53 protein-coding genes and 3 pseudogenes (1 of these 56 running past the window's edge) are annotated in these 57,671 nt (G+C 67.3%); 20 read left to right on the forward strand and 36 right to left on the reverse strand.

What is annotated here, in order from left to right:
- Positions 1-100: 100 nt before the first annotated feature.
- Positions 101-397: a transposase gene (locus HHX30_RS36940; protein WP_169988434.1), complete on the reverse strand. Its 297-nt coding sequence runs from the start codon at positions 395-397 to the stop codon at positions 101-103.
- Between the two features lie 244 nt (positions 398-641).
- On the opposite strand from HHX30_RS36940, the gene HHX30_RS36945 reads away from it, so the two are divergent.
- The 4 genes and pseudogenes from HHX30_RS36945 to HHX30_RS36960 all read left to right on the forward strand — a co-directional run bounded on the left by HHX30_RS36945 (position 642) and on the right by HHX30_RS36960 (position 3,315).
- Positions 642-1,208, forward strand: coding sequence for an RICIN domain-containing protein (locus tag HHX30_RS36945; protein WP_169988436.1), 567 nt, complete (start codon positions 642-644; stop codon positions 1,206-1,208).
- A 54-nt stretch (positions 1,209-1,262) separates the two neighbouring features.
- Positions 1,263-1,445 (forward strand): annotated as a pseudogene (locus HHX30_RS36950) (dsRBD fold-containing protein); the annotation flags it as partial.
- Between the two features lie 818 nt (positions 1,446-2,263).
- Positions 2,264-2,782: a winged helix-turn-helix domain-containing protein gene (locus HHX30_RS36955; protein WP_249350855.1), complete on the forward strand. Its 519-nt coding sequence runs from the start codon at positions 2,264-2,266 to the stop codon at positions 2,780-2,782.
- Positions 2,707-3,315, forward strand: coding sequence for a transposase (locus HHX30_RS36960; protein ID WP_169988440.1), 609 nt, complete (start codon positions 2,707-2,709; stop codon positions 3,313-3,315). The genes HHX30_RS36955 and HHX30_RS36960 overlap by 76 nt, the downstream gene beginning before the upstream one ends.
- A 653-nt stretch (positions 3,316-3,968) precedes the next feature.
- On the opposite strand, the gene HHX30_RS36965 is transcribed toward HHX30_RS36960, so the two are convergent.
- From HHX30_RS36965 to mftR, 11 genes and pseudogenes are all read right to left on the reverse strand, one after another.
- Entirely contained in the window at positions 3,969-5,072 is a 1,104-nt protein-coding gene (locus tag HHX30_RS36965; RefSeq protein WP_169988442.1) for a LacI family DNA-binding transcriptional regulator, read from the reverse strand.
- A 35-nt stretch (positions 5,073-5,107) separates the two neighbouring features.
- Positions 5,108-6,460, reverse strand: a complete 1,353-nt coding sequence (locus tag HHX30_RS36970) for an amidohydrolase family protein (RefSeq protein ID WP_169988444.1) — start codon at positions 6,458-6,460, stop codon at positions 5,108-5,110.
- A 10-nt stretch (positions 6,461-6,470) separates the two neighbouring features.
- Complete coding sequence (locus HHX30_RS36975) at positions 6,471-7,595, reverse strand: FAD-binding oxidoreductase (RefSeq protein WP_169988446.1); 1,125 nt, start codon at positions 7,593-7,595, stop codon at positions 6,471-6,473.
- Positions 7,596-7,877: 282 nt separating this feature from the next.
- Positions 7,878-9,117 (reverse strand): annotated as a pseudogene (locus HHX30_RS36980) (IS256 family transposase).
- Positions 9,118-9,232: 115 nt separating this feature from the next.
- Positions 9,233-9,649 (reverse strand): helix-turn-helix transcriptional regulator, encoded by a 417-nt coding sequence (locus tag HHX30_RS36985; RefSeq protein WP_311923013.1) that lies wholly within the window; start codon positions 9,647-9,649, stop codon positions 9,233-9,235.
- Between the two features lie 613 nt (positions 9,650-10,262).
- Positions 10,263-11,594, reverse strand: a complete 1,332-nt coding sequence (locus tag HHX30_RS36990) for a hypothetical protein (protein ID WP_169988450.1) — start codon at positions 11,592-11,594, stop codon at positions 10,263-10,265.
- 42 nt (positions 11,595-11,636) lie between these two features.
- The gene (locus HHX30_RS36995) at positions 11,637-14,351 is read right to left on the reverse strand and encodes a tetratricopeptide repeat protein (protein ID WP_169988452.1); all 2,715 of its coding nucleotides are present in this window, start codon (positions 14,349-14,351) and stop codon (positions 11,637-11,639) included.
- Positions 14,352-14,833: 482 nt separating this feature from the next.
- Complete coding sequence (locus HHX30_RS37000) at positions 14,834-15,439, reverse strand: DUF5655 domain-containing protein (RefSeq protein WP_211593280.1); 606 nt, start codon at positions 15,437-15,439, stop codon at positions 14,834-14,836.
- A gap of 495 nt (positions 15,440-15,934) precedes the next feature.
- On the reverse strand, positions 15,935-16,444 hold the full coding sequence (locus tag HHX30_RS37005) for an NUDIX hydrolase (RefSeq protein WP_211593282.1): 510 nt from the start codon (positions 16,442-16,444) through the stop codon (positions 15,935-15,937).
- Between the two features lie 24 nt (positions 16,445-16,468).
- Positions 16,469-16,632, reverse strand: a pseudogene (locus tag HHX30_RS42265) (integrase core domain-containing protein); the annotation flags it as partial.
- Between the two features lie 1,408 nt (positions 16,633-18,040).
- Positions 18,041-18,676, reverse strand: coding sequence for a mycofactocin system transcriptional regulator (gene mftR / locus HHX30_RS37015; protein WP_211593286.1), 636 nt, complete (start codon positions 18,674-18,676; stop codon positions 18,041-18,043).
- Between the two features lie 113 nt (positions 18,677-18,789).
- Here mftR and mftA point away from each other — a divergent pair, with 113 nt between their 5' ends.
- Genes mftA through mftF form a run of 6 tightly spaced genes read left to right on the forward strand, consistent with a single transcriptional unit; the run spans position 18,790 to position 24,659 of the window.
- Entirely contained in the window at positions 18,790-18,888 is a 99-nt protein-coding gene (mftA, locus tag HHX30_RS43560) for a mycofactocin precursor MftA (RefSeq protein WP_311923014.1), read from the forward strand.
- Positions 18,888-20,414: a mycofactocin radical SAM maturase gene (gene mftC / locus HHX30_RS37025; RefSeq protein WP_169988454.1), complete on the forward strand. Its 1,527-nt coding sequence runs from the start codon at positions 18,888-18,890 to the stop codon at positions 20,412-20,414. Before mftA ends, mftC begins: the two co-directional genes overlap by 1 nt.
- 16 nt (positions 20,415-20,430) lie before the next feature.
- Entirely contained in the window at positions 20,431-21,618 is a 1,188-nt protein-coding gene (gene mftD / locus HHX30_RS37030; RefSeq protein WP_169988456.1) for a pre-mycofactocin synthase MftD, read from the forward strand.
- On the forward strand, positions 21,611-22,363 hold the full coding sequence (gene mftE / locus HHX30_RS37035) for a mycofactocin biosynthesis peptidyl-dipeptidase MftE (protein ID WP_169988458.1): 753 nt from the start codon (positions 21,611-21,613) through the stop codon (positions 22,361-22,363). Before mftD ends, mftE begins: the two co-directional genes overlap by 8 nt.
- On the forward strand, positions 22,360-23,175 hold the full coding sequence (locus tag HHX30_RS37040) for a mycofactocin-coupled SDR family oxidoreductase (protein ID WP_169988460.1): 816 nt from the start codon (positions 22,360-22,362) through the stop codon (positions 23,173-23,175). The genes mftE and HHX30_RS37040 overlap by 4 nt, the downstream gene beginning before the upstream one ends.
- Positions 23,172-24,659 (forward strand): mycofactocin biosynthesis glycosyltransferase MftF, encoded by a 1,488-nt coding sequence (gene mftF, locus HHX30_RS37045; RefSeq protein ID WP_169988462.1) that lies wholly within the window; start codon positions 23,172-23,174, stop codon positions 24,657-24,659. The genes HHX30_RS37040 and mftF overlap by 4 nt, the downstream gene beginning before the upstream one ends.
- Positions 24,660-24,786: 127 nt before the next feature.
- Here the strand turns inward: mftF and HHX30_RS37050 are convergent, their stop codons facing one another.
- Together HHX30_RS37050 and HHX30_RS37055 are read right to left on the reverse strand one after the other, a co-directional pair.
- The gene (locus HHX30_RS37050; RefSeq protein WP_211593288.1) at positions 24,787-25,587 is read right to left on the reverse strand and encodes an enoyl-CoA hydratase/isomerase family protein; all 801 of its coding nucleotides are present in this window, start codon (positions 25,585-25,587) and stop codon (positions 24,787-24,789) included.
- A complete protein-coding gene (locus HHX30_RS37055; protein WP_169988464.1) occupies positions 25,584-26,369 on the reverse strand; it encodes an SDR family NAD(P)-dependent oxidoreductase in 786 nt (261 codons plus the stop codon). The genes HHX30_RS37050 and HHX30_RS37055 overlap by 4 nt, the downstream gene beginning before the upstream one ends.
- Before the next feature lie 211 nt (positions 26,370-26,580).
- Between HHX30_RS37055 and HHX30_RS37060 the strand changes: the two genes are divergently transcribed.
- From HHX30_RS37060 to HHX30_RS37080, 5 genes are all read left to right on the forward strand, one after another.
- Complete coding sequence (locus HHX30_RS37060) at positions 26,581-27,789, forward strand: sugar ABC transporter substrate-binding protein (protein WP_169988466.1); 1,209 nt, start codon at positions 26,581-26,583, stop codon at positions 27,787-27,789.
- A gap of 34 nt (positions 27,790-27,823) precedes the next feature.
- On the forward strand, positions 27,824-29,254 hold the full coding sequence (locus HHX30_RS37065; protein WP_169988468.1) for a sugar ABC transporter ATP-binding protein: 1,431 nt from the start codon (positions 27,824-27,826) through the stop codon (positions 29,252-29,254).
- On the forward strand, positions 29,251-30,294 hold the full coding sequence (locus tag HHX30_RS37070) for an ABC transporter permease (RefSeq protein ID WP_169988470.1): 1,044 nt from the start codon (positions 29,251-29,253) through the stop codon (positions 30,292-30,294). Before HHX30_RS37065 ends, HHX30_RS37070 begins: the two co-directional genes overlap by 4 nt.
- A 42-nt stretch (positions 30,295-30,336) precedes the next feature.
- Positions 30,337-31,173 (forward strand): mycofactocin-coupled SDR family oxidoreductase, encoded by an 837-nt coding sequence (locus HHX30_RS37075; RefSeq protein ID WP_169988472.1) that lies wholly within the window; start codon positions 30,337-30,339, stop codon positions 31,171-31,173.
- A 195-nt stretch (positions 31,174-31,368) separates the two neighbouring features.
- Positions 31,369-32,052: an EthD domain-containing protein gene (locus HHX30_RS37080; RefSeq protein ID WP_169988474.1), complete on the forward strand. Its 684-nt coding sequence runs from the start codon at positions 31,369-31,371 to the stop codon at positions 32,050-32,052.
- 267 nt (positions 32,053-32,319) lie between these two features.
- Here HHX30_RS37080 and HHX30_RS43885 read toward each other — a convergent pair whose 3' ends face one another.
- The 20 genes from HHX30_RS43885 to HHX30_RS37165 form a co-directional block, all read right to left on the reverse strand.
- Positions 32,320-32,520 carry a hypothetical protein gene (locus tag HHX30_RS43885; protein ID WP_396706622.1) on the reverse strand — a complete coding sequence of 67 codons (201 nt, stop codon included), beginning with the start codon at positions 32,518-32,520 and terminating at the stop codon, positions 32,320-32,322.
- On the reverse strand, positions 32,505-32,906 hold the full coding sequence (locus HHX30_RS43890) for a hypothetical protein (RefSeq protein ID WP_396706625.1): 402 nt from the start codon (positions 32,904-32,906) through the stop codon (positions 32,505-32,507). Before HHX30_RS43890 ends, HHX30_RS43885 begins: the two co-directional genes overlap by 16 nt.
- Positions 32,860-33,123 carry a hypothetical protein gene (locus tag HHX30_RS43895; RefSeq protein ID WP_396706628.1) on the reverse strand — a complete coding sequence of 88 codons (264 nt, stop codon included), beginning with the start codon at positions 33,121-33,123 and terminating at the stop codon, positions 32,860-32,862. Before HHX30_RS43895 ends, HHX30_RS43890 begins: the two co-directional genes overlap by 47 nt.
- Positions 33,045-33,434, reverse strand: a complete 390-nt coding sequence (locus HHX30_RS43900) for a beta-ketoacyl synthase N-terminal-like domain-containing protein (protein WP_396706630.1) — start codon at positions 33,432-33,434, stop codon at positions 33,045-33,047. Before HHX30_RS43900 ends, HHX30_RS43895 begins: the two co-directional genes overlap by 79 nt.
- A gap of 273 nt (positions 33,435-33,707) precedes the next feature.
- Entirely contained in the window at positions 33,708-34,925 is a 1,218-nt protein-coding gene (locus HHX30_RS37090; protein WP_169988476.1) for an acetyl-CoA C-acetyltransferase, read from the reverse strand.
- Entirely contained in the window at positions 34,922-35,656 is a 735-nt protein-coding gene (locus tag HHX30_RS37095) for an SDR family oxidoreductase (protein ID WP_169988478.1), read from the reverse strand. The genes HHX30_RS37090 and HHX30_RS37095 overlap by 4 nt, the downstream gene beginning before the upstream one ends.
- Positions 35,657-35,970: 314 nt before the next feature.
- Positions 35,971-37,065 (reverse strand): MaoC/PaaZ C-terminal domain-containing protein, encoded by a 1,095-nt coding sequence (locus HHX30_RS43005; protein ID WP_169988480.1) that lies wholly within the window; start codon positions 37,063-37,065, stop codon positions 35,971-35,973.
- Between the two features lie 10 nt (positions 37,066-37,075).
- Complete coding sequence (locus HHX30_RS37105; protein WP_211593290.1) at positions 37,076-38,548, reverse strand: hypothetical protein; 1,473 nt, start codon at positions 38,546-38,548, stop codon at positions 37,076-37,078.
- Positions 38,545-39,909, reverse strand: a complete 1,365-nt coding sequence (locus tag HHX30_RS37110) for an acetyl/propionyl/methylcrotonyl-CoA carboxylase subunit alpha (protein WP_169988482.1) — start codon at positions 39,907-39,909, stop codon at positions 38,545-38,547. The genes HHX30_RS37105 and HHX30_RS37110 overlap by 4 nt, the downstream gene beginning before the upstream one ends.
- Positions 39,910-39,912: 3 nt before the next feature.
- Positions 39,913-40,488 (reverse strand): biotin/lipoyl-containing protein, encoded by a 576-nt coding sequence (locus tag HHX30_RS37115; protein ID WP_169988484.1) that lies wholly within the window; start codon positions 40,486-40,488, stop codon positions 39,913-39,915.
- Positions 40,489-40,501: 13 nt separating this feature from the next.
- Positions 40,502-41,350 (reverse strand): cyclase family protein, encoded by an 849-nt coding sequence (locus HHX30_RS37120; RefSeq protein WP_169988486.1) that lies wholly within the window; start codon positions 41,348-41,350, stop codon positions 40,502-40,504.
- A 38-nt stretch (positions 41,351-41,388) separates the two neighbouring features.
- On the reverse strand, positions 41,389-42,180 hold the full coding sequence (locus HHX30_RS37125) for an enoyl-CoA hydratase/isomerase family protein (RefSeq protein ID WP_169988488.1): 792 nt from the start codon (positions 42,178-42,180) through the stop codon (positions 41,389-41,391).
- The gene (locus HHX30_RS37130; RefSeq protein ID WP_169988490.1) at positions 42,177-43,115 is read right to left on the reverse strand and encodes an OB-fold nucleic acid binding domain-containing protein; all 939 of its coding nucleotides are present in this window, start codon (positions 43,113-43,115) and stop codon (positions 42,177-42,179) included. The genes HHX30_RS37125 and HHX30_RS37130 overlap by 4 nt, the downstream gene beginning before the upstream one ends.
- Before the next feature lie 10 nt (positions 43,116-43,125).
- Positions 43,126-44,280 carry a thiolase C-terminal domain-containing protein gene (locus tag HHX30_RS37135; RefSeq protein WP_169988492.1) on the reverse strand — a complete coding sequence of 385 codons (1,155 nt, stop codon included), beginning with the start codon at positions 44,278-44,280 and terminating at the stop codon, positions 43,126-43,128.
- The gene (locus HHX30_RS37140; RefSeq protein WP_211593292.1) at positions 44,277-45,380 is read right to left on the reverse strand and encodes a thiolase C-terminal domain-containing protein; all 1,104 of its coding nucleotides are present in this window, start codon (positions 45,378-45,380) and stop codon (positions 44,277-44,279) included. The genes HHX30_RS37135 and HHX30_RS37140 overlap by 4 nt, the downstream gene beginning before the upstream one ends.
- An 832-nt stretch (positions 45,381-46,212) precedes the next feature.
- Positions 46,213-46,827, reverse strand: a complete 615-nt coding sequence (locus HHX30_RS37145; RefSeq protein ID WP_169988495.1) for a TetR/AcrR family transcriptional regulator — start codon at positions 46,825-46,827, stop codon at positions 46,213-46,215.
- A gap of 302 nt (positions 46,828-47,129) precedes the next feature.
- Positions 47,130-48,179, reverse strand: coding sequence for an LLM class flavin-dependent oxidoreductase (locus HHX30_RS37150; protein WP_169988497.1), 1,050 nt, complete (start codon positions 48,177-48,179; stop codon positions 47,130-47,132).
- A 76-nt stretch (positions 48,180-48,255) separates the two neighbouring features.
- Positions 48,256-49,446, reverse strand: coding sequence for a substrate-binding domain-containing protein (locus tag HHX30_RS37155; protein WP_169988498.1), 1,191 nt, complete (start codon positions 49,444-49,446; stop codon positions 48,256-48,258).
- Between the two features lie 118 nt (positions 49,447-49,564).
- A complete protein-coding gene (locus tag HHX30_RS37160; protein ID WP_169988500.1) occupies positions 49,565-50,647 on the reverse strand; it encodes an ABC transporter permease in 1,083 nt (360 codons plus the stop codon).
- Positions 50,648-50,726: 79 nt separating this feature from the next.
- Positions 50,727-52,295 (reverse strand): sugar ABC transporter ATP-binding protein, encoded by a 1,569-nt coding sequence (locus HHX30_RS37165; protein WP_169988502.1) that lies wholly within the window; start codon positions 52,293-52,295, stop codon positions 50,727-50,729.
- Between the two features lie 86 nt (positions 52,296-52,381).
- On the opposite strand from HHX30_RS37165, the gene HHX30_RS37170 reads away from it, so the two are divergent.
- Complete coding sequence (locus HHX30_RS37170) at positions 52,382-52,885, forward strand: nuclear transport factor 2 family protein (RefSeq protein ID WP_211593294.1); 504 nt, start codon at positions 52,382-52,384, stop codon at positions 52,883-52,885.
- A gap of 185 nt (positions 52,886-53,070) precedes the next feature.
- Here the strand turns inward: HHX30_RS37170 and HHX30_RS37175 are convergent, their stop codons facing one another.
- Positions 53,071-53,922 carry an SDR family NAD(P)-dependent oxidoreductase gene (locus HHX30_RS37175; protein WP_169988506.1) on the reverse strand — a complete coding sequence of 284 codons (852 nt, stop codon included), beginning with the start codon at positions 53,920-53,922 and terminating at the stop codon, positions 53,071-53,073.
- Positions 53,923-54,189: 267 nt separating this feature from the next.
- Between HHX30_RS37175 and HHX30_RS41030 the strand changes: the two genes are divergently transcribed.
- The 4 genes from HHX30_RS41030 to HHX30_RS37190 all read left to right on the forward strand — a co-directional run bounded on the left by HHX30_RS41030 (position 54,190) and on the right by HHX30_RS37190 (position 55,925).
- Positions 54,190-54,408, forward strand: a complete 219-nt coding sequence (locus HHX30_RS41030; RefSeq protein WP_211593296.1) for a hypothetical protein — start codon at positions 54,190-54,192, stop codon at positions 54,406-54,408.
- A 17-nt stretch (positions 54,409-54,425) separates the two neighbouring features.
- Positions 54,426-54,650, forward strand: coding sequence for a biotin transporter BioY (locus HHX30_RS41035; protein ID WP_311923015.1), 225 nt, complete (start codon positions 54,426-54,428; stop codon positions 54,648-54,650).
- A gap of 129 nt (positions 54,651-54,779) precedes the next feature.
- Positions 54,780-55,322 (forward strand): energy-coupling factor ABC transporter ATP-binding protein, encoded by a 543-nt coding sequence (locus HHX30_RS37185; RefSeq protein ID WP_249350858.1) that lies wholly within the window; start codon positions 54,780-54,782, stop codon positions 55,320-55,322.
- A gap of 192 nt (positions 55,323-55,514) precedes the next feature.
- Entirely contained in the window at positions 55,515-55,925 is a 411-nt protein-coding gene (locus HHX30_RS37190) for an energy-coupling factor transporter transmembrane component T (protein ID WP_211593300.1), read from the forward strand.
- A 327-nt stretch (positions 55,926-56,252) separates the two neighbouring features.
- Here HHX30_RS37190 and HHX30_RS37195 read toward each other — a convergent pair whose 3' ends face one another.
- Positions 56,253-57,671, reverse strand: partial view of an acetoacetate--CoA ligase gene (locus HHX30_RS37195; RefSeq protein WP_169988508.1) — the 3' portion only. The gene runs 525 nt beyond the window's last position; the window shows 1,419 of its 1,944 coding nt (coding positions 526-1,944); its start codon lies beyond the right edge, outside the window; the stop codon is at positions 56,253-56,255.

Consider the following 57,671-nt stretch of genomic DNA (forward strand, 5'->3'; position numbering starts at 1 on the left):
CCCCGCCAGTCGTAATATCCCGATGTCGATACGTTGAGGACTCGGCAGGCCACCGCGACCGGGATACCGTCGTCGGCGAGTTCACGGACCAGCGAGTAGATTACTTTGGGAGGACGTTTTCTCTGGCAAAGTAGGCGGCCGCCCGCTTGAGGATGTCGTTTTCCATCTCAAGCTGTTTGTTGCGCCGCCGCAGTTCCGCCAGTTCCTTCTTCTCGGCGCTGGTCAGGCGCTCCCCGCCGGCAGCGGGATTGTCGTCGGCGTCGGCTTGATTCATCCAGTTCTGCAGGCACGAGCGGCTGATGCCCAGGTCCTTGGCGAGCTGGACGAGGGATTTGTCACCCTGGCGCGCCAGCTCAACCGCGCGGCGCCGGAACTCTGGAGGGTGTGGTGCGGGCATGAGGGACATCCTTCCTGATGATCAAGGGTGACCTCAGGCGAGGTGTCCGGAGAACGGGGGGAAGCTCAGTACGGGCGTCACGGGCGCCCGCGGTGCCCGACGTGAGCAAGCACCGGTATGGCCGGCGCCGCCGAAAGATCTGATCAAGCGGCTCTTAAGCCGCCGTCAAGGTTCGTCAGTCCGGATGAAAGTGCCCTGCCGTACATAAGAGGTGCCTCACTACACGACTGTGAAAGGACACCCGATGCGCCGCGCAACACTCACCGCTCTGACCGGCGTCACGATTCTGGCGGCGGGGCTCGTTCCTCTCACGGCGACACCCGCCAATGCCATGCCCGCCGGATGGTTCCATCTCCGGGGCACCACGAAGGACAAGACCGCCCCCTTCGCCCTTCGCTCAATGGACGTGCAATGGGCCCCAGACGGCAAGATCAATGGATTCGTTCGGTTGAACGCGAGCGGGTTCGCCAAAGATTCGCAGCTCTGGAAGGTGAGGTTTCCCAGAACTGGCAAAATAGGCGAGGTCAAACTGGAGAACAAACTGACGGGACAATGCATCGCATTTGGCGCCGCGTCCTCGCCGGACGGCGGTAATGCAGTGGTTCTCGGGCCGTGCAGTGGCAACACCGTTTGGATGGCCGTCCCGATGGGTGTCAACAAGTACGTCTTCCGCTCCCGCGCCTACTACCCCGATCACCCGTTCTGCCTGAGTAAAAGCACGGTGGGCAGCCCGGAGTTCCTCAGACTCAAGATCTGCAGCGACAACCGCTTCACTCCTGAGATGGTCTGGGAAGCGTACAGCGGGGGGTAGAAACGACACGGCACGGAATACCGCTCGCAGCGGCCCGCCGTCGCATCGTCCGAGGCCGGGCGCCTGGCCGGTGCGGGACACGCACGCCGCAACCCCGCCGACCCCTCGGTCCCCGAAATCGGCGACGAACTCGCCACGGCCCGCGCGCTTGCCGACTTGACGGACAAGCTCCTGGTCATCACGTCCAAGGACATCGCCCAGGTCGCCCCGCCCGCTGAGCGGAACAGTCTGTGGTAGCCGGCAGCCGCGCCATTGTCCGGGAGCGCGGGTCCGGCCTGCCTGGATCACGGGCCCATGTTGCACTCCGCCAGTGATCATGTTGTGTACCTCCCTTAAGGGCCACGCCTCCGGCGTACACCTTCCGCTGCGGAGACTGACGCTCTTGTCGATCTTGCGGCCACGCTGGGACTGTACCGAGCCGACCTGGACCAGCTGCACCGTCACTATCTCACCGCGATCGCCCGGGCCGCCCTGGCCGACGGCGTGGTGGCTGAGGCCGAGCGCCAGGAGCTCAACCTCGTCGCCACCCTGCTCCATCTGCCGCTCGAAGCCGTCGAGGACGCCCGGACTGATGCGGCCAGAACTCCCAGCGCCCGACGAGCCGGTTCGAACTGCCGCCGGGCGCTCTCGTCGTCTTCACCGGCGACGGAAAGGCCGTAAGGCTCGCGCATACGGGATTCCTATCGTGACTCCTGACGCCTTACGCCCGGATGCTTGGGTGAGCACGAAAGCGAACGCCTTTACGTCGTAGATTTAAATGACCCCTGGTTGTGAGCTACCCGTTGAACATTCGCGTCCCGGACTGACGTCGGTGAGCCGGAACACGCGACAGCCTGCGGCAATGACGGGCAGCGGGGTGTCGGCAACTGACGGCTCGTCCGAGCAACAAACGAGCAACGAGAAACAGAAAAGCCGTGATCACCCTCGCGTGATCACGGCTCCGACCTGCTAGAGACCTTCAATGGTGAGGGTTATATGGCCTGACCTCGGCGTGAGCTGGCAGCCGGTCGTCGCGGTGCTACCTGGGGTGCATGAGGTATCCCGATGGCGGTGGCTTGACCGCCGATCAGCGATTACGCCGCGAGCAGGTGAGGATGCAAGCAGCCGGCCGGTTCGCCGACGGCGCGAGTGATGCCGAGGTCGCGCGGGAGTTTCGGGTGTCGCGGATGTCGGCCAACCGGTGGCGGCGGGCGCTGGAGAACGGCGGCCGCGAGGCCCTGGTCTCCAAAGGGGCCGGCGGGGCGGCATGCAAGCTGGATGACGCCCAGCTCGCCCGGCTGGAGCAGGCTCTGGAGGAAGGGCCGATGGCGCATGGCTGGGATGACCAGTGCTGGACCCTGGCCCGGATCGCCGAGGTGATCGGGCGCCTGTTCCGGGTGAGCTACACCGTGGGCGGGGTGTGTTACCTGCTGCATCGGCTGGGATGGAGCTGGCAGGCACCCTGTCGCCGCGCCGCCGAACGCGACGAGAAGGCCATCGCCGCCTGGGAGGACGAGCAGTGGCCGATCATAAAAGGCTGGCGGCGCAGCAGGGTGCGTGGCTGTGCTTCGAAGACGAGGCCGGCCAGACCCTGAGGTCTCCCAAGGGCCGTACCTGGGGCCGCAAGGGGCACACCCCGATCGTGTCGCTGCCGGTCAAGGGCACCGGACGCGTGTCGATCGCCGGCCTGATCGCCACCCGCCCCGGCACCCCACAGGCGCGGCCACGGCTGATCTACCGGCTCCGGCAGCATCGTGGACGCAAGGGAGAACGCCGAGGGTTCTCCGAGGCCGACTACGCGGCCCTGTTCGACGCCGCTCACCACCAGCTCGGCGGGCCGATCGTGGTGGTGTGGGACAACCTCAACACTCACACCTCCGCCGAGATGAGACGCCTGATCGCCGCCCGCCCGTGGCTGACGGTGTTCCACCTGCCCGCCTACGCCCCCGAGCTGAACCCGGTCGAGGGCGTGTGGGCGCACATGAAGAAGAGCCTGGCCAACCTCGCCATGCGCACCGTCGACCAACTGATCGCCCTGGTGAAGAACCGGCTCAAACGCATGCAGTATCGCCCTGCCCTAGTCACCGGCTTCCTCGCCAAGACCGGCCTAGACTTCCGACCCCCGTAACCCCAGCCATTAAGCGTCTCTAGAAGGGACGGCGGGATTTGAACCCACGACCCCTTGACCCCCAGGACGTTGGAGTAGGCGTTTTCGCAGCCCAACGGCGTTCAGGTAACTCCGGACGGCGTCTAGTGACGTGCGGATTGTTCGACTGCGCGCAAGACGTGTCGTCCTCACCTGGTCCCCGGGCGGGACTGTCCCGCCCGCAGTCTGCTTGACGTACGACGAAACGACCCTCATCTCGGGCCGAGGTCAGCGCAGGGATGCGAAGAACGCGCGGATGTCGTCGGCCACGAGGTCGGGGCGTTCCAGCGAGGCGAAGTGGCCGCCCTCGTCTGGTACGGCTCGAACCTGTGGACGCGATCCTTCACGCCGACCACCCGCTGGCGGACGCCCCCGCGATCCGTCCGGCACAGTTGCGCGACGGCGTGCTGTGGACCCCCGGCCCGCTCCACCGGCTGGACTTCCTGCACCGCTTCGCCACGGCCTTCGGCATCCACCAGCACGCCGAAGGCACGAATCTCGGACTGGACCACTTCCTGGCAGACCTGGCAGCCGACACGCAGCACTTCAGCCTGCTGCCCGCGGACATACCCCTCCCGCCGCACCCGACGATCCGCTCGGTCCCGCTGATCGACCCCACACCGCTGTACGCCTGGTCACATTGCGCTGGTAGGCGAGTGGGGAACGACCGTGGGCAGCGCAGTCGGGGCTGGACTGCTTGGCGGGAGCGCCGAGCTGCCGGGGTACGGGATCAGGCCTTCTGGCGCTTCGCCGCACGAGGTGCGGGCGACCAACGTAGGCGCGAAGACCAACTCGACCGGCCCGCTGGGGCGGTCGACGACGAGTTCGCCCGCCTTCAGGCCCATCTGGTAGGAGGGCTGGGCGATCACGGTGATCCCGAGCGCGGTGGCCCACGGAAAATCGTCCATCGTCACGAACGCGATGTCGCCGGGGATGGCGATGCCGCGAGCGGTGAGGGCCGCGTGGACCGCGACGGTGAGTCGGCCGGTGGTGCAGACGATCGCGTCCAATGGCTCGCCGCGATCACGGCCACGGACGAGCAGCGTGTCGACGGCACCGCTCACCTCGTCTTCGGTTTCCGCGACCATCACCGCGTCCTCGGGCAAGGGCAGCCCCAGGTCCGCGAGGGCCCGCCTCAGCCCCGCCGTGCGCTCGATCTGAGACGTGCGGCGTCCCGAGGACACGACGCCTATGGACGACCGCCCGCACCCGGCCAGATGGACGGCCATCAGCCGCCCGGCCTCGATGTTGTCCAAGCTGATCGAGTGCATGCCGGGCGGCGCGTCCAGCACGGAGCGCGCGATGATCACGCAGGGGGTGCCGTTCTCGGCCATCCGGCGTGTCCGGCCATCGGTCGCTTCGCCGGTCGTCACGATCAGGCCGCGCACCCTCTGTTCGTCCATGGTCCGTACCTGGGCGACCTCGCGGTCGACGCGACGGAAGGTGTTGGCGAGCATGACGAGGCTGTCGTTTGCGGCCGCCACCTCGTCGATGCCGCGGATCAGGTCCAGGTAGAACGGGCTGCTCAGGTCGCGGATGACGACTCCGATCGTGCTGGAGCGTCCGGCGAAGACGCCCCTGGTGAGCGCGTTGGGGGTGTACTCGAGACGAGCGACCGCTTCCCACACCCGGGTGGCGGTCGCCTCGGTGACGGCGCCGCCGTTGAGGACGCGGGAGACCGTGGCCGTGGACACGCCGGCGTCCGCGGCGACGTCGCCGATGGTCGCTCGTTTCACCATGATTCTCCCGGTCCCCCCAGCAGTTCCGGCGCCGGTCAGGCGGCGACGCGCCGACCGGCTCTCGCGACGATCTCGCCACCGACCATGACGATCCCCACGTGGTGGAGCTCCGCAGGGTCCGTCAGCACGAGGTCGGCGATCGTTCCCGGCAGGATACGGCCACGCCGCGGTGCCACGCCGGGGATGGCGTCCGCGACGTTGGCGGTCGCCATCGCGACCGCCGCCGGCAGACTCACCACACCCGCCTTGATGGATCGGTCGATCGCCAGCAGGATCGGGTCGTGGTGGCCGCCCGCGTAGTCGGTCGAGATCGTGTCGACCACCCCCGCGGAAAACATCGCATAAAGCAATTCCGGCCCCGTTGTGAGCCGCTGTGCCCCGAAGGTGTCCAGGGTGGAGACATCCACGATCGCACCCATCTCCTTGAGCCGTCCGGCGTGCTCGACCGCCTCGCGGAGCTCGAAGCTCGAGTGGTTGGAGTGCCCGGCGATCAGCGTCACGTCCGTCTCCGCGATGGAGGCGACCTGGGTCATCGATGCCGCCGCGTTGTGCACCAGCACCGGGACGCCCGCCTCGCGAGCTTGCCCGGCCGCCTCGGCGAGCCCGTGCAAGGCGATGTCGAAGGCCGGCAGCACGATGCCGGAGACGATCTCACGGGTGTCCTCGACCGAGAGCGTGCCAGTCAGGCCCGCGCTCGCCAGGGCCTCCTCGACACGGTCCCGATCGAACGCCTTCTCCGAGATGTGCCGGCCCAGCACCGCGGTCTTCAGCCCGTTCGCCTGCCGGGGTGTGATCTTCACGCCGGTACGTCTCTCGATCTCGGCCGGGATGTACATGTAACTCGCCCCGCCCCCACCGAGGGTGTGTCCCGCCCCGATCTCGCCGAGCGCGACCGCGCCGGCGCGTACCGCGTGCCGCGCGGTGAACATGCGGTTCGCCTCGGTGAGGCCGCCGCCGTCGGCGATGGTCGCCGCCGCCAGGCACGCCGGGGTGTTGCACGAGGCGAGTTTGACGTTGATCGGGTGCACTTCACCGGTGCGCGCGAGCGCCTCGGCGGTGACGAACCCGTCCACGCAGAGCACCGTGGTCGTCCCTTCCAGCAGGTGCCGGTCGAGGTTGGCGAGGACCTGCTCGTGTGGCAGGCCCACGTGTCCGCTGGGAAACAGCGGTCCGTACGCGGTGCCATGTGTGTGGTTGTTGATCAGTCCGGGGATCATCAGCATTCCGGCCGCGTCAACGATCTCGTCCACCGTGCCGTAGGCGTCAGCCGGTCGCGCGGGAACGATCTCGCGAATGGTGCCCCCCGCGACGACGATGTCCACCCCGTGCCGTGGATCCGTGCCCGTGCCGTCGACCAGGTCGCAGCCATGCAGGACGATCGTGCGCATGATCCCTCCGTTACCGGGCCGCCAGTGCCGGCCGCTCGAACCGGAACGCGGCCAGCGCGTCGTCGTGGTCCTCACCGAGCACCTCGCCGGCGACCAGGTCGCCGGCGTGCACGCTGAGCGTCGCGCCGCTGTGCGAGACCGCGAAGTGGAAGTTGGGCAGCGCGACGACCCGGCCGAGTACCGGCAGGCCGTCGCCGGGGATGGGCCGTTGACCGACCCGGACGGCTTCCACGGTCGAGGCTCGCATTCCCGGGTACAGCGCACGACCGGCCTCGACCACCTTGTCGATGGCCGACGGGTCGACGCTGATCTCCCCGGTGCCGGACACGTGTGCCGTGCCGTCGATCTCATGGGTGTGCAGCAGCAGCCGCCCGCCGCCATCCGGGCGTAGGTGGACGTGCGGGGCATGGATGACGCGCGAGACCGATACCGCGACCGGTGAGGAGCAGACGAGCACACCGCGGGTGTTGCGCATGGGCAGAACCAGTCCGGCCAGCGCGGCGATCCCGGCGGCCTGGGGTCCTGCACAGTTCACGACCGCATCCGCGAGGAGCCGCCGGCCGGAGGCGAGCCGCACGGCGCGCACCGTGCCCGCAGTCACCTCCAGTGCGGTGACGGCGTCGTTCGCCGCCAGTTCGGAACCGCCGGCCACCGCCCTCGACAGCAGGTGGGCGATCAGGCGCACCGGCTCGATCCAGCCTTCGCGCGGGAAGTAGGCGATCTCGCCTGCCGGCAACTCGGCGGGGTCCATGTCCGGTTCCAGGCCCAGCGCCTCCGCTCGGCTGAGCCACCGTGCCTCGTATCCGTAGTCGAGGACGCCCGCAACCTTCTTGCGCAGTGCCTCGCGCCCGGCGTCGTCGGCGGCCCATTCGAGGTTGCCGCCCTCGTGGTACCAGTCGCCATGAGGCACGTCGGTGGCCAGCTTGCGATGGGCCGCCATACTCGCGACGCTGAAATCGTGGTACGACCGCGGCTGCTTGCCGCAGGAGTTGGTCCACGAGAACGTCGCACCAGAGCTGCCAGCCGCCGGTGCACCGGCGTCAACGACCGTGACACGAGCGCCCCGCCGCGTCAGCGCGGCGGTCACCGCCGCACCGTAGACGCCGGCACCGATGACGACCACATGCTCGACCATGCTGCTCCGGTCTCCCTCGTCTTTCGTGGGGCTTGTCGGGTCGTTTCGGATGTCGCCGATCTCGGCGCTCATCGTCTAAGCCGGGGCGAATGAAAGGGAACTGATGACCTCGGCTCGACGGCTTACGCCCTCTCGAAAGTAACTAGTTGCTGTAACTAGTTACAAACAAAGCATGCGCCGTTCCGCGTGTCAATCGAATCTGGCGGGCCCCTGGTGATGTCCCGCCGGGTGGTGTAACTCGCTGCTGATCGTGTGGGGTCGGCGAGTTGTGGGTTGGTGTGACTATGACGCGGCCAGGGCGGTGTGCGCCAGGGGTTCGGCCGGATCGTCTGCGGGCGGGGCGGTGAGTTGGGTCATGGAGCCCTCCGACAGGTAGCGGCGGTCGCTGACTTGCCATTCGTCGTGGTGCTCGGCCAGCACGGCGCCGGCCAGGCGGCCCAGCGCGGTGGGGTTGGGAAAGACCCCGACGACGTCGGAACGGCGTTTGATCTCCCGGTTCAGTCGTTCCAGGGGGTTGGTCGACCAGATCTTCTTCCAGTGCTGGGCGGGGAAGTCGGCGAATGCGGTGATGTCGTCGGTGGCGTCGAGGAGCATCTGCTCCACGACGGGGAACTGGCGGCCGAGCATGGTGGCGATGGTGGTCAGCTGGGCCCGGACGGTCTGGGCGTTGGGCTGGGCGAAGATGGTCCGGATCGCCGCGGCGACCATTTCCGCTGATCCCTTGGGCACGCGGGCCAAAACGTTGCGCATGAAGTGAACGCGGCAGCGCTGCCAGGAGGCGCCGAGGAAGACCGCCCGCAACGCAGCCACCAGGCCGGCGTGGGCGTCGGAGATGGCAAGCTGGACCCCGGTCAGGCCGCGGGCCCTTCAGCGAGCGCAGGAACGCGGTCCAGAACGCGCCGTCTTCGCTGTCGCCGACGGCGAATCCGAGGATCTCCCGGCGGCCGTCGATGCTGACGCCGGTGGCGATGACCACGGCCTGGGAGACGACCCGGTGGTTCACGCGGGCCTTGCAGTAGGTGGCGTCGAGGAAGACGTAGGGGAAGGTGGTGTGGGACAGCGGCCGGTCGCGGAAGGCGGCCACCTCGCTGTCGAGGTCGGCGCAGATGCGCGAGACCTCGCTTTTGGAGATCCCGGTCTCGGCGCCGAGGGCTTTGACCAGGTCGTCCACGCTTCGGGTGGACACCCCCTGCAGGTAGGCCTCCATCACCACGGCGAACAGCGCCTGGTCGATACGGCGGCGGCGTTCCAGCAGGGAGGGGAAGAACGACCCGGACCGCAGCTTGGGGATCTTCAGTTCCAGATCGCCGGCGGCGGTGGTCAGCAGCCGGTCGCGGTAGCCGTTGCGCTGGTTGGTGCGGGTCTCGGTGCGCTGGTGTGGGGCGGCGCCGATGACTGCGGTCGCCTCCGCCTCGATGAGCGCTTGCAGGACGGCTTGCAGCGCGTGGCGGATGACGTCGTCGGCGTCGGCGGCTTTCAAAGACTCCAGCAGGTTGAGCAGGGCAGACTGGTCCAGAGCCATCGTGTGGTGTCCTCCGCGAGAACCTTTGGTCGGGAATCGCTGACCGTCACACGATGGCTCGCCCCATGTCCGGGGCTTGCATCAACAGCTTGGAGTTACACCACCCGAGGGGACGTCACCCTCGGTGGTGGTGTGGTGTTGTGCCGCCGATGCTCATACCGGCGATAGATGCGACCCCGGCGGCGAGGACCTGTCGTCGGCCCATTGGCTGGAACCAACTCTGACCGTCCGCGGATAATTGCATCAGCCACACCTCCTCGTCGGCGCCCTCCGTTGCCCGTACCTCAGCTACCTTGGTCTGCATTGCCGGCGCGAGTTTCACCAGGGCACCCCCGGCGTTGAGCGCGGCGTCGCAGAGGCGGGCGAGGTCCCGACTCGGCACTTTGAGCCCTCGCTCCACTTTGCTGAGCTGACCCTTGCTGTAATGGACCCGATTCGCGAGATCGGTCAAAGTGAGATTTGAGGCGATTCGCAGCCTCCGAAGCTCCTGTCCGAACTGGATCGGCTGTCGCACTGTCTGGACCTCCGTCACTTCCAGGCCGAACAGCCGACTCCCCAAGGTTGCGACAGGAGCGGCCGCTCAGACAAGGCCGGTACCGTTGTTTCCCGTTTCCACTCTCGCAGGGATCTGGAAACAGCGCTATCTGGAAGCGGTGCTCGGTTAGCAGTGCTTACGGGGCGGTGCCATCGATCCCCAACGACGTCACACAAGTCGTCCAATTGGAGCCCAACTTAATCAAATCGCTTATGGTTGCGACCTTCTTCGGATAGGAGCTTATGGACAGTTGCATCAACACGGTTAGACACATTCACGCCCGTCGATTGAAAGAGGGGCGATGGCAGCGACGATTAGTGAGATTCGAACGCCTTGTGTTGTTTGATCAGCAAAGACAGGAAGCAGGGGTATCCCAATATCCAGTGTCCCGAGGACGACAGCGGGCCATACTCTGTGAAACACCCTCTCGACGTCATAGACGGGGGTTCGTGGGTGCGCAGGGCCACGGTTGCGGCCTGGATGTCCTCAATGAGGGTGAACCCTATTTGACCGATAGAGCCGCCCTCACACCTATCGCCGCCGCGCACCACGGGCTGTTCCCTTAGCGGGAACACGAACTCCTGAAGACACCGGACCGCCGTTGCACCAGTCAGTCGGTGGCGGGGCTGCCGAGTGTGGCGTATTGAGGAGACAGCATGGCGGCCGCCTGCCTTCCAGCCGGACCGCTTAGTGCGAGGGATCCCTGCAGCCACGCCCGGTTTCCCTGTTCGAACGAGCCGTCGCCGTGGAGTAGGGGGTTCAGTTCTTGCTCGGTGAAAGCGCGGGCTAGCGGCAGGGTGGCCCTGCCGAGGGGGTCGGAGTCGTAGGGGTACGCCCCCCACGCTGCGGCTTCCTCCTCTGTGGGCGTGATCCAGAAGTCGTACAGCAGGGACGAAAGCACCGGGCGGATGTCGTCACCGGCGTGGGAAAGCGAAAGCGCCGAGCAGAAGGCGTAGATCGCAGCGCGGTAGACATCGAATCCCCACGCGAAGACAGGCGCATTGGACTTCTCAAGCACCGCCTCGATCCGTCCTGCCTCCGGCGTACGTTCGAAGCCGGACACGATGGCGTGGTCTGCCATGCAGAATGTCTCCACGATGTATGGAACGTCGGGTACTCGCCACCGCACTCCTGGCTCGGCAACGGTGTTGTATATATACGCGGTGATGAACTCTGAATCGGTCCAGCCGGATGCGCGCGGCTCGTGTCCCCAGAAGAAAGTCTGAGGCACGGGCAAATCGGCGGACGTCAGGACAGAGTGCAGGGCGCCGATCATCCGTCCGGTCCAGCCGGCATCGACAAGGCCTGTGCTCCCCGAGGCGATGCCTTCCTGGATGGCGTAGTCGCGTACGAGTTGCCGCATCTGCTCGATACGCGGCCGCATCGCCTCCGCTACCTCAGGCATCGCCACGAACCGCCGCAACGCCGCATTCTGCTCTGGATCGTCGGCTCGGGCCGACGGCGAGAGCGAGGCACCGGCGGCGGCCAGTGTTCCCGTAAATTCCTCGATGTCGAGGCCGAGGCGAGCGCATACGTCAGCTGCGTTTGAGCGCATGAAGCTGTTGAACAGCCAGTTGGCCTTCTCCAACCCGTACGGGTCGGAGGCAGCCAGGCTCCACGTGCGACGGCTGCTGTACACGTAGCTCATGGGGAGCCGGATTCCTAGCCGAGGAGCCAGGCGCGTGGCGATCTCGGAAAAGACCTGGGCATCGCGGGACAGAAAGCACAACCGGTGCAAGTGGCGCTCCTGTGCCGTGCGGAGCAGCCAGATCACGTAACCGACCAGGACGGGCGCGGCGACTCCGGTGGCGATGTCTCGGATCGCTCTCTCATGTGGCATGGACACGGGGACGGCGGCGCGGGCTTGCGCCGAGGCCACAGCCATGGCGGCGGCAAGCCCGTCGTGCCCGGCCAGGGTCTGCTCGTAGCGCGTAGATTCCACTGCTTCTCCTTTTGCCCTGCCGCGCAGAGTCACATCCGCAGGTCACCACGACGTGAGCCAGAGCCCGACCTCGTCGTCGGTGCGGGCACCACAATCGCGGCAGATCTGTTCGGCCCGCTGCCGCAGGTCACGCCATGTTTCCTCATCACCCATCGCCTGATGGACCGCCGCCTCCTCGGCCATCGTTCGACCAGCCCAGGCACGGTCGCCGAGCGACTCGTAGATCATCCGCGACTCCTGGTAGGCCTCGACAGCCTGTTTCCAATGCCGCTGTCCGGCATGGAAGAGGCCGAAGGTACGCAGGACACGGGCTTGGCCGGGGTGATCGTCGATCTCCTGCAGGATTTCGGATGCGGCCTTCAGGTGGGCGTCCGCCTCCTCCCACCGCGCAGCATGTCGGATCGTGTCGGCAATGCTCATTCGTGAGCGGGCCTGCCAGCGGCGATCCCCGAGTTCTTGAAAGCGAGCCAAGGCGTCCTCCAGGCACTCCAGCGCCGCCTTATAGTCACCGGCGCGCCGGTAAGCGTCCCCCTTGTTGCGGAGGACGACGGCGACGCCACGCCGGTCTACCAGCTCCTCGAAGATTTCCTGTGCCTCGTTCAGCGCCTTGATCGCCTGTTTCGCACGGCCCATGTTGCGCCACAGGACCCCGAGTTGGCGCAGCGTTCGCGCTTCCCAGCGGCGATCACCGGACTCGCGGATCACGCCGAGGCCGTTGAGGTAGAGGCGCTCTGCCTCCCCGTACAGGCACTGATCCCGGTAGACAATGCCGAACCGTACTCGGGCGCGAGCGGACTCCAGCCGGTCACCTAGCTGGTCGAAGATCTGGATGCACTCAGTGAAGCTGTCGATCGCTTCCTGCCACTTGCTCTGTCCGCGTTGGAGGTCTCCAAGGCCGTTGAGCGCCCAGGCGATGTACCGCGGGATGTCGCGTCGGCGGAACACGTCCAATGCCTGCGTGAAGCAGCGCACCCCCTGATCGAGGCTGCCTGTGTAGCGATAAGTGTCACCGAGCACGCTCAGCGCGATCGCACCTCTGAGTTCATCGCCGATCTCCTCGGCTATCTCGGCCGATGCGCGCAGATGCTGTTCGGCGGAGGTGTAGTCGCCCTGCGCTCGGTGGATCGCGCCCATCTGGCAGCGGATCTCGGCTTCGCCCTCGCGGCTGCCGTCTCGCTGCGCGGCATCCAGTCCGATCAGGTGCACACGCACCCAGGTGGACCAGTCGGACGGCCAGAGCGATGTGATGGGAAGCGCCCTGGTCAGTCGCCAGGCATGCCGCCATAGCTCCGTCTCACCGGCAAGTTCGACACCGAGAAGGAATGTCGTCTCGTGGGTGAGAAAGTACTCGCGGGGATCGCGGTGGATCGCTCGAAGCAGCGCCGGGTCCACATGCGCGGGCTCGCCGTACCCGCCGGGTTCGAGCAGCACCGAGACGTTGGTCGCCAGTGCGATGTAGAGCTCCAGCAGCCGGGCCAGCGCCTTATCGCGGTCCGCCTCGCTCTCCTCTTCGGCGAGTCGCTCGCGAGCATAAACACGCAGCAGGTCATGGAAGCGGTAGCGCCGGATTCCCGTCCGGTCCTCGCCACCGATCTCGATCAGTTCGGCGTCGACAAGGCGTTCCAGCATCTCCTCGGCTGCCTGCAGCGATACGCCGACCAGCGCAGCCAGTGTCCAGGCGGAGAAATCAGCGGCCTTCAGGACGCCGAGCAACCGGAACGCTCGTCGGAGTTCCTCGTCGCATCCCTGGTAGCTCAGTGCGAAGTTGGCACGCACCTCCAGATCACCGACTTTGAGCAGGTCCAATCGGTGCTGCTCGTCACGGAGTCGTGCGGCGAAGCCGGCCAGCCGGTCGGTCTGCCGGGATGCCAGCCGAGCCCCCGCGATACGGAGCGCGAGGGGAAGGCGTCCGCACAGTCGCACGATCTCGCTCGCGGCCTCCGGTTCCGCGGCCACCCGCGCCCTACCGACGATGTGTCGGAGCAGATCCAGCGCCTGGTTAGTGGTCATCACGTCGAGGGCGTGGATATGCGCTCCGGATAGCGCAGCCAGCCGGGATCGGCTCGTAATCAGGACGGCGCAGCTCGCGCTTCCCGGGAGCAGTGGGCGTATTTGCTGTTCGTTGAGCGCATTATCCAGCAAGAGGAAAATCCGCCGGTCGGCAAGCTGCGCGCGATACATCCGCGCCCGGTCCTCCAGGTGCTCAGGAATACTCGCCGAGTCGACGCCCAGCTCTCGGAGGAACCGGCCGAGAACCTCCGCGGGGTCAAGCACTTGCGCCTCGGCGCCGCGGAGGTTCACATACAGCTGCCCGTCAGGGAACTGGTTGCGGACCCGGTGCGCGACGTGCAGCGCGAGCGTGGTCTTGCCGACGCCGCCCTTGCCGGAAAGGGCGGTCACGACGACCGCCGTGTCAGCTCTCCGAGAGATGAGCAGCCGCGCGAGTTCGGCGGCGTCCTCTGCCCGGCCAGTGAAGTCCTCGATATCGGGTGGAAGCTGGTACAGCCGTCCTGCCTGGGGAAGATGTGTGCCGTTCGCTGCCGGTAACTCCTGGCGCTGCTTTCGGACCTGGTCCTTCACCTGCCAGAAGGCGATACCGCCAGACAGCATCGACGCGACTATCGCGAAGATGAACTGCTCCTGCCCCAAGCCGTCGCCGTCGTTGACCCCGGCCACGATGCCCGCGAAGACCGCTATCGCGGTCACCAGTGCGGCAATGAAAGGTATGACATGCCGGAAACGCTGCGTCGAAGTCAACGCGCCGACCTCTCATGGCCGGTAGTGCCATTGGATCGAGTCACGTGGGTTCGGCTCTCTAGTCGATCTCTGGTCTCCCCGCATCTTACGGATGCTCGACCTGATATCAACAGGACTTACCACTACCCTGTCGATCAACGCCGGGAAGCTGTTTCATGGACGGATGGGCGATGACCTCGACTCTTCTAATTGGTGCTCCACCATAATCGAGGAATCGGGTTGCGACTTAATCTGATCGCACCTGCGCCGCCGCGGCGGCGGGTGCCAGTGCGGTTGCCCTCGCCCAGGGGCAGGCCGACTCGGCCGAATTTCCTGTAGGTCAGCCTTCGCGGAAGCGGCCGCGGTGCGACGTATACGACTAGGACGAAGAATGATCGGCAGGCGTTCGGGATGAGCTCTGCGCTACAGGGTTCGGTACCCAGGCATAGCGACCGCGGCCACCTGGACAGCGAAGGCAAATTACCGGTTACCGTCCGAAAAGGTCAGCTCATCCCATAACTGAGCTGGATCAGGGGGAACGCCTTTTCTAGATCGTTGTGGGTGCGGATTCGAAGCTCCAGGTCACCGGTGCCGAAATGGCCGATGTTCCGGACGTCGCGGCTGAAGCCCTCCTCCAGTTCGATGCTGTCCGGATCGACCTTCACGAAGACCAGAATTGCCTGGGATTTGGGATGAACTTCGACACAAGCGAAGTTTTTGATCCGGCGGAAGGCGAAGTACAACTTCAGGACCTTCTTGGTGACGTCGTCCCCCAACCCCTCGATGAAAGCCTCCAGTTGGCCGTACAAGTCGGCGAGCGGCCGCGGTGCTTGCGCGAGGGATTCGGTCACGGTCTTGTACTGCGCCGGTACTTTGCCGCCGGTCTTCGACGGTGAGTTGTCCCCGGACCCGCCCGCGCCACTGCGGGACGCGACCAGCTCTAGAGCGAGCAACTCACTATCGAAGTCCCGGTATCGGATCAGCTCGATCGACCGGTTCATCTGCATGATCGCATGCTCGTCATAGCGGTTGAAGTCGCCGGCGACGCACACGAGCCGGGGGTTGCTCCAGTCAATCTCCTCGGCGGCCTGCACCCCGAGCTTCCGCATGACCAGCAGTTCGAACTCGCCCCGATGGTCGAGGAGCCAGTCCAGGTAGAAAAGCCCTTGGTTGATGACGTTCTCGTTGCTGGCGCGCTTGTACTCGAAGATGACCGGAGAGCCGTTCTCGTCGATGCCGAGTGAGTCGATCCGGCCGCGATGTCTGGGCCCGTGGAGTGCTCCGTCTCCAGAAACCGTACGCCAAACAGCGTCTCCATGTTGTTCTCGATCAGGCGCTGTAACGACACCTCGACGGCGAAGGCGCTCCCTTGCAGCTCAGCTGCCTTTCCGTCTTGAATCCGGAACAGCTTCAAATCGCTCACGTGACAAGGCTACCTAGCACAGCCGTCTCTCCTGATCTCCAGACCTGCGCCTGGGCTTCGACTATGTCATCAGAGCGCCCCTGGATCGCGATCGGTTGCGGCAGGTCCAGGGCAGCCTCAGCTGACAGCGCGTTCCGGGGGCATGTGAGCACGCGATACCGGATTGTCTCGCTCGGGGACCTCACTGGGCGGTGGCCGGCCGCCAGGGCAGGCTCACCGGTTCGGAGGGGAGGTCACCGGTAAGCAGCCGGGGCAAAAGCGCGCCGATGCCGACGGGGAAGACGAGGTCGGAGGTGGTTTGAATCTCCTGGACAGTCCACCAGCGGTGTGCGGCAATCGCCTCGCGTTCGTGAGCTTCGAGGCCGGAGGGAGCCAAGGTCAGGCGGTCGACGCGGGTGAAGAAGAACGAATCGACAGCGTGAAGGGTGAGCTCGCCGAATCGGGCAGGACCAGAGGAGACGGCCACCACCGGGCCCAGCCGCTGCGGAGCCAGGATGTGACCGGTCTCCTCAGACAGTTCACGCACCGCCGCTTGAGAAAGGGTCTCTTCGTCGTCGACACCACCGCCGGGCGTGGCCCAGAAGTGGGAGGCGGGCAAATCGTCGGAGGCACGGAAACGGAACAGCAGGAGCCGGTCGTCGCGGTCGACCAGCAAAACGCGGGCGCTGGCCCGCATGGCGGGGACGGTCACTCTGCCGATCCTAGGTATACCCGGTCATGGCGTTGGTGACAGTCGGCCGATCGGTGGTAGGCCGTCCAGTGCGGTGGGACGTCGTCGGGTGTTGTAGTACTCCAGCCATGTTGCAGGGCTCGGGCGCGTTGGGTGTTGCTGGTGAAGAGCTGGCGGTAGGCCTCCCACGCGGTCTGCAGGGTGCGGTTACCCTTGGCGCCGAGCGCCTTCACCATCGCGTCCTTGAGCCGCATGTGGGTGCCGTCGAGCAGGTCGAGTCGCCAGGACCTGCAGGGCACCGAGGAGCCGTCCTTGGTGGTGCAAGCGTCGAGCGAGGCGCAGCGGATCGAGTGCCGGGGCTGGGCGTGCGCGACCGACTGGGCGTACGCCGGGTCGGCGTGCGCGGGCGCGGCGACCGCGAAGATCGTCAGTATCGCCAGGGCGAGGCCGGTCAACTTCCTTGCCATCGGTCTGGTCGGGTCTGGATGATCCTCTCCGTTCTGAGGTCTCATGCAGTTGGACTCGGCCTGGCCCCGCCCGGTTGGCCACATCGCCGCATCAGGCCTGTGAACCGCTGCGTCCCCGATCGCCCATCGCGACGCTCCACGCCGCCGGTGAAAACGGGCAACCCTGGCGGCTGGGTGGGGCGGTTCATTTGAACACACCGGGCTGGAGCAGCCTCGTTGACCGTGGATCCCCTGGTCAGCTCCGGTATTGACGGACACCGGTCGGGAGTGGTCGGCACGTTCAGCTTCACGGTCAAACGACGGTCAGACAACAAAAAAGCCTGATCACTTGGAGAGTGATCAGGCCTCTGACCTGCTACAACAGTGTCGGGACGGCGGGATTTGAACCCACGACCCCTTGACCCCCAGGCAACCCAACTCGTCCGCCCCTGCGGCGCTAAAGCTACCCCGAGCTGGGGAAACAATCCCTGCTAGTCCGTCAGCATCCGCACACGTCCGGGTGCGTTGTCACTCAGTTAGTCACTCAGAAGGCCTCGTCGCCCTCGGCTCTCCCGAAACGCCCCCACCGGTGTTCAGACCTCGAAGCCACCCTCTAACGCAGAGGCATCGGACGCGCCCTCATCCAGACGGCGCGCGCCATCATCGGCACCGGGCCCGGTCAGTCCCATGTCACCCAGCGCCGACATCGCGAGCGGGTAGCCACAGTTCGACGGCTCCTTGCCCTCCGTAGCACCGGGCTCGAGGCCGTCGGCGACGGCCTGATCCAGCCTGCCTGCGCGGTGCAGCGCTTGGACGGAATCGCGGAAGCCGTCCGGAAGGCGATCGGCTGATCGGGAAGGTGATGTGCGGACGGCAGGTCGGCGGGCTGCCCTGCTCAGGGTCCGGGCGATGTCGTAGACGATCGCCGTCGCCGAGCTGAGGTTGAATGCCGCCGCCAGGTGCAGTGGATCAGCCCCGACCTCAGGAGCTTCGTGCAGAATGCGGTCGCCACGGATCTGCTCGAGCTGGAAGCCCTGCAGCAGTAGATGCCGGATGCGTCACTCTGCCGGCGGAAGGCAGCGGGTCGAATCGGCGAAGACCACATGCTGTCGCTTGGCGAACTGGAACAGCGACCGCAACGCGGTGAAGGTACCCGCTCGGCCGTGCCCGCTCAGCTTGTCGAGGACGGCGCGAACGTCGTCCTCTGTGAACTTTCTTCGCACAAGTACAGACGCAGGCCGGCGAGTGCGGAGTTGAGGAGCTGGGGAAGGGATGCGTGCTCGCTGTCGAGCCACTGCTCGTACGCCGAGAGCGCCATCCCCAGGCTCACATGCCCCACCGTCCTCGGCAGCAGGTCGTCGGCGGACAGGCGATACCTGCGTGCGATGTACTCGGCGATGACTCGGCGCCACGCGGCGTACTTCAGCGCGGAGTGCGCCTGCAATGCGGGCGTGGTGAGCAGCAGTCTCATGCGCTGGCGGTGCTGCGGGATCGCGGCCTCATCCAGGTGGTTGAAGTCGAGCACGGCCTGGTGCACCGCCTGATGCACGGGGACGTCGAGGGGCATGGCCTCCAGGAACTCGCGCAGACGCACGAGGCCGGCGTCGAACTGCCCCCATGGGATGTCGTTCTTGGAGGGGTAGTACCGGAACAGCGTCCGTCTCGCGATGCCTGCGGCTTCGGCGATGGCGTCCACTGTGGTCTCCTCGAACCCGCGTTCGGCGAAGAGGCGGAACGCCGCTCGCTCGATCGCGGCATGGTCGGTCGCGGGGCGGCGCCCCGGTGTCTGCCTTGATCGGCTGTTCACAAGCCCAGAAGGTAGCAGTTCCACCCAAGGGGCTTCCTTTTTTACCCTCAGTGCATTAAATATTTGTTGCACTCAGTGCCACCAACTGTGGCGCCCCGACGAAAGGAGCAGCCGTGGAAGACACGACCATCCCGGCCGAGGCGACGGAGCAGCTCACGGCGGAGACGCTGATCGAAGAGGTGTCGATCGACGGCATGTGTGGCGTCTACTGATGACCGATTCTCTGGACGAGGCCTGGGAGCTTTCGCCCAGGGTGGCCCTGCGGCCGGAGCCGTTCGGGGCGCTGGCCTACCACTTCGGCAATCGGCGGCTGACCTTCCTCAAGCGCGCCGAACTCGTCTCGGTCGTCCGCGCTCTCGCCGGCCAGCCCGACGCCCGCACCGCGCTGGCCCACGTCGGTGTCCCCGCCGATCAATGGCATGCGTACGGCGAGGCGCTGCGTGGCCTGGCGTCCGCCGACATGATCCGACCGCGCACGGTGGGGAAGGGGCGACAGGGAGGGCCGACGGCGGCGGCCCCGGCACGGTCCGGGGCGGCGAGCGGATCGCTGGTCGAGCGGTTCGAGTACGGCCTGGCCGCGCCGATCTGCCTGACGTGGGAGCTGACCTACGCCTGCAACCTGTCGTGTGTGCACTGCCTGTCGTCGTCGGGACGGCGCGATCCGCGCGAGCTCACGACCGCGCAGTGTGAGGCGGTCATCGACGAACTGCAGGCCATGCAGGTGTTCTACGTCAACATCGGCGGCGGGGAGCCGACGGTCCGGCCCGACTTCTGGCACCTGCTGGAATACGCCGTGGCCCATCAGGTCGGGGTGAAGTTCTCCACCAACGGGGTGCGTATCACGCCGGAGCGGGCGCGGTTCCTGGCATCCACCGACTACGTGGATGTTCAGGTGTCGCTCGACGGCGCCACCGCCGAGGTCAACGACCGGGTGCGGGGACGCGGGTCGTATGCGACGGCGATGCGGGCGCTGGACAACCTGGCCGAGGCCGGGTTCATCGACGCGAAGATCTCGGTGGTCGTGACCCGCGACAATGTCAGCCAGCTCGACGAGTTCAAGGCGATCGCCGACTCCCACGGGGCCACGCTGCGGCTGACCCGGCTGCGCCCATCGGGACGCGGCGCGGACGTGTGGGACGAGCTGCACCCGACGGCGGCGCAGCAGCGCGAGCTGTATGAGTGGTTGCTGCGGGCGGGTGAGAACGTGCTGACCGGTGACTCGTTCTTCCACCTCGCCGGGTACGGCGAGTCGTTGCCGGGGCTGAACCTGTGCGGAGCGGGCCGGGTGGTCTGCCTGATCGACCCGATCGGGGACGTGTACGCGTGCCCGTTCGCGATTCACGACAAGTTCCACGCGGGCAACGTGCTGAACGAGGGCGGGTTCGCCGGGGTTTGGCGCACCTCGGAGCTGTTCGGGGAACTACGGTCCCCGCAGACCTCCGGCGCCTGCACGGGATGCCAATTCTTCGACTCCTGCCGCGGCGGGTGCATGGCGGCGAAGTTCTTCACTGGCCTGCCGCTGGACGGGCCCGACCCCGAATGCGTACAGGGGCATGCCGAGCAGGCGCTCGCGGCCGCCGGGCGCACGGCGCCCAAGCCCAGCCAGGACCACTCCCACCGCACCAAGGCTCGGCCGGTCCCGGTGCGCGTCGGACGCCGCCCCGCCCCCGCCGAACCGCCCGTGCACGCATGCGCGGAGAGCCCGCTGGCCGGGTTCACTCCCTCCCACAACGTGTAGCAAGGAAAGAGGTCTCATGGCCGCGAACGCGTGGTTCGAGACGGTGGCCGAAGCCCAGCGCAGAGCGCGGCGCCGCCTGCCGAAGTCGGTGTACTCGGCCCTGCTCGCTGGGTCCGAAAGGGGCCGAACCTACGACGACAACATGGCCGCGTTCGCCGAGCTCGGCTTCGTACCACACGTGGCGGACCTGCCCGCCAAGCGGGACATGGCCACCACGGTGATGGGCCAGCAGATCTCACTGCCGGTGCTCATCTCCCCGACCGGTGTTCAGGCGGTGCACCCGGAGGGGGAGGTCGCGGTGGCGCGGGCGGCCGCCGCGCGCGGAACGGTTATGGGGCTGAGCAACTTCGCCAGCAAGCCGGTCGAAGACGTCGTGGCCGCCAACCGGCAGACGTTCTTCCAGATGTACTGGATGGGCGCCAAGGACTCCATGACCGCGCACATGGAGCGGGCCCGCGCCGCCGGGGTCAAGGGATTGATCGTGACCCTGGACTGGACGTTCTCCTATGGCAGGGACTGGGGCAGCCCGTGGATCCCCGAACGGCTGGACCTGAAGGCGGTGGTCAAGTTCGCGCCGCAGGGGCTGGCGCGGCCGCGGTGGCTGCTCGACTTCGCCAGGACCGGCCGCCTGCCCGACCTCACCGTCCCCAACGTGGCCGAGCCGGGCCGGCCGGCACCGACGTTCTTCGGCGCGTACGGCGAGTGGATGCAGACACCCCCACCGAGCTGGCAGGACGTGCGGTGGATGCGCGAGCAGTGGGACGGCCCGTTCATGCTCAAGGGCATATCCCGGCTCGACGACGCCCGCCGGGCGGCCGACATCGGGGTCACCGCGATCTCGGTGTCCAACCACGGCGGGAACAACCTCGACGGCACACCCGCCACCATCCGGCTACTGCCGGCCATCGCCGACGCGGTCGGCGACCAGGTCGAGGTCCTTCTCGACGGCGGCGTACGGCGGGGCGGTGACGTGGTCAAGGCCCTCGCGCTTGGTGCACGGGCGGTGATGATCGGACGCGCCTATCTGTGGGGCCTGGCGGCGAACGGCCAGGCGGGCGTGGAAAACGTGCTGGACATTCTGCGCGGCGGGATCGACTCGGCCCTGCTGGGGCTCGGCCGCGCGTCCATCCACGACCTGGAACGCGGCGACGTGGTGATCCCGCCCGGATTCACCCGCCAGATCGGCTCCCCGCACGATGAGTAACAGGAGGGACGAAGGCGGCCTGGCGGACCTGTCGTGGCCCGTGGTGCCGCCCTCGCCGACCGTTTTGGTGCCGCTCGGATCCACCGAACAGCACGGCCCGCATCTGCCGCTGCACACCGACACGACAATCGCGACGGCAGTGGCGCAGGCCGCCACCGCCCGCCTGCGCCGGGCACGACCACGCGACTCCCTCCTGGTGGCGCCCGCCGTCGCCTACGGCGCCAGCGGCGAGCATCAGGACTTTCCCGGCACGATGTCCATCGGTAACGACGCCCTCCAGCTCCTGCTGCTCGAACTCATCCGGTCCCTGTCCCGCTGGGCTGGGCAGATTGTGATCGTCAACGGTCACGGCGGGAACCTGGACGGCCTCGCCGCCGCGGTGGTACAGATGCGGTACGAAGGGCACGACGCGGTCTGGGTGCCCTGCACGGCCGCGGGCACCGACGCCCATGCCGGCCATGCCGAGACCTCGCTCATGCTGCATCTTGCTCCGCACCTGGTGGACATGACCCGGGCCGAGCCGGGCAACCTCGCCCCGCTCAACCAGCTCATGCCCGAGCTCATCACCAAGGGCGTCGCCGCCGTGTCACCCTCCGGCGTACTCGGCGATCCCACCACTGCCTCCGCACAAGAGGGCCACCGCCTGCTCGATCAGATGGCCGACAACGTGGCCACCCGCATTCGATACGGACGAGTGGACCGCACTGGTTGCCTCCTGCCTGTGGCCGCGACATGCCGGACATGAGCGACCAGAACGCCGGGGTCCGAGTCGCCCTGGTGACCGGGGCGGCCCGCGGGATCGGAGCCGCCACCGTCCGAGCCCTCTGCACGAGGGGCTATCGCGTGGTCGCGGTCGACTCGTGCGCGGCGGACGGACCAGACCGGCCCAGCGGAGTGAACTACCCGCTCGCGACCACCGGTGACCTGGAGTCTTTGGTGAGCGACCACCCCGACGCGGTCGTGCCGTACGTCGCGGACGTGCGCGACCGCGAAGCCTTGGCGGGAGCCGCCGCTATGGCGGTGGAGCGCTTCGGCCGGTTGGACGCGGTCGTGGCCGCCGCGGCCGTCATGCTCGGCGGCCTGCCGCTGTGGGAAACCCCCGAGGCACACGTGCTTACCCTTTGGGAGACCGACGTGCTTGGGATATGGAACACCGCCGCGGTATGCGTCCCGCACATGCTGGCGGGGCCCGATCCGGGCGGATGCCGCTTCGTCGCCGTGGCCTCGGCCGCCGGCTCGCACGGATTGTTCCACCTGGCGGCGTACACGATGGCGAAGCACGCTGTGGTCGGGCTGGTGCGCGGGCTAGCGGCTGATTTGGTGGGTACCGGGGTGACAGCGGCGGCCGTCTCCCCCGGCTCCACACGCACGCCCATGCTCACCGCCACCGCCGACGTTTATGGCCTGGACGACGTGGACGACTTCGCGCAGTCCCAGCTGCTGCGCCGTCTGATCGACCCTGCTGAGATCGCCGAGACCATCGCATTCTGCTGCTCTCGTGAGGGAGGCGTCGTCAACGGGTCGGTGGTGTCGGCGGACGGAGGGTTCACCCCATGAGCGGGCCGGTTCACCCCCTGACCGGCGCCGATCGCCCCGCGTCCGGCTCGCTGCCGACGGGCTTCGCCGTTCGGCTGAACCGTCACGTCCGCGTTCGCGACAGCGGCCGCACCCTCGTCGGCGGCGCGCCAACGCGCGTGGCCCACCTCGCCAGCCGGGCAGGAGAACTGATCGTCAACCGCACGCTACGGGTGCGCGACCGCGCCTCTGCCACGCTCGCCGACCGACTGCTGGAGACCGGAATGGCCGACCCCATTGTCGAGGAACTACCCGACCTCGATCTGTCCCAGGTGACGGTCGTCGTACCGGTTCGCGACCGCCCCGCCGCACTGAACAGGCTGCTGGTCTGCATCGCCGACCGGCACCGTGTGATCGTGGTCGACGACGCTTCGGAGGATCTCGCTGCCATCGCCGAGGTCGCGGCCGCCCATCGCGCCGAGCTCGTCCCTCTGGCGCAGAACGCCGGGCCCGCTGCCGCACGCAACGCGGGACTGCGCCGGGTCACCACCCCCTACGTCGCCTTCGTCGACTCCGATGTGGTCCTCGAACCCGACGCGCTGCCGATCCTGCTGCGGCACTTCGCAGACCCTCGCGTGGCCATGGCCGCGCCGCGCGTGCTGGGGCTGCGACTACCGGGGCGGGACCGGTGGATCCGCCGCTACGAGGACGCGCGCTCCTCACTCGACCTCGGGGTGGAACCCGGGATCGTACGCCCACGCGCGCCCGTCTCCTGGGTCCCCAGCGCCTGCCTCCTGGCCAGGGTCGACGTGCTGGGCGACGGGTTCAGCGCAGACATGCGCGTCGGCGAGGACGTCGACCTGGTCTGGCGCCTCGCGAACCAGGGGTGGCGGATCCGCTACGAGCCCGCCGCCATCGTACGGCACGAGCACCGCACGGCCGTCCACGACTGGCTGCGACGCAAAGCCTTCTACGGCACCGGCGCGCATCTACTCGCCCAGCGCCACGGTTCCAACGTCGCACCGGCCGTACTGGCCCCCTGGAGCGCGGGCTTCGCCCTCGCGCTGCTCGCCCAGCGGCGCTGGTCCCTACCGGTGGCCGGGCTGATCTTCGCCGCGGCCGCCGCGCGAATCTCGACCAAACTCAAGCGGAGCGATCACCCCACGCGACTCGCCCTGAGCCTGACCGCCGATGGGGCCGTCGCCGCCGTGTGGCAGGCCGCCGCGCTCCTGCTGCGCCATTGGTGGCCGCTCGCCGCCGTCGGCTGCCTGTTCTCCAGGAGACTACGCCGGGCCATGATTGCCGCTACTGTGCTCGACACCGTGGTCGACCTTCGCCGCACCAAGGCCCATCTCGACCCGTTCCGCTACGCCCTCGCCCGACGACTCGACGACGCCGCCTACAGCTGCGGCGTGTGGCACGGCGCGATTCGCGGCCGCTCGCTGAGTGCCCTGCTGCCGGACATCCAGCGGAGGACCCGCACATCCAAGCGGCCCACCGATAAGGCCGTCAGACCCGAGCGATAGCAGGGCGTACATCCCTTGGAGGAAGTCGTCTCAGGCGCTGGCCTAGGTCGTGACGGCGCGGGCCGAGGTCGCCGGGTCTCACAAGAGTCTGACAGCCGGAGAGAGCCTGCCGTCCTGGTGACCCCGTCTACACGTCGCCGAGGGCCGCCTGCCTTCGTTCCAGAAACGCCCGCACGCCTTCTTGCGATTCGTGATGACTGACCAGGCCGCCGGAGAGTTGCTGGGCGAATTGGTAGGCATCGAACCAGCCCATGCGTTCGTGCGCAATCAAAGCGCGCTTGCGCGCGCGGAGTGCCGGGAGGCTCTTGGCGGAGATCTCGGTTGCCAGTGACATCGCAGTGGGCAGGACCTCGGCAGCCGGGACCACGTAGTTGAGGAACCCTGCCGAGTACATTGACTTGGCGGTCATCCGTCGACCCGTGTAGACCATCTCCCGCACCAAGGCTTCGGGAACTCCCAGATAGTTGAGCAGGCGGGAAGAGCCGGCGATGAGACCGTAGTCGATCTCGGGACACGAGAAGGCGGCGCTCTCGGAGGCGATGCGCAGGTCGGACACGGCAGCCAGGAGCACTCCGATCCCGATGGCGTCGCCGGTGATCGCCGCCAAGACCGGCCGTTCCAGCTCGAAGAGTCGCGGAATGACCTGATTGATGAACGTGTAGCGCTCCGCGCGGCCTGCCTGGTCCATTCCGACGAAGTCGCGCAAGTCCGCGCCCCCGCACCAGCATCGCGCGTGATCCGGCGCCGTCAGGATGACAACTCGCGCGTCGTCTCTCTGCTCCAGATGCTCGACGAGATCGCTCAGCGCCTGGTACGTCGCCAGATCAAACGCGTTGACAGGGGGGCGATCGAACGACGTTGTCGCGATTCCATTCGACACCTCCAGCCGGAACGGGCCGAAGTCATGTCCCCCGGAGATGGCGTTCACCTCCTGTCCGCCACGATTGGCGAGGCCGCTTTGATACCTCCGTCGACGGGGATGACGTGGCCGGTCATGTATCGGGCCTTGTCCGAGGCGAGGAAAACGACCACGTTCGCGACGTCTTGAGGCTCCCCGACGTACGGAGTGAGGCTGTTACGCAGGTAGATGTCCTTGAACTCCTTCGGCATCCACTCACTGGTGTTGCGGGTCATCACGAGAGCCGGTGCGATGGCGTTGCATCGTACGCGCTGCTTGCCGTACTGGGTGGCGACGGCTCGGGTCAGCTGGATCACCGCGGCCTTCGATATCCCATAGGCCGTCAGGGACGTCTCCCCGGCCATCCCTGAGACGGACGCCATGTTGATGATGCTCCCTCCGCCTTGACTGAGCATGACGGGGATCACGTACTTACAGCAGAGAAACGGACCGAGCACGTTGCCGCGCATCGTGTCCATGAAGACGGCGGAGTCCAGCGCCACCACATCAGGATCTTCCGCGGTCAGTTCGAGAGCCGCCGCGTTGTTGTCCAGCACGTCGATGCGCCCGAATCGGGTGATGACCTTGTCGACCAGATCCTTGACCTGGTTCTCCTCACTCACGTCGACCACCACGGCGTGCGCATCGCCGCCAGCCTCGCGAATCTCGAGCTCCACGAGATGGGCACGCTCGGCATCCCTGTCCGCGATGATCACGGTGGCGCCTTCTGCCGCGAGTGTATGGGCGACCTGTTCACCCATGCCATTGGCTCCTCCGGTCACGATCGCGACCCTGCCATCGAACTCCGCCATAGATTTCTCCTGCCAAATGGTTGGTAGAAAATGATGCTCGTCCAGGAGAGGCGACGTGTCAATCGGCAGTGCGGGGCCGAGAGTCCCAGAAATGGCGTACCCGGCTCGGCCACGTCACCGCCGGCCTCTGGCAAGTCATGGGCCAGTCCCCGCACAGCGACCCCTTGTGGGATGTGACACGCATCAATATTCTACCAGACGGATGGTAGATTTGATCATCTACAAGAACTTGGCGGGCCCCGCCAAGCATGAGGAGGACGCTGTGAAGCGATTCGGTCTAGTCGCGGTCCCGCTCGCCTGCGCGCTGGCGCTCGCCGCGTGTAGCGCGCCTGACGAAGGGAACAGCAGCGCCGGGACCACCGGGGCCCAGCCGGTCGCTGCAGCGGACAAGGCGATGGTGGACATGGCCGAGGCGTACGTCCACGAACACGTGGGCGAAGTTGCCATGCCTGATCCCGCGGGCGAGGACTTCACGCCGGTCAAGGGCAAGAAGATCGGGATCCTGAGCTGCGGCCAGGAGGCGCCGGCATGCCAGCGCATGGTCAACGGGGCGACCGAGGGGCTCAAGCTCCTCGGGTACGAGGTGGTGATGGAAGACGGCAAGCTGACCCCCTCGGGGTGGGCCACAGCCATGAGCCGCCTTATCCAGAAGAAGGTCGACGGCATCATCAAACTGGCGGAGCCCGACAACGCTATGCCCCAGTCGATGAAGGAGGCCGCCGACGCCGGGATCCCCGTGGTCTGCGCGGTGTGCTCAAATTCGGGCGAGGATCCCATCCCGAACCCGACGGTCGCGAACGTCGACTTGGACGCCAAGGAACAGGGACGGGCTCAGGGCTGGTACGCGATCGCGCAGACTGGTGGGCGCGCGAAACTCATCGTGTTCAAGAACCAGCTGGTCACGGCGATGCGCCTGCGGACCGAAGGCATGAAGGAGGTGCTCGACCAGTGTGAGGAGTGCGAAGTGCTCGTGGAAGAGGAGGTGACGCAGGCACCGGGATTCGAGGCCCGCCTCAGGTCCCTCGTCACCGCCCAGCTGCAAAAGTATCCCAAGGGCGCGGTCAACGTCATCGCCGCCACCTCCGACTCCCAGTCACTCGGAGCCATCCAGGCGGTTCAGCAGGCCGGGAGAACCGCTGACGTGAAAATCGTCTCGTCAGACTGCGAGCTCGCGTCGCTGGACACCATCCGCAAGCACGGCCCGCAGGTCATGTGCAACAACTCACCCCTCGCATGGCTGGGTTTCGCCGCCTCTGACCTCATGGCACGTGTCCTCGCGGGGCAGCGGCCCACGCAGGTGTTCATTCCGTCCAAGATCGTCGACGCGGACAACAACTTGCCCGCCGAGGGGCAGTTCGTTTCCGACCCGGACTATGTCTCCTTCTACAAGAAGCAGTGGGGACTTGTCTCAGCTGGCTGAGGGCTCATTTAGGGGAACGGGAGACCTGACTACGATGACCACCGGCACACCGGCGCTCACCGTCCGCGGCCTGCGCAAGAAGTTCAACGGAGCCACGGTGCTCGACGGGGTCGACATCACCGTGGCGCCGGGGGAGATCCATGCCTTGCTGGGCGCCAACGGGGCAGGGAAATCAACGTTGATCAAGATCCTCTCCGGCATCTACGAGGCCGACGGCGGAGAGGTAGCGATCGGAAGAGGAGTGGGCGGGCACCCAGGCCGCCTGAGCTTCGTACACCAGGATCTCGGGCTCGTCGACGAGCTCACGGTGCGTGAAAACCTTTACCTGGGCTCCTCTGCCAGAAGCCGGCGGGGATTCGTGGACCACCGGGCCGAGCGTCGCCAGGCACTGGCGAGCCTGGCTCGGGTCGATCTCCGAATCGACCCTGACGTGCAACTGTCCTCACTGGGGCTTGGCGCAAAGACGCTCGTGGCCGTGGCGCGGCTTATGGCCGAGGACGCGTCTGTGATCGTTCTGGACGAGGTGACCGCCGCGTTGACTCGCCGTGAAAGCAGTTGGCTCCTGTCCGAAGTGCGTAAGTTCACCGAGGAAGGCGGCTCCGCGATCTTGGTCACGCACCGTCTTCACGAGGTCACGGAGCACTGCGACACGGTCACACTGCTTCGCGACGGCACCCCTCACTACAGCGGACCGACGCCGTCCGTTCACGAGCTCCACGAGATGCTGTCCGCCGGGGTCCCGCACATCCGGCGTGCGCGTGGCGGGGACGCGGGCCCCGTGGTCGCGGCCATCTCAGCTGCGGCTTCGAAGGGGGTCGGCCCTATCGATCTGGAGGTGAGGGCGGGCGAGGTGGTAGGACTCGTGGGCCCCCTCTCCTCCAATCTCTACGCCATCGGGCACCTCGTGGCAGGGCATCTGCCGTTGACCTCGGGAAGCGTGCGGATCTCGTCGGCCGACGGGCGCCCCGGGCGGGTGGCGCTCGTACCGGAGGACAGGCGGGCCCAGGGGCTGCTGCACGGCATGGACGTCCGGGCCAACCTATTGATCAGTTCGCTGAGGAAGAGGGCACGCCTGGGCTTCCTCCAGCACTCCCGTGAGCGCGCAGACGTCGAGCGAGAGGTGCGTCAGGTGAACGTGCGACCTACGGACCCGGACTACCCAATCCTCGGCCTGAGCGGCGGGAACCAGCAGAAGGTGCTCATGGGACGCGCCCGGCTCATGGCTCCTGACCTGTATGTGTTGTGTGAACCCACCAGGGGGGTCGACGTCGGTACGCGTCGTGCCATCTACAAGTTCATCGATGACGCGTGCGCGGCCGGCGCCGCGGTCATCGTCCTCAGCATCGACCTCGACGACATTATGGCCGTCTCCGACCGTGTCGGCCTCGTGGACGACGGTCGCATCACCGGGCTGTCGGAGATCGACTCCATCTCCGCCGATGAGATCCTGGAGAACGTGCTATGAGCAATCGGCTGACACAGCAATCGCCGGCTGAGCCTCACGTGCAGCGTGAGCAGAGCCAGGTGCTTCCCGGAACCCGCGCTCCCCGGCGCTTTCGCCTCGAGCGATACGGGACCATTCTCTTCTTCGTCGTCTTCATCCTGATTGTGGCGGCTATAGAAGGAACCTCGTACGCGTCCTGGGGCAACCTGGCACTAGTAGCATCCCAGAACGCCCACGTGGCCTTCGTGGCCTCCGCTGTGACGATCACTTTGATCGCGGGACAGTTCGATCTGTCGGCCGGTCCGCTGGTCGGCATGTCCGCCGTCCTTATCGCCGGCTTCACCGCGAACCAGGGCATGCCGCTCGGAATGGCGCTGTTGCTCGTGGTCCTCATCGGGGCTCTGGTGGGCCTGGTCAACGGGCTGCTCGTCACCCGGGCGAAGGTCGACGCCTTCATCGCCACGCTTGCCGTCGGGGGCGCCGCGACCGGTGTCTCGCTCCTCTACAGCGGCGGGCTCGTCATCTACACGGGCATTCCGCAGTCGCTGCTCAACGCGGGCACGTACGAACTCGCCGGCGTCCCCCTGACGATCTGGTACGTCGCCATCCTGCTGGTCGTGGGCTGGGCTGTCACCAGACAGACGATCCTGGGTCGTAACTGGTACGCGAGTGGCGCCAACCCGGATGCCGCCCGGCTGGCCGGGGTCAAGGTGACCCGCATGGTCGTGTTCGCGTTCATCGCGACCGGAGTTCTCTCCGCGCTGGCCGGCATTGTGCTGACCGCCAGGATGGGCTCGTCCGACCCGACCGTCGGTCCGGACCTGCTCCTGCCGGCCTTCGCGGCGGCGTTCCTGGGTTCATCGATCCTGTCCGACGGCAAGTTCACGATTCTCGGCACGATCATCGCGACTCTGCTGATCGCATTCGCCGCAGCCGGACTGGACGCCATCGGGCTTTCGGCCGGTGTCAAGCCCGTCTTCAACGGTGCGGTTCTCGTGGGCGCGGTAGCCCTCACGGCACTGCTGCGCCGCCGCTCCGGCGGAGCCGGAAGTAGAGCCTGAAACGCGCCGTACTGACCGGATTTTTGAAAGGAATGAGCAAGCATGGGACGTGTCGACGGCAAGGTGGCCTTCATCACCGGCGCGGCCAGGGGACAGGGACGCAGCCATGCGCTTCGGCTGGCGGACGAGGGCGCCGACATCATCGCGGTCGACTTCTGCGGCGCGGTCAAGACGACTGACTATCCAATGGGGCAACAGGCCGATCTCCAGGAGACCGCCGAGTTGGTGCGGTCACGCGGAAGGCGGGCGGTCGTCGCCAGAGCGGACGTGCGCGTCCAGGCAGAGCTGGACGAGGCCGTCGCCGTCGGGTTGGAGGCTTTCGGACGGATCGACATCGCAGTGGCCAACGCGGGCATCGTCTCTTGGGGTGCGGCACATGAGATCACTGAGGAGCAGTGGGACGAGGTGATCGACATCAACCTGTCAGGCGTTTGGAAGACGCTCAAGGCCGTGATCCCAACTATGCTCGCCCAGCGCGCTGGCTCGATCGTCATCATCAATTCCGGCGCCGGGCTCATGGGCCCGAACAACCTGGCCCACTACGCCGCCGCGAAACACGGCCTGGTCGGCCTGATGCGCACCATCTCCAACGAGGTGAGCCCGCACGGAGTCCGGGTGAACTCGGTGCACCCGAGTCAGGTCGACACTCCGATGATCATGCACGACAGCCTCTTCAAGCTGTTCCGGCCCGACCTGGAGTCGCCGGGTCGCGAGGATATCGTCGAGACGTCGACGCGACTGCACACGATCCCGATTCCCTGGGTCGATCCCGTGGACGTGTCGAATGCGGTGCTCTTCCTGGCCTCCGACGAGGCGCGCTACATCACGGGCGCTCAGCTTGCCGTTGACGCGGGTGGTTCCACCAAGACCTCCTACTGACCCTGGCGTCTGAACGTCCGGCGGGCCGTTCCAGGCAGACCTGACGAATCCGGGACAACTCGCGGTCGACCGGGTCCGCCAGGTCTGCCCGGTGCGGCGCCCGGCACTGTCGGCCCAACGGGTCGGTTTCGCGGTCGCGGGCCGGCTCGGCCAAGTCCGTGTACTGAACCTGACGAGCGAAATGGAGGAGCAGTTGTGCCTGTTCGGTTCTTCGGATTGATTCCGAGGCTCAAAGAGATCTCTTCAGAAGAGTTCCACGATCACTATCGCTATCCTCATGGCACGTTTGGGCTTGGGCTCGAGCCCATGCGTCACTACGTGCAGAGTCATCAGATTCACACAGACCTCCTAGACGTGACGCAGTCGGAATTCGAGGCGATCGCCGAAGGTTGGTACGACTCGCTTGCCTCAGCGAGCGGTCTGGCCGACAACGACCACTACCGTGAGCACTTGCGCCCGGACGAGCCGTCATTCGTCGACATGAGTGGTCTCAAGTGGGTGTTCGGAGTCGAGCTCACCGCGGTAGACAAGAAGGACTACGTCGCGAACGCGACGGCTGCTGAGCGGTGGTGGTCTTACGACCGCGTGCCGACTTCGATCAAGCTCATCCAGTTCATCGCGAATCAAGCGCTTCCGGACCGCGATGAGGATATCAAGGCCGCGTTCGCGCTCGGAGGTCAGCGATACAGTCTGACTTCTACGATCCATCCGGAGGGTGCATCCTCACCGCCCCCGTTCGCGGCCGTGCGCGAGATCTGGTGGCCCACCCTGACCGAGTTCACTGCGGGGACTCAAGCTTCGGCCGGCGCATGGGACTATTTCCTCGATCTCGCCAACGAATCTCGAACGCTGCTTGCGCAGGCGGAGCGATTTCGCTGATGACCAGGGGAGGACGTCGCCGGTGAGTGTACATATGACCCTGCAACCGACCCGGGGCACCTCACGATCCCGATTCCCTGGGTCGACCCCGTGGACGTGTTCAGCGCGGTCCTCCTTCTGGCCTCGGATGAGGCGCGCCACATCACGAGCGCTCAGCTTGCCGTTGACGCGGATGGTTCTCCACCAAGACCTCCTACTGACCCTGGCGTCTGAACGTCCGGCGGGCCGTGCCAGGCAGACCTGAGCACCCTGAGCCGGTCTCGCCTGTCACAACGCGTGGTCCTCGACGCCCTCCATGACCAGGGCGAGTCCCTGGCCGACGCCGATGCAGAGGCTGGCGACCCCTCGTCGGCCGGGGTGACGGCTGAGCTGCCAAGCGAGGGAACCGGCGAGCCTTGCTCCCGACGCGCCCAGGGGATGCCCCATGGCGATGGCGCCGCCCTGTGGGTTGATCAGAGCTCCTTCCACTCGGCCATGCAGGCCAGCGACTGCGCCGCGAACGCCTCGTTCAGTTCCATCACCGCAATGTCGGCCAGGTCGCCGCCGGCCCGGGCCATGGCTCGCCTGACGGCCTGGACGGGGCCGATGCCGAAGAACTGCGGCTCCACGCCGTGAGCCCCGGACGACACGATGCGCGCCAGCGGGGTGACCCCGAGTCGCTCGACCGTGGCCTCGTCCATCAGCAGCACCGTTGCGGCGCCGTCGTTGAGCGAGGAGGAGTTCCCTGCGGTCACCGTCCCGTCCTTGCGGAAGACCGGCTTCAAAGCCGCCAGGGACTCCACCGTCACGCCGTCGCGGATCGTCTCGTCACGCGTGAGCTCGACGCCGGGGTAGGACCGCGTATACACCGTCACGCCATGCCTTAGAGGCCAGACGGTGGCTGCGGGCGGCGAACTCGTCGGCGTCCTCCCGCGACACCCCGTACCGGTCGCGCAACTGCTCTGTCGCCTCTCCCAAGGAGACGGTCCACTCCGCGGGCATCGCAGGGTTCGTCATCCGCCACCCCAGCGTCGTGGACCATAGTTGCTCGTGACCAGTGGGGAAGCCGCGCTGGGCTTCTGGAGCACCCATGGAGCCCGAGTCATCGATTCGACACCGCCAGCCACCACGACGTCGGCCTCCCCCACAGCCACGGAACGGGCCGCCTGGAGCACCGCGTCGAGACCAGAGGCACAAAGCCGGTTTACCGTACTGCCCGTGATGCGGGTCGGCAACCCGGCCAGCAGCAGAGCCATCCGCGCGACATTGCGGTTGTCCTCGCCAGCCTGGTTGGCAGCGCCCAGCGTGACCTCATCGATGAGCTCGGCCGCCCGTCCGGACTCGCCCAGCCGACGGTCCAGACGCGCCGCGATCTCGCGTACCGATAGGTGTGCGGACGGCATCGACGACGAAGACGGGGCGGCCCAGCATGGTAGGTAGTTCTCCTTGCTCGCTGAGGGACTGGCCAATCGGTTGTGGTGACAATTTGGTGACCGCGTCGGCGGCCGGTCGAGGGGGTTTACGGGACCTTCCGGTTCTGACTGCCTGTGGTTGGGTGTCGTGGTCGATCAACACAGGCGAGGGCCCACGCGGCGCCGGCGACCACCCACCACGAACGCCGGCGACCGCGTCGACGTCCCGAGCCGGACTGTGCCCGGTCGTCCTTCCCCGCGGCTTCAGGTGAGTCGTTCCAGCACCATCGCCATGCCCTGCCCCCCGCCTACGCACATCGTCTCGAGACCCAGCCGGCCGTCGCGGGCCCGCAGCGCGTTCACCAACGTGCCGGTGATCCGCGCACCGGTCATCCCGAACGGATGACCAACCGCGATCGCGCCACCGTGGACGTTCAGCCGGTCGAGGTCGACCTTCAGCTCACGAGCGCAGGCGAGCACCTGTGCCGCGAATGCCTCGTTGATCTCCACCAGGTCCATGTCGGCCATCGTCAGGCCGGCCAGGTCGAGAGCCTTCCGGGAGGCCTCGACCGGTCCCATTCCCATGATCTCCGGGGACAGCCCCGACACCGCGGTGGAGACGATCCTGGCCAGCGGCGTCAGTCCGAGGGCGCGTGCCCTGACGGCGCTCATCACCACGAGCGCGGCGGCGCCGTCGTTGAGGGGGCAGCTGTTGCCGGCGGTCACCGTGCCGCTCTCCCGGAACACCGGGCGCAGCCCCGCCAGGCTTTCCACTGTGACGCCCGCCCGCGGGCTGTCGTCGTCAACAACCCTTGTGCCGTCCGGAAGCTCGATGGGAGTGATCTCTCGGGCCCAGTGCCCCTGTTCGATCGCGACCTGCGTACGCTCCTGGCTGAGTGCCGCGTACGCGTCCTGGTCCGCGCGGCTCACGTCGTACGCCGACGCCACGTTCTCTGCGGTCTCCCCCATGCTGATGTAGACGTCCGAGGCCAGCTCCAGCCGTGCCGGGTCCTCCCAGGGATCGTTGGACATCGAGCGGGCGGCAGTCCGTTCCCGGGCCCGCGCGAAGACCGGGTTCTGGGTGCCGGGCGCGCCGTCGGGGTTACCGGTCAGCGTCCGGCTCACGCTCTCCACGCCCGCGGACACGAAGGTGTGCCCCTCACCGGCGCGGATGGCGTGAAAAGCCATGCGCGTGGTCTGCAGGCTGGATGCGCAGTAGCGGTTGACCGTCGCGCTGGGGACGTTGCGCAGCCCGGAGAGTTCCGCCACCACGCGGGCCATGTTGTAGCCCGCTTCTCCCCCGGGGAGACCGCAGCCGAGCAGCAGGTCGTCGACGACGAGGTCGTCGCCCAAGCCGAGAGTGCTGATCGCCGCCCGCACCGCGTGCGCGGCCAGGTCATCAGGGCGCACCCCCGTCAGAGATCCCTTGTGCGCACGCCCGATCGGAGTGCGGGCGGCAGCGACGATTACCGCCTCGGTCACAGGGTCAGTCCTCCATCGATCGTGAGCACCTGCCCCTGGACCATCGCGAACTCGGGGCGTGCCATCGCCTCTACGACGCCGGCGACATCGTCCATGGTGACTCCCCTACCCGACGGGTTGGCCTGCGTCTGGGCCACGAGCCGCTCGTTCCAGGAGTCGGGGAACATCTCGCGCCTTGCCTTGGTGTCGAGCGGCCCAGGCGAGACGCAGTTGACCCGGACGCCACGCGGAGCGAGTTCACGGGCGAGGTAGCGCACCAGGTGTTCGGCCAGCGCCTTGGGGGCGCCGAGCATTCCATACTCCGGGATTGCGCGGACGGCGCCGGCGCTGGTGATGTAGAAGACGGAAGTGCCCGCGGTGAGCAGGTCGTCAAGCTCGCGGATCAGGTGGGCGATCGAGGTCCCGTTGAGACGGACCGACCAGTCGAGATCCTCGCCGGACTGCTTCTGGAGCGGGCCGGGGCGGCCAGCGGCGGCCGAATGTACCAACTGGTCGATGGAGGTCACTCTTGACCGGACTTCCCGGACAAATGCGCGGATGCCGTCCAGCTCGGCGAGGTTTGCTTTCACCACGTGCACCTCGGCGCCTGTCGTCTCCACGCGGGCCCGCGCCTTGCTCGCGGCGGCGTCGTCCCGGGCGTAGTTGAGGACGACGGTCCTCCCGGGGCCGGCCAGCCGCGTGGCGATGGCCAGTCCGATCCCGCTGGTTCCGCCGGTTACCACTACTGACACGCGATGTACCGCCTTTCTCTCAGTGGGTTCGCTAGAACCCAGGACGCGACCGGAGATGCCAATCATTCGTTTGGTAGAATTACATGATTACTCTGCCGGGCTTTGGCGCAGGCGGCTTCCTACAAGATCGGCGAGCCGGGCGAGTCCTAAGAGCCTGACCGCAAGCCTCGATGCCTACGAAGAGGCCGTCGATGGGGCCGGGGAAGGATCGGCAGATGCGCCCCGGCAGTCGCGCGACGCGGTGACGAACGGCAGCGAGCGCTGCAGGTCGTGAACTGTGATCAGGTCGTTCCGGGGCAGCGGGCGTGCCGCCCTCATCGGAGGAGCAGGGTGACGGTGTCGGCGATGCATGCCGGCTTGCCGCCGCCCTGAACCTCGACCACCACGCGCAGCCCGAGCTGGACACCGCCCTCGATGTCGCGTACCTCCCGTACGGTGACGACCGCACGGACCTTTGCGTCCACTGTGACCGGGCACGGAAAGCGTACCCTGTCCAGCCCGTAGTTCACCCGGCGGGCGACGCCATCGACGGTGAACGCCTCCTGGACCAGCACGGGCAGCAGCGAGAGCGTCAAGTAGCCATGGGCGATGGTCGCGCCATACGGGCCCTCAGCGGCCCGCGCCGGGTCGACGTGGATCCACTGGTGGTCTCCAGTCGCCTCGGCGAACAGGTCGATGGTCCGCTGGTTGACCGGGTGCCATCTGCTGGTGCCCACCTGCTCTCCGACGAGGCTTCCAAGGTTCTCCAGGCGAAGCTGGCTCACATCTTCCTCCTTGAGCCCGGCCGATCCGTCGGCAGTCGGGAGTTCGCCGAGGAGCCGCATGGCCATGTTGGTGTAATCGTGCGCGACATCGTCGGCCGACCGAGTGCCGGCGGGGTTGTACCAGTCCGGCAGAGACGAGATCGCCGACATCACGAAGTTCGCGGCGAACCGGTCGTTGTGCACCAGTGCGATCGCCCCCTCCTGCGCAGCCTCGCGGATCATTTCCACCAGCACCAAGTCGTAGAACTTTCGCTGTTTGAGCATCACCTCCCGGAGCCGGTCGCTCGCGTGCCGCCACTCGCGGGCGTACAGACTCGCCCGGCGGAGGTTCTCGAGGTACCACCTCGCAAGTGCAGTGATGAAGGCGCGGAGTCGCTCGCCACTGGGCACGTCGAGCGCCCGGGTTGCCGCCGCGATCGCGCTCACTTCCGCGTGGGAGTCCTCGAAGATCTTCTCGAGCAGCGACTCCTTGGAGTCGATGTAGTAGTACAGGCTGCCCTTGAGTATCCCGAGCTCCTTGGCGACGTCACGCACCGACGTGCCCGAGTACCCCTTTTCCCAGAACACTCTGATCGCGGCGTCGAGGACCTCACGGTCACGGGCCCGGCCGCCGTCGAGAGGACGGCGGGCCTCGCGTTGCACCATCACTGCCGCCTCAGGAGGTGCGCCGGCGCAGGGTGGCCGACATCCCAGGGCTGGTGACCGAGACCGCGGAGAACGACCGGGACTCCGACACCAGCTCTGCGAGGTGGTCGAGGATCCGGTCGGTGCGGGTGCGCGGGTCGGTGCGGATGGGCCCGGCCGCGATCATCGCATCGACCTCCTCGTCGGAGGTCATAAACCGCAGAAGGAGTTCCTCGTCACTGCAGTCACGTCCGATCTGCTTGCGCACCTCGGCGAGGGAAGGCTGCGGGCGCTCCCACTTCGCGTACGCCGCGGCCTTCGGTGCCGCCATGATGCGGTCGAGAACGTTTGGGTCGATCGCTCGGGGCAGCGGGCCGTAGTGGCCGAGCGCGTAGTGCAGCACCTCGTCGGGGATGATCAAGTAGCGCTCGGTGTTCACGACGTTCAGCAGCGCCTGAATACCCACGAACTGCGAGAATGGGGTGGCCATGATCGGTTCACCGAGCTCCCGCCGCACACGTGGGATCTCCTCGAGGACCTCGTCGAAGCGGTCCAGCATGCCGTGCTGTTTCAGCTGAGCTTTGAGAGTGCCGGTCATCCCGCCGGGAAGCTGGTGTTCGTACATCCGGGGGTCGTACTCCGCCATCTCACCGACCGGGTAACTGCCGACCAGCGCCGCCTCGCGGAAATGCTCGGCGACCGGGGCGAGCCGCGACTCATCGAGCGAGTGGCCGACGCCCATGCTGGCGAGGATAGGGAGCATCCCCTCCGTTGACGGGACCGACGGGCCGTTGGCCATCGGGCGTGACGCGGTGTGCAGCCGGTGGAACCCAGCCTTGATGCCCTCGATGTAGTTGTGCTGCGCCAGCCCCGTGGTGTTGTGACACTGTAACTCGAGGGTGACGTCACCGGCGGCGGCCTTGAGCGCGGGAAGCAGCGTCGCCGCGCGCTCGGGCTTGAGCACCCCGGCGGCGTCCTCAACGTAGATCGACTCGATCCCGGGCCAACTGGCGATCTCTCGTGCCCGAGCGGCGAAGAACTCGTCATCGTGGACGTCGGTGAGTCCGTACATAATGGCCGGAGCCACCGAGCCGCCCGCCTCCAGGATGACGTCGGCCAGCCGCTTCATTGTGGGCATGTCATAGAGGCAGTCGTAGATCCAGAAGCTGGTCACGCCATGCTTGATCATCGTCTTTACCCACAGGTCCATAACCGAGTCCGGCGTGTGCGCGAACCCGATCACGCTGATCGTCCGCAGCCCGGACCGAAGCACGCTGTTCGGCAGGTTCTGCACGAGGAAGTCGGTGGTCGCCCATGGGTCGTCCTTGAACGACCGCAGCAGCACGGTGAACATGCCGGCGCCGGTGAGGTCGACGACCTTGAACCCGGTCTTGTCGATGTGTGGCAGCGCCGGCGCGGCCTCGTAAGCCCGCATCCGCATGCCCCAGAGGCTCTGCTGGCCGTCCCGCAGTGTCTGGTCGACGAAGTCGATGTACGTCATCATGAACCTTCCGTGATGTCGTCGGCGAGGAAGACCTCCTCGAGCCACCGCGTGTGGATCGGCTCGCTCGCGAACCGCTCATCGGCGAGGATGGCCTGCTGCAGGCCAACGGTGGTATGGATGCCCTCGATCCGGAACCGGGCGAGGGCCCGTCGCATCAGCTGCAGCGCCTCCCCGCGGGTGGCACCGTGGGTGATGACCTTCGCGATCATCGAGTCGTAGTAGGGCTCCACACGGGCGCCAGGCTGGACGAACGTGTCGACCCGGATTCCGGCTCCCTGCGGGGGCACCCACGTCGTGACCACACCAGGCGTCGGCAGGAAGTCGCGCTCGGGATCCTCGGCGTTGATCCGGCATTCGACGCTGTGGCCGTCGAGCCGCACGTCGGACTGGGCGAACGGCAGCGGCTCTCCGGCGGCGACTTTGAGCTGGGTGCGGACGACGTCGATGCCGGTGACCTGCTCGGTGACGGGGTGCTCGACCTGCACCCGCGCGTTCAACTCCAGGAAGATGAAGTCCCCGCGCTCGGCGTCGACGAGAAACTCGACGGTCCCGGCACCGACGTACTCGAGCCCGGCGGCCAGACTGACCGCGGCGTCGCGCAACCGCTGTACGACGTCACCGGGCAGCCCCACGGCGGGAGCCTCCTCGATCAGCTTCTGGTAGCGCCGCTGCGCGCTGCAATCACGCTCCCCGAGGTGGCAGACGTTTCCGTGCGTGTCGGCGACGATCTGCACCTCAACGTGCCGGGCCTTCTCGATGTACCGCTCCAGGTAGAGGGTGCCGTCACCGAAGGCGCGCTCGGCCTCAATACGCGACCGCTCGAACGCCCGCCGCAGGTCTTCGGGACCGCGCACGATGGTCATGCCGCGGCCTCCGCCGCCGGCGGAGGCCTTCATCAGCAGCGGGTAGGCGTCGAGTCGCTCGGCGGCCACCAGGGCCTCGGCGAGTGAGGCGAGCCCAGGAGTTCCGCGACCGGTGGGGATTCCTAGCTTCTCCGCGACCTCCCGGGCCCGGAGCTTGTCGCCGGAGCGGCGCATCACGTCACCCGGCGGGCCGATGAAGGTGAGGCCATATTCGGCGCAGGCGTCGGCCAGTTCCGGCCGTTCAGAGAGGAACCCGTAGCCGGGGTGGACGGCATCGCAGTCGGCGTGCCGAGCCGCGGCGATGATCCGGCCGACGCTGAGATAGCTGTCGGCCGCAGGCGCCGGGCCGATGACGACGCAGTTGTCCGCCATCCGCGCGGCCAGGGAGTCGACGTCGGCCGTGGAGACCGCGGCGACGGACTCCAGCCCTTCGTCGAAGCACGCTCGCACCACGCGAACGGCGATCTCGCCGCGATTGGCGACCAGGACGCGACGCACGGCTCAGCCCTGGTCGAGCGTGATGGTGAACAGCGGCGCCCCATGCTCGATCGAGGCGGCGTTGCCGGCGTGGATCTCGGTCACTACCCCCGCGACGGGCGACTCGACGTGGCTCATCAACTTCATCACCTCGACGATGCAAAGGGTGTCACCGGCTTCGACGCGCTGGCCGACCTCGACGTACGGCTTCGCGCCCGGTTCGGGAGACCGCCAGAAGATGCCGACGCTCGGCGAGCGCACGACCTCCACCCGCCCGGAGGCGACCGGTGGGGACGTCTCGCTTCCAGCCGTTAGGGCGGTGTCCCCCTCGGTTGGAGCCGGGGCTCCGTTCACGGCCGGCGCGGCGGCGGTAGGGGCTGGCGCGTCGGTAGGGGTGGGGATGGTAGGAGCGGCTACCGCGGGAGCGACGACGTTCGTGCCGCCGGTCGCGACGGTGGGCAGCGTGCCGCCGTTGCGGGCCACCGCTATCGACACGTCGCCGATCGTGATGAGCGCCTCGTCCCAGCTCGAAGCGTCGAGCGCGTCCAGCACCCGCTTGATATCGCTCGAGCTCAGCCGGCGATCCTGCGCGTCGGTCATTTCAGCTATTTCCTCAATCTCCCTGGTGCTGCGGCGCGATCGCGATCGGGCGCAGCGGTGACCCGGTGCCGCCGCGGATGCGCAGCGGCAGGCCCACGAACGTGAAGTCGTAGACGCGGTGCTCGGCGAGCGTCTCGAGGTTCATGCACTCGAGGATGTAGATCCCCTTCTCCACGAGATTGTGCTCGTGGACCGACAGGGCCACCTTGGCGATGTCGGGCTTGTGCTCGTAGTTCACCGTGTCCGAGCCGGTGGCGACGATCCCCCGCGCGGACAGCCACTCGGCGCCCTCGCGCTTCATGCCCGGCAGCCCCGTCTTCAGGCCGAGGTAGCGATCGCTGTCCCCCCAGTAGCGCATCCAGCCGGTGCGGACCAGCACCACCGATCCCGGCGTCGGCTCGGGGTGCTCGCCGAACCACTTCTCGAGCTCCGCCACGCCGACCCCGTCCGCGGGGGTGAGGTCACGCCCGAACAGCTCGACGGCGTCGATCAGGTGACCTTGGCCGATGAGCGGGGGGCACTCCTCGGTGCTGCCGACCTGGATGCCCTCAGTGGGCGACTGGGTCTCCATGACCGGTCGGCCACCGTGAACCAGGCCGTCCTTGGCGATGTGCCCCAGGGAGTCCACATGCGTGCCGACATGCGCTCCCATCGTGATCATCTCCATCGCCGAGGAGATCCCGTTCGGGTACATCCCCTCCCCGTGCCGCTTCGCGAGCACGAAGCCGTACGGCGGATGGTACGGATGCTTCGGCATCCCCGGCTCGAGCGCCACCGCGAGGTCGAAAACCCTCACCTCAGGCGCCACCGGCCAGGGCACCGTCAGGTCGGCGAACCCGCCCGACCAACCAGTCATGTTCATCTCTCCCCTGCGGCCCGGGCTCCCAGACCGGTTGTGTCCTAGCGTCCTTGGAAGACCGGCTGCCGCCGCTCCTGGAATGCGCGGATGCCCTCCGCGTGATCGCTCGTCGCCCGCGTGACGGCCTGCGAGTAGGCCTCGATCTCGGCCAGTTCCTCGAAGCCCACATGCGTGGACAGCTCCAACATGCGCTTCATCAGCCCGAAGGCTACCGTCGCTCCCGACGCGAGCTCCCGGGCCCGCTCACGGGCGACCTTCAACAGCTCCTCGCCCGGCACCGCCTGGCTCGCCATGCCCATGGCGACGGCCTCCTCACCGGTGAACCGGCGCCCGCTGAACAGCAGCTCCTTGGTGCGCGCCATGCCGACCAGCCGGGGCAGAAAGTAGGTGATCCCACAGTCCGGTGTGAGCCCGCGCAGGACGTAGCCCAGCGACATCGGCGCCTCCGCGGCGGCGATGACGACGTCGCAGGCCAGGGCGAGGCTGACCCCGGCGCCGTGCGCGTGCCCGTTCACCGCGGCGACCACCGGCTTAGGCAGCCGGTGAAGCTGGAGGAACAGCTCGAACAGCAACTTGTGCTGCCGCGCCCGCGCCTCCTCCGGTGTCCGGTTCGGGTCCATCTCCGACAGGTCACCACCGGCGCAGAATGCTCGGCCCTCACCGGTGAGCAGGACGGCGCGGACCGCGGAGTCGTAGGTGATCTCGCGTAGCGCGGTGGCCAGCCGTTCCTTGAGCTCGAGGTTCAGCGAGTTCAGGGCGTCGGGACGGGCCAGGGTGAGCTCCAGGAGACCGTCCTGGAGCTGCACCCGCAGCACGTCCGAAACGCCTGTCACAAGTCCTCGCCGTCGATGAGCTCGAAGTACTCGATGTCGGCGAGGCTACCGGTGCGCCGCTCGCTCCAGACCGGGCGGACCCGGCTGCCGGGGCGTACCGCGGTCCGCGCCTCCTCGGCGTCGACGCCGCCGACCATGTGGATCAGCCTCGTGGACGACCCGTCGAGCACGATCTCGGCGTACACGTAGGGCGGCTTGAGCCGCTGCCCGACGAACTCGATGTGCACCACCGAGCACGCCTGTACGGTGCCGGTGCCCGGGACATCCACCCACTGGGCGGTCGGCGCGAAGCACACGTCGCAGACGGCCCGCGGCGGGAGGAGGACGCGAGCGCACTCGGTGCACCGCACGCCGCGCAGCCGCCGGTTGTGCTTCACCGCGTCGAACAGGGTGCCGTAGTAGGGGCCGTACGCGTGCCGGTAGTCCAGGGTCATCGTGTAGTCGACCTGCTGGACCGGCTCGGCCGGCTCCTCAGCGGACAGTCCGCTGGCGCTGACGTCGTCCTGGCCCAGCGGTCCGAACCCCTCCAGATCGAGGACGGAGCCGGTCGGGCTGTCCGCCCAGATGGCCTGAACCCGCGCCCCGACGCTCGGGCCCTCGTCACCGAAGCGCACAAGGCGGTGGAGGAACGACGTCGCGGAGCCGTCGACGAGCACCAGCCCCAGGGTCCCCTGGTCGGTTGTGGTGAACGCCTGCACGGTGCCCACGGGAGCGACCTCGACGAACCCGTCGGCCGGCTCCCCGGTCCTGCCGTCGAAGTCCTGGGCGGGTACGAGCAGCACCTCACCGTGCCGGGAGCCGACGAGCCGACGACGGCCGAGCTCGGCGAGGAAGACGCCGGTCGCCTGCCCGGGCGTCAGGGTGTAGGGCATCGTGATCTGCGCCGGCATCCAGTCCATGCTGTCGGCACTCGATGGTGTGGCAGTCGTCGTCATCCTGTCCTCTTCATCGCTTCTCGGAACCGACCACGGCCACGCCGCGGAGGTTGGCCCATCCGCCGCCAGCCTGCACCAGCGCGCGCGACGCCCCGGGCACCTGGTGGTCACCGGCCTTGCCGGTCACCTGCATCGCCGCCTCGGCCAGCCGGATCAACGCGGTGGCGCCGATCGGGTTGGCGCCCATGCAACCGCCCGAAGGGTTGACGGGCAGCTCGCCGCCCATCGCCGTGGCGCCGGAACCGACCAACTCGGCGGCACCGCCGTCAGGGCACAGCCCAAGGCCCTCGTAGTAGCTGAGCTCGAAGCAGGTGTAGGGCTCCTGAAGCTCGGCCACGTCGAACTGGCGGAAGGGGTTGGTGATTCCGGCGTCCTTGTAGACCTTCGCAGCCGCGATCTGCAGCGGCTCGGACTGAAGCATCGAGCGGTCGGCGCCGTTGTCGGCCTCCGAGTAGTAGGCCATGCCGTGGATCCACGCCGGCTTGTCGGTGATCGCCAGTGCGTCCTGGTCCGCGGCCAGCACGACAGCGCAGGCTCCGTCGGAGATCGGGGGCACGTCGAGCACCTTGATCGGCCAGCACAGCGGCCGGGAAGACAGCACGTCCTCGACGGTGACCTCCTTCTTCACGTGCGCCTTGGGGTTGGCGAGCGCGTGCCGGCGGTTCTTCACCGCCACCATGGCCGCGGCCTCCTCGGTGTGGCCCAGCCGGTCCATCCGGGCCCGCCAGTACGCGGCCGAGAAGCCCATGATCCCAACCGCGAACTCCCGCCCCCAGAAGGGGTCGTAGAGAGTGGAGATCTGGGCCTGAAGCGGCCCTTCGGACAACTTGTCGTACGCGACGACAAGGACCCGGCGCGCGGCGCCGCCCTTGATCTGGTTGATCGCGGCGAGTGCGCCCGCGAGCCCGGTGCCGCCTCCACTGGTCACCCGCACGACCGGCTTGAAGCGGGCACCGAGCGCGTCGACCAGCCACTTTTCCGGCTGGTTCACCCCACCGAACATTGCCGGTCCGCTGGCCACGATGACACTGTCGATGTCGTCCATGGTCAGCCCGGCGTCGGCGAGCGCCTCGACGGCTGCCTCCCGAGCGAGTCCCGCCTGACTAACGTCCGTACGCCGACGTGCGTGGACGGTCTGTCCTGTTCCGACGATGGCGATGCTCATGACGCGGCCTCCAGGATGACAACGCAGTGGTTCTGCATGGCGAAGCCACCGGTGCCGTGCACGAGCGCGGTGCGCGCCTCCGCGGTTTCGTACCCGGTGCGGCCCGACAGCCGGACGGCCGCCTCATGCAGGCGAACCAGGCCGGTCGCCATGATCACATCAGCGGGGAGGGCACCGCCGGAAGGGTTGACCCGGCCGTCCGCCTCACCCCGGTACAGCTCGATCGCTCGATGCCGGTCGGCCACCCCAAGCGCCTCCAGCACCATCAGTTCACCGACCGTGGAGGTGCCGGACACCTCGAACAGGTCGATATCCGACACGGAAGATACACCTGCCATCCTCATGGCCGAGCCCGCGGCGGCCTCGCAGGCCGGCAGGCTGTGGGGCTCGCGGGCGGCGAAGAAGTGCTGGTCGATGGCGGAGCCCGTGCCGGTGACCCACACCGGGCGCGGGGCGATCTGATCCGCGATCTCGGCGCGGGCCAGGAGGACCGCGACGGCGCCGTCGGCGGGGCGGGCGAGGTCGGAGGCGCGCAGCGGTGTGGCCACCTCGTCATACCAGAAGGAGTCATCGGCGGGGACCCCGTCCAGGTCGACAGTCTGGTTGGCTACCGCCGCTTCCCACGCCCGCCGAGTAACCAGGTGCAGGTCGTCGGCCTTGAGTCCGGCCGCTGCCAGGTACCGCTGGCCATAGAGGCCGGCCGCAGAGAGGTGATCAAGCCCAACCGGACGCTGCAGGAAGGGCTCGACGAGGTTCGCCCAGTAGTCTCGGACGTTGCTCTCGGATGGCTTGGAATAGGCGATCGCAAGGCCTACGTCGGCGGACCCTCCAGCGATCTTATTCACTGCGTATGTCAAGGACCACAGGCCGTCATCCTCGACGCGGGACTCCTCCTTATGGTGAGCGCCCATGGCACCAAGGAATCCGCAGTTGGAGATACTGCGGCCGTCTAGGAAGTCACTGCCCGAGTCGATCACGAAATCGACGTCCTCGATCCGGAGGCCGGTGCCCTTAAGGACCTTGTCCACGGCCTCGGAAATCAGGTCGATGTGCTGACTCCCCGACCAGGCCGACCGCAGTTGCGTCTGTGCGCTGTTCACCACAGCTACACGATTGGCTAGGGTTGGGAACATGGTGGCATTCAACCTTACGTTTGGTAGGTGTTGCAAGACCTGCCGACCGTTTGGTGGTTGTAAGCACCACCGCTCGTGAACCGCCTTCAGGCTCAGTGGACCGCCGGGCTCAACAGTTCGCATGTCAGAGTCGCGGGTATTGACAGTGCGTCGGTACGCCGGTCGCGGTCGCCGTGCCACTGTCGGACGGGCTGCGGGAGCGGATTGAGCCGGTGCTGCTGAAGATGGGGAGGTCACGGTACCCCGGCAGTACCTGGTTGGATGACCGAAAGACCCTGCGTGGCATCCTCTTCATTGCTCTACACCGCGATCCCTGGAGCCGTTCACCGCCTGACTTCGCTGTGTGGCATGAGTGTGTGCAGGGCTATGGGATCTGCTTGATGGACGTGGTCACCTCACGCCTGTCCATCACCTGGATCATGTGGAGAAGTCATGCATCCGATTGAGATGCCCGTGTCCTGGACGGACCTGGGGGACGGAAATCTCCCAGTCGCTCCGATTCACCGTCCTGACCGGCCAGGGCCTGAACTGGAGTGAGGTGCGACGGGAGAATCGGCGAGTTTGCCGCCTGGCTGCGACTCCCACTGGTGGCCGGGATGGGCAGGCGCACGGTGCGACTGCGGTACGGCGAACCGGTGGGGGTAGACGATCCACACGCCCGGCATGGGCGGCGACGAGGACGCGATCTGGTTCACCGGCAGCCCGGCACAGGCCTGGTCTGCGGCCTCTACTGACCAACGCTGACTCCTGATCACGGGCAACCCCCGAGGGACGTCCGGCGCGGACCAGTTAAGAGTCCTCAGCCCTTGGGCGCGATCATCTGCAGCGCCATGGCGGCGTAGCTGCTTGCCACAGTCTCGGCCTTGTCCCGGCCGCGCGGCTTGAACCAGTCAGGCAGAGACGACAAGGCTGACATCACGAAGTAGGCGGCCAAACGGACATCGAGGTCCGCACTAGCCGAACCCTCCTCGACAGCAGCCTGGATGAGGTCACGGAGTACCTGATCGTAGTACTTCCGCTGCTTCGTCATCTCCTCTCGGAGATCACCGGTGGCGTGCCGCCACTCCCGGGCGAACAGGCTGGCCCGCTGCAGATTGGTGAGATACCACATCGCGCTGTCTCGCAGGAACGCGGCGATCCGGTCGATGGCCGGCTCGTTACCGTGCCTGTAGCGCTCGGCAATCTCCCGGACCTCCTCATGAGAGTCTTCGAAGATCTTGCGGAGCAAGGTTTCCTTCGTGTCGACGTAGTAGTAGAGGCTTCCCTTAAGCATGCCTAGCTCGTCGGCGACGTCTTGCATAGATGTCGAGGCGTAGCCCTTCTCGTGGAACAGCTTGATCGCCTTCTCCAGGACCTCGCGGTCCCGGGGGCGACGACCGTCGAGGGGCACCCGAGGTTTCGTCGAGTCACCCACTTGGGTTCGACCACGTCCCGGCCGGGCCGAGCCCCCGTTCCTTGATGGCATGTCTACCTCTTCGTGACACCGGTGAATCCGCTACTATCTGGCCGCGCTACTCCCGTAGCATCCCAACATCATCTCTTGACAAGACGACTTGCGTCCTTGAATTCTACCAACCAATCGGCAGACTGGCAGTCCGGGCCGCAGGATTGACAGCGTCAGCTTCGCGGACATGGCTCCGCACCCACGTGGAGGTCAGTCCTTGGTACCGACTCTCGCCCAGGCGAAAGTCGGCACCGCTCCTCACTGCTTCTCCTTCAGCTGACGTTGCTCCCGCCCGCGGCCGGGTGGGTGGTGTGCTTGACTCGTGGGATCACGTGGTCGTTAAGGTAAGCCAACCGCTCAGTGACCTGGTCGATGGGCTCGCCGGGCATCATCGTGACGAGATTGATGTCGATTGCTCCCTTGTCGACGTCGGCATTGAAGATCTTCACCGCCCCGGGTCCGTCCGTCAGCAGGACGAGCCCGTCGGCTAGCGCCTTCTTGGGGTCGTCGTACGGTTCGGTCAGGGGCGGGGTGCGGCCGACGTAGGCGTCCCGGAGGATGTATTGGTTCAGCAGGTGCATCCAGTGCTGGCCCGCCTGGGCGAAGGCCCGCTCCGGGTCCTCCGCGATGATCGCCCAGTACGTGACGTTGAGCCGCTGCTCGGCCTTGTCCTTGCCGAGGGCGTCACAGGCGTCGAAGTACGCGCGGTGCGTGCCCAGGTCGAACTCGAGGAAGCCGTCGGCAAGCCGGGCGGCGCGCTCGATCGCCTTGGGGGCGAAGCCGCCCATCCAGATCTCCGGGCCGCCTTCACGCACCGGCCCAGGAGTCACCCGGATCTCATCGAAGTCGTAGCGCTTGCCATGGAACTCGAAGGGCTCTCCAGCGAAGGCTTTACGGAGGATGGCGATGCCCTCCTCGGTGCGGCTGACCCTCTCTTGCAACCGCTGCCCCAGCCCGTTGAACTCCTGGTGGTAGTACCCCATCCCGAGTCCCAGGCGTAGCCGGCCACCAGACAGCGCATCGACGACGAGGGCGTCCTCGGCAAGCCGCACCGCGTTGTGCAGCGGCAGCTGGATGAGGTTCGTACCGATCCTGACCCGCTTGGTGCGAGCCGCGATCGCGCCGCACATCACCATTGTGGAAGGGATGTAGCCGTCGTCGTAGAAGTGGTGCTCGGTGACGTAGACGCCGTCGATGGCGGTCTCGCGGTCGATCCACTCGATCTGCTCGAGGATCGCGTCGTACCGCTGCTTCCACGGCTGCCGCCACTCGTCGGGGTTGCCGAACGTGTTGATCAGTCCGAAGGTCACGGGCATGCCCATGGTCGTCTCCTTTCTCTCAGGTGGAAGTCCTGGAAGGGCGCCTCGCGAGTGTCGACGCCCTTCCAGGACCGGGTGATCACTGACCGGACCAGAGCTTCTCGTACGCCGATTTCCAGTCGATGGCGCTCGCGTAGTCCGACCCCGCCTTCTCGGGCAGGTTGTGCTGGGCGTCGACCACCACGGAGCCGACCCCCTGGGGAACGGTGTCCTCGCCGTTCAGTGCGCGGTTGATGTTGTCCATGGCGGCGTACCCGATCCACTTGACATCGTGGGCGCCGGTCACGGCGTCGAGCTTGCCCTCCCGCACCAGGTCCATGCCGACGGCGCCGCCGACACCGCCAGCCGTCACCATGTCGAGACCGCTGTCCTTGACCGCCTGGACACCTCCGGAGAAGGACAGGAGCGCGTCAGCCCAGAGGTAGGTCGCATTGGCCGTCGGGTTCTTGGCGAGTGCGGTGCGGAACTGCTGGATCCATGCACCGTTAGGGCCGTAATCCGGCGATCCGTGCTCGACCGTGTCGACGATCTCGCAGCCCTTGCAATTGCCGAGCTCCTGGATGAAGGCGTCGGAGACGACCTTCTGCAGCGGCTCGACACCGGCGTTGTGGATCACCTTCGCCTTTCCGCCAGTGGCGCCAGCAAGGTACTTCGCCCCGAGCACGCCCCAGGACCTGAAGTAGTCGATGACCGTGGGAGCCGAGTCCGAATACTTCATCTTCACGGAGAACAGCGACTGACCACCGCCGGGCTCGTCTGAGCAGTCCAGCCCCTCGACACCCATGACGAGGACGCCGGCGTCCCGGGCCTCGGTGAGCGGCTGCTGGACGGTGGAACACGACATTCCGTGCAGGATAATCGCATCCGGGCCGGCCGCCAGCGCGGTGCGGATGGCGGCGGCGTTGCCGCCGCCCACGTTCAGCTTGCCGTCGGCGATGTTGAACTTGATGCCCATCGTCTTGGCGGCTTCGCCGGCAGCGGCGGCAGGCACGGAGCAGTCCGGGATCGACTCACCACACGAAATCCACCAGACCGACTTCCCCTTGGCCGGCGCCGGCCCCTTCGTCGGGACCCCACTCTCGTAGCCCTTGGCCAGTTCCTCCATGAAGGCGCCGGCGGCGGTGGGACGCGAGGCGGAAGATCTCGTCTCCGAGGCGTCACCGCCCTTGTTGTCGTCCGCCGTGCTGGCACACGAGGTGACCAGCCCGACGGCGAGGAGCGCGACGGCTGCGCGCAGCGTCATCGTGACGCGCGTTGAGTTGTGCTTCATCTCGATTCTCTTCTCGTCGTCGGACCTCGTCTGCGTCGACGTATGGCGGTCCTGGCGTGGATACCTCTCAAGCCCGTCCGGGCCGACTCCTTGGTGTCGGTGCCGCAGCACGCGGGGCTCAGACTCGTGTCGCACGCGGCGGTGGGGCCGCGGCCGCCTCCTCGGCCGCTTGGGCCAGAAGCGCCTTTCGTGCCTGCGCCTCCCTTCGCCGGCCCATGAGGGTCGAGACGCCGACCGCGAGGACCAGAGCGGTGCCGTTGAACACCGGCGAGACCCATGACGCGGCGCCGAGGAAGGTGAAGCCGTTGATCGCGACGGCCACCAGGAAAATCCCGAACAGCGTGCCCCAGACGTTGTAGCGACCGGGACGGATCGCGGTGGCTCCCAGAAAGACCGCCGCGAGCGCGGGGAAGAGGAAGGCGGGCCCCGCCGTCGGGTCGGCGCCGCCCTGACGCGAGGTCAGCAGCCCGCCGGCGATGCTCGCCACGAACGCCGAGCCGAGGAAGCTGCAGGCGACGTAGCGGTCGACGGAGATACCGACCAGCCGTGCCGCGGACTCGTTGGACCCAATGGCCTCGAGTTGGCGGCCGAACGGCGTGTGCATAAGCACGTACCAGATGACCAGGGCCACTGCGATGAGCAGCCAGAAGGGCCTGGGAATCCCCAGCCACTTCATCGAGCCCCAGTTGCCGAACACCGATGGCACGCCCAAGATGGTGGTGCCCTTGGTGTAGTACTGCAGCAGGCCGCCGATGAGCGTATAGGTGCCCAGGGTGGCGATGAAACCGTTGAGCTTGAGCCCGGCGACGAGGATCGCGTTGACCAGGCCAGCTGCCAGACCGACGACCAGGGCGGCGAGCAGCCCTACCCAGACCTGCTGGCCGTACGTCGCCATCACCGAGGCTGCGGTCACATTAGCCAGCCCCGCGATCGCCGCCACCGACAAGTCGAAGTAGCCGGCCACCAGGGGGATCACCATCGCCAACGCAACCAGCGCGGTGACCGACTGGTTTCCGAGCAGGTTCGACACGTTGGGGGCGGAGCGGAACGGCTCCGCCGAATCGGGGTGCACGAAGAAGAACCCGATGAGCAGGACCAGGAAGACCGGAAGCCCTGCCCTCTCGAAGACGTCGACAACACCGAAGCGCATCCGCTGCGATGGCCTCTCGACCTGTTGCGCCCCCGCATTGGTTTCGGACATCGGTCCTTCTCTCCACTTTTCTGTGCTGGATTCGGCGCTGCCCTGGCTGTAGGCCACAGGCTCGGCCCTGGGGTCTCGTTCAGGACCCATCGGCGTAGCTAAGTTCCGCGAGCCGGTGGGCGGTGAGGTCCCGCCCTGACACCTCGGCGACGATCCGGCCGTGTCGCAGGACCAGCGCCCGGTCCACGACCTGGGCGAGTTCCTCCAGGTCGGATACGACGACGATGGCGACCGCGCCAGCGCGGGTGGCTCGCCGGATGAGCTTGTAGATGTCGTCGCGGGCGCCGACATCTACACCCTGGGTGGGCTCGTCCAGGAGCATCACCCGCGGCTCTCGTCGGAGCCAGCGGGCCATGATGACCTTTTGCTGATTGCCGCCGGAGAGCCGGCCGATCTCCACTCTGCCTGAGGAGGTCTTGACGCCGAACGCCTCGATGAGGCCGCCGGTGTCCTGACGAATGGCCCGGTTGGCGATCCTGCCACGGCGCCAGTAGCGGCCGATGACGCTGACCGACATGTTCGTGTCCACCGACTGGTCCATGAAGGCGGCGTCGCTGACCCGGTTCTCGGGCACCATGATCACGCCGGCCTCGACGGCGTCACCGGGATGCGTGAAACGGACCGGCCGACCGTCGAGAACGAGCTCGCCGGCCCGCGGCCGGAGGTCGCCGAAGATCGCGCGGAGCAGGCTCGATCGGCCCGAGCCCATGAGCCCGGCGATGCCGACGACCTCTCCGCGGCGTACCGAGAGGGAGACATCCTGGACGGCACCGACCGCGAGGTTGCGGGTCTCGAGCACGACCGGACCCGTCGAGGCGACGTGCTCAGTGCGAGCCGGGGAGGGATGGACCGCCCGCCCGAGCATGAGGGTGATCAGCTTCGGCTCGTCGAGCTCGCCGGCCAGGTGCGTCCCGACCAGCCGCCCGTCTCTGAGGACCGAGACCCGGTCGGCGATGTCGAGCACCTCGTCGAGCCGGTGGCTGACATAGAGGATCGACTGGCCCTGCGCGGCGAGCTGGCGCAGGGCCTTCAACAGGCTCCTGACCTCGTGCACGGGGAGAGCCGCTGTCGGCTCGTCCAGGATCAGCAGCCCCGAGCGGGTCGTCGTGCCCGCACCTCCGCCGTGCAGCGCACGGGCGATCGCCACCTGTGTGCGGGCCGCGAGCGGCAGTTTCGACAGCGGCGTCCTCGGGGTCGCCGGGATCTCGAAGGCGGCGATCGATTCCTCGGCGAGACGGTGCTGCTTCGACCACCGGATCCGCCCGGCGAAGCCGGTTTCGAACCTCGAGTCGATCGCCAGGTTCTCGGCGACGGTGAGCTCGGGGAACACCGCCAGGTCCTGGTGAACGACGCGGATACCGAGGCGGTGGGCCTGGGCGGGGGTCATCTTGTCGGCATCGATCGTCTCGTCGCCGACTACCAGGCTGCCCCCCTCATCAGCACGATGGACACCGCACAGTACCTTGATCATCGTCGACTTGCCGGAGCCGTTGCCGCCGCACAGCGCGTGGATCTCGCCCGGCCGGAAGTCGATGTCGACACCGCGAAGGGCCCGGGCTCCCGCGAAGGTCTTGGCGACGCCGCGGAGGGACACCGCCGGCGCTGCGGCCGTGCCGGTAGCTCGCTGAGCCGCGGTGCTTTGAGTCATCTCCGCCGTCCGCCGATGAATGAGATTTCCGCCATGTTGCGCAAGAGTGAAGCATGCCGACCGTTTGGTTGACAACCATCCGTTTGGTGGAAATTCTGAAAACCCGATCAGAGGTGGAGAACATGGACGACATCGAGCAGATAAAGGCGCTGTGCTTCGGCTACACGTTCTGTCTCGACGAGGGCGACTTCGAGGGCGTGGGCGAGTTCCTGCGCGAGGCAGTGCTGCAACCCGACATGCCCGGCGTCGAGGGCGAGCGGATCAGTGGGCGGGACGCGATCGAGGAGTTCTACCGGGCACAGGTCATCACGTACTCGCGAGGACGCCCGATGACCCGGCATCTGATCACCAATCAGGTGATCACTTTCGAGGGCACGGACGCAGCCAAGTCACGCTGCTACTTCACCGTGCTTCAGCGCCCTCCGGGCGCGGACTACCACATCGTCGTGGGCGGGCAGTATCACGACCGGTTCGTCAGGGAGGACGGCTCCTGGCGGTTCACCGAGAAGCGGATCCAGGTGGACCACCTCAATGACATCCAGAATCACTTCCGCATCACACCGGAGCACGCCACAGGTCCCTCACTCTGACGTGCGAAATCCGCGCTTCGTCAGGTGCTCCCACCTGACGAAGCGACGCACGCGGCCAGCTCCGGAACCGTGGAGCCCCTCCGCTCGGGCGATATGGGCGAAGACGTCGAGCCGCCCCGTCTCGGCTCGCCTTCCTTGCCGGGGCTTCGCCCCTTCTGACCTCCATAGCACTCTGAAGACGAGCGTCAGTGCATCTCCTGTCCGCCCGTGGTGTTGATCGCCTCGCCGGTAATGTAGCCGCCGGCCTCCGAGGCCAGGAACGCGACCAGGTCCGCGACGTCGTCCGGCGTCTGCAGCCGGCCCAGCGGGATCTGCGCGATCGTGTCCTGGCGAACCTGCTCCGGCGTCGTGCCGTACATCCGCGCGTACATCTGCCAGATCCCGTCCGGCGAGTTCGACAGCTCGGTGTCCACAGTCCCGGGGCACACGGCGTTGACGGTGATCCCGTGCCTGCCGAGTTCCTTGGCGGCCACCTGGGTCAGCCCGATCACACCGAACTTGGAGGCGGAGTACGCCGAGAGCATCGGCCAGCCGCTCTTGCCGGCCTGGCTGGCGGTGTTGATGATCCGGCCCCCTGCGCCCTGCCGGATCATCTGCCGGGCCGCCGCACGGATGCCGTGGAAGGTGCCGATCAGGTTAACGTCGAGGGTCTTGCGGAAGCCCGGGGTGCTGACCTCGACCAGCTCGACACTTTCGATCGCGATCCCCGCATTGTTGACGAAGATGTCGAGCCGCCCGAACTTCGACACCGCGGCCTCGACGAGGGCGTCCACATCGCCGGGGTCGGTGACGTCGCAGGGTACGGCGATCGCCCTACCGCCAGCCGCCTCGATCTCGGCGACCGCCCCGTCCAGCTCGCCGGCCGCCGGCGCCTGGAACGGACCGTCACCGGTGGCACGTGGCCCGAGGTCGGAAACCACGACCACCGCGCCCGCGGCGGCGAGCTGCCGGCAGATCGCACGTCCGATCCCTCCCGGACGGGAGGCGCCGGTCACGACGGCAACCTTGTCGTTCAAGCTGCTCTTGTCGGTGCCCATCGGCCACCCCTTCATTTTCTACCATACGTTTGGTTGACCGAAGCACGATATCCCGGCACCATGGAGCAGGCAAGGTTCTGCCGCGGCCAGGCAGGCAGGCGGCCTCAGGAACGCGCCCGGCGTCCGCACCGTGCCCCACTGGCCCGGTCGGCATCCTCGACATTCGATCCCGGACGGAGACCGGCCGCCCTGCACCTTGTAGCAGTGCACCCAATGCCGGCCGGGGTCCGTGCGCAGTAACTCAGGAGATAGGTAGGTACGGAAATCGTGTCGACCGCGCCGGGCTCTCACGCCTCGTCCATTACCGGCCTTGCTCGCACCATCGTCTTCGCCGCCTTCATCGCGGTGCTGGGGATCTTCCCGGGGATCTACGCGGGCGGCTCCGGGGTGCCCATCGTGCTGCAGAACGTCGGACCGCTCCTGGCTGGCACCGTTCTCGGCGCCCCCTGTCAGCCCTGGTCGCCGGCTCGATCGTGGGGCATCTGAAGGGACCGGGGCTCCCGGTGCTGCTGCTGGCCAACGCGGCCGGGCTGGCCGCCGACTACCTGATCGGCATCCCCTTCCTCGGCGTGTACACCGGCGACCTGTCGGCTGCGGCGGTGCAGTCCCTGGTGTTCCTCCCAGGCGATGCGGTCAAGGTGGTCGCGGCGTCCCTCGTCGCCTCCGTGGTGCATCGCGCCCTCCCGGGCCGGCTTGTGGGATCCGCGATGCGGGAAGCGGAACCGTGATCGAGTTCGAGGACATCGGGCACCGGTACGGCGAGCGGGTCGTTCTGTCCGGGGTGGACCTTCGCCTACCCGAGCGGCGGGTGGCGTTCGTCGGCGCTAACGGCTCCGGCAAGTCCACCCTGGCTCCGCATGATCAACAGTTTGGTGCAGCCGTCCGTGGGCCGAGTGCTGGTCGACGGTCTCGACCCGAGCCGCCAGGGACGTACGGTGCGGCGGCGGGTCGGATTCATCTTCAGCAATCCGGACAGCCAGATCGTGATGCCGACCGCGGGTGAGGACGTGGCGTTCTCCCTGCGGCGCAGCGGCCTGTCCAAGGAGGAGCGCGCCCAGCGGGCGGCCGAGATTCTGGCCGAACACGGGCTCGCCGGCTACGCCGACCATCCCGCGCATCACTTCTCCGGCGGCCAGAAGCAGCTGCTCGCACTGTGCGCGATGCTCGTACTGGAACCGAGGGTGCTCGTGTGCGACGAGCCGACGACACTGCTCGACCTGCGCAACAAGCGGCGATTCGTGGAGCTGCTGACAAGGCTGGAGCAGCAGATCGTGCTGGTGACCCACGACCTCGACCTGCTCGGCGCCTTCGACCGCGTCGTCGTGCTCGACGCGGGCCATGTCGTCGCCGACGACGAGCCGGAACCCGCGCTGCGCCACTATCGAAAGCTCGCCGGATGACGATAAGCGGGTGGTACGAGCCGGGATCGAGCCCGCTGCACCGAATGCCTGCCGGTCGGAAGCTCCTCGCCCTGCTCGGGCTCGCGGCGGCGGTGTTTGTCCTGCGTGTCCCGGGCCTCGCTCGGGGGGATCTGCGCGGCCGTCCTTCTCGGGTACGCGGTGGCGCGGGTCTCCCCCCGGCGTTGCCGGCGGGTGGCCGGCACGCTCGGGATGCTCGTGGTGTTCGTGTTCGCGACGCAGTCGTGGCTGCTCGGCCCCGGCGCGGCACTCGTAGTGTGCCTGCGGATCGTGGCCGCGCTGGCCGCCGCGAACCTGCTCACGATCACCACTCGGGTCGACGACGTGGTGTCGGCGATCGAGCGCGGGCTGCGGCCGCTGCAATGGTTCGGTGTGCGGCCTGATCGGATCGGCTTGCTCGCCGGGCTCACCCTGCGGTCGGTCGCGGCGCTGTCCGTGATCGCCTCCGAGGTGGGTGAAGCCGCGAAGGCGCGTGGCGCACAGCGTTCGGTCACGGCCTTCGTGGTGCCATTCATGATCCGCACCCTGCGCCACGCGGACGAGCTGGGCGAGGCCCTCGCCGCGCGCGGCGAGGGTGACCGCTGACACGTACCCGCACAGCGGATTGTCGCCGCAATTGTCACCGCAGTACCACGAGCACCCGACAAGATGATCTCTGTTTCCGACGGCCGCGGATCCGCTGGGAGGTCCGCACGGACATCCACGAAGCCTTCCCGCGGCTCGGCTGCGCCCTGATCTGCCGACGCCGCCTCAACTCATCGCGTCAGACGGTTTCGCGCCCAGCGACGCCGGAGCCGACCGATCGTCGCTCGCCGCGAGAAGTCGCGCCAGTCGCTCGCTGGTGAGCCCGAGAGGGTTTGGTCGACCTCGGCTGCGCGCTGATCCGTGATTCTGAGAGGGGCGAGCGAGAGGTCAGCGTGAGGGCTCGGGCGCGAAATGGCGGAGGACCTCCGGGTTGGCGATGGAGTCGGGGTTGGCGGCCTGCTCGACGGGTGTGCCGAGGAGGATCTTCCGTACCGGGATCTCCAGCTTCTTGCCGGACAGCGTGCGCGGGATGCCTGGGACGGTGCGGATCTCATCGGGCACGTGCCGGGGGGACAGTTCGGTGCGCAGTGCCGTGCGCAGACGCGTGACGAGCGCGTCGGAGAGCGTCGCACCGTCGGCGAGCGCGACGTAGAGCAGCAGCCTGCCCTCCTGACCCAGTCGGCCCGTGTCGATCACCAGGCTGTCCGCGATCTCCTCGAAGCGCTCGACGATGCGGTAGAACTCGCTGGTGCCCATCCGGACGCCGCCGCGGTTGAGCGTGGAGTCGGAGCGGCCGTAGATGACGCAGCCGCCGTCGGGAAGGATCTTGATCCAGTCGCCGTGCCGCCAGACGCCGGAGTAGTCCGCGAAGTACGACTCGCGGTAGCGGTCGCCGGAGGGGTCGTTCCAGAACATCACCGGCATCGAGGGCATCGGCCGGGTGACGACCAGCTCCCCCACCTCGCCAATCATCGAGTTTCCTGCCGGGTCGAACGACTCGACCGAGGCGCCGAGGCAGCGGCACGGGATCACCCCCGCCCGGATCGGCAGCAGCGGAACCGCGCCGACGAACCCGGTGCACACGTCGGTGCCGCCGGAGAAGGAGCCGAGCTGCACATCCGGCTTCACATCCGCGTACACCCAGGCGAAGCCCTCGGGTGGCAGCGGAGAACCCGTCGATCCGATACCCCGGAGCCGCTCCAGTCCGGACGGCTTCAGGCCCGCCTTCATCGAGGCCAGCAGGTACGGCGCACCCGTGCCGAAGTAGGTGACGCCCTCCTCGGCCGTCAGCCGCCACAGCGCATCCGTCCCGGGGTGGGTCGCGCTGCCGTCGTAGAGCACGACGGTGGCTCCCACCAGCAGGCCGCCGATGAGGTAGTCCCACATCATCCAGCCGGTGGTGGTGTACCAGAGGAACACATCCCCCTCGCCGAGGTCCTGGTGGAAGGACAGCGACTTGAGGTGCTCCAGCACGATCCCGCCGTGCCCGTGCACGATGGGCTTGGGCAGGCCCGTCGTGCCCGACGAGTACAGCACCCACAGCGGATGATCGAACGGGACCGGCTCGAACTCCAGCCCGGCGGACTCGGCCCGCAACTCCTCCCACCCCAGCCCGGCACCCCTACCCGGACCGGACGCCGCCGCCGCCGCGCGGTAATCCAGGACGGAGATCCATACGGTCGCCTCAAGGGTGGGCAGCTTCGCGGCGACCTCACGGACAGCCTCCGACCTGTCGTACGGCTTGCCGCCATAGCGGTAGCCGTCCACCGCGATCAGTACCTTGGGCTCGATCTGCGTGAAGCGGTC

The sequence above is a fragment of the Microbispora sp. H10836 genome, assembly GCF_012999525.1.
GTDB lineage: Bacteria > Actinomycetota > Actinomycetes > Streptosporangiales > Streptosporangiaceae > Microbispora.

Bases quoted from the DNA above. Each gene is read 5' to 3' on its own strand.
- HHX30_RS36970 (WP_169988444.1), bottom strand. From the start codon at position 6,460: ATGCGCACGATCGTCCTGCATGGCTGCGACCTGGTCGACGGCACGGGC.
- HHX30_RS36965 (WP_169988442.1), bottom strand. From the start codon at position 5,072: ATGGTGAAACGAGCGACCATCGGCGACGTCGCCGCGGACGCCGGCGTG.
- HHX30_RS37150 (WP_169988497.1), bottom strand. From the start codon at position 48,179: ATGGGCATGCCCGTGACCTTCGGACTGATCAACACGTTCGGCAACCCC.
- HHX30_RS37040 (WP_169988460.1), top strand. From the start codon at position 22,360: ATGAGCGACCAGAACGCCGGGGTCCGAGTCGCCCTGGTGACCGGGGCG.
- mftF (WP_169988462.1), top strand. From the start codon at position 23,172: ATGAGCGGGCCGGTTCACCCCCTGACCGGCGCCGATCGCCCCGCGTCC.
- HHX30_RS37160 (WP_169988500.1), bottom strand. From the start codon at position 50,647: ATGTCCGAAACCAATGCGGGGGCGCAACAGGTCGAGAGGCCATCGCAG.
- HHX30_RS37000 (WP_211593280.1), bottom strand. From the start codon at position 15,439: ATGCGGAAGCTCGGGGTGCAGGCCGCCGAGGAGATTGACTGGAGCAAC.
- HHX30_RS37120 (WP_169988486.1), bottom strand. From the start codon at position 41,350: ATGAACATGACTGGTTGGTCGGGCGGGTTCGCCGACCTGACGGTGCCC.
- HHX30_RS43900 (WP_396706630.1), bottom strand. From the start codon at position 33,434: ATGCCGTCCGCACACCTATCGGTACGCGAGATCGCGGCGCGTCTGGAC.
- HHX30_RS37175 (WP_169988506.1), bottom strand. From the start codon at position 53,922: ATGGGCACCGACAAGAGCAGCTTGAACGACAAGGTTGCCGTCGTGACC.
- HHX30_RS36975 (WP_169988446.1), bottom strand. From the start codon at position 7,595: ATGGTCGAGCATGTGGTCGTCATCGGTGCCGGCGTCTACGGTGCGGCG.
- HHX30_RS37130 (WP_169988490.1), bottom strand. From the start codon at position 43,115: ATGACGACGACTGCCACACCATCGAGTGCCGACAGCATGGACTGGATG.
- mftC (WP_169988454.1), top strand. From the start codon at position 18,888: ATGACCGATTCTCTGGACGAGGCCTGGGAGCTTTCGCCCAGGGTGGCC.
- HHX30_RS37135 (WP_169988492.1), bottom strand. From the start codon at position 44,280: ATGAGCATCGCCATCGTCGGAACAGGACAGACCGTCCACGCACGTCGG.
- HHX30_RS37105 (WP_211593290.1), bottom strand. From the start codon at position 38,548: ATGATGACGTACATCGACTTCGTCGACCAGACACTGCGGGACGGCCAG.
- HHX30_RS37155 (WP_169988498.1), bottom strand. From the start codon at position 49,446: ATGAAGCACAACTCAACGCGCGTCACGATGACGCTGCGCGCAGCCGTC.
- HHX30_RS37055 (WP_169988464.1), bottom strand. From the start codon at position 26,369: ATGGCGGAGTTCGATGGCAGGGTCGCGATCGTGACCGGAGGAGCCAAT.
- HHX30_RS43895 (WP_396706628.1), bottom strand. From the start codon at position 33,123: ATGGGTGCTCCAGAAGCCCAGCGCGGCTTCCCCACTGGTCACGAGCAA.
- HHX30_RS36945 (WP_169988436.1), top strand. From the start codon at position 642: ATGCGCCGCGCAACACTCACCGCTCTGACCGGCGTCACGATTCTGGCG.
- mftE (WP_169988458.1), top strand. From the start codon at position 21,611: ATGAGTAACAGGAGGGACGAAGGCGGCCTGGCGGACCTGTCGTGGCCC.
- HHX30_RS43005 (WP_169988480.1), bottom strand. From the start codon at position 37,065: ATGGTGCAACGCGAGGCCCGCCGTCCTCTCGACGGCGGCCGGGCCCGT.
- HHX30_RS37075 (WP_169988472.1), top strand. From the start codon at position 30,337: ATGGGACGTGTCGACGGCAAGGTGGCCTTCATCACCGGCGCGGCCAGG.
- mftD (WP_169988456.1), top strand. From the start codon at position 20,431: ATGGCCGCGAACGCGTGGTTCGAGACGGTGGCCGAAGCCCAGCGCAGA.
- HHX30_RS37065 (WP_169988468.1), top strand. From the start codon at position 27,824: ATGACCACCGGCACACCGGCGCTCACCGTCCGCGGCCTGCGCAAGAAG.
- HHX30_RS37070 (WP_169988470.1), top strand. From the start codon at position 29,251: ATGAGCAATCGGCTGACACAGCAATCGCCGGCTGAGCCTCACGTGCAG.
- HHX30_RS37185 (WP_249350858.1), top strand. From the start codon at position 54,780: ATGATCAACAGTTTGGTGCAGCCGTCCGTGGGCCGAGTGCTGGTCGAC.
- HHX30_RS36940 (WP_169988434.1), bottom strand. From the start codon at position 397: ATGCCCGCACCACACCCTCCAGAGTTCCGGCGCCGCGCGGTTGAGCTG.
- HHX30_RS37165 (WP_169988502.1), bottom strand. From the start codon at position 52,295: ATGACTCAAAGCACCGCGGCTCAGCGAGCTACCGGCACGGCCGCAGCG.
- HHX30_RS37115 (WP_169988484.1), bottom strand. From the start codon at position 40,488: ATGACCGACGCGCAGGATCGCCGGCTGAGCTCGAGCGATATCAAGCGG.